This is a genomic window from Paenibacillus sp. J2TS4 (genome assembly GCF_018403245.1).
Taxonomy (GTDB): Bacteria; Bacillota; Bacilli; order Paenibacillales; family NBRC-103111; genus Paenibacillus_L.
The window spans coordinates 1-57,671 of record NZ_BOSH01000018.1 but is presented as its reverse complement, the minus strand read 5'-3'; the positions used below and the strand labels follow the sequence as shown (position 1 = coordinate 57,671).

The following is a 57,671-nucleotide window of genomic DNA, read 5'->3' as shown; positions in this document are numbered from 1 at the left end:
CCTGCAGGAACATGCAGTGAGAGATAGTCAATGACTTTCTTAGAATAAGGGGTTCTGGCGGCTAGCGAACAATTTACGTTCTTTAGAACAATTTCCTTCATTGATCCGCCAATCCAAGTTCACTTGTAGTTGACAAATGCAGCCCTTTTTGCGCGGCAATGTCACGCATTCGAACCGAAAACGGAGGGAGAATTCCAGAGTCTGTAAAAACGGCCGAATGGCCCGCCGCTTCTTTGGGCGTTCCATCATACCGAATCGTGCCTTTCTGCATCACGACAAGACGATTAGCAGTAAAAATCTCCTCGACATCATTGGTCACCTGGACAATTGTGAATCGGTTACGATGTAGTTCGGAAATGATCTCATAGATTTGTTGGGCACTTTTGGGATCGAGCATGGAAGTAGACTCGTCAAAAATGATCACTTTGGGCTCCATTGCCAGAACTCCGGCAATCGCCAACTTTTGTTTTTCCCCGCCGGATAGAAAGTGGGGGGGATGATCTTTCCTTTCATAGAGCTCAAGCATTTGCAAGACAGAGCGGCACCGGGAATCTGCTTGTTCCGGGGAAATGCCGATATTATACAAACCAAACGCTGTATCTTCCTGGACGGTCATACCAACAATTTGATTCTCCGCGTTTTGAAATACCATCCCAACAATTTGGCGAATATTCCTCAAATGCTGAGGGTCGCATGTTATCTTTCCGCAAACGGTGACTTCTCCCAATGTAGGTTGGAGGAGGCCGTTAATCAATCGAACCAACGTTGATTTTCCGGAACCGTTTCCACCCACGATCGTAATCCATTCTCCTTCATAAATGGTTAAATTGATTTCCCGAAGTGTCCAATCCCGGTGCGAATCGTACCGCAACCATACGTTTTTTAACGAAATAACGTTTTCCATCATTCCCTCCGGCTATTCATGGAACAATTTCAAAAACAGTACCTTGGTTAGAATCAACCACTTTCATAGAGCCATAAACCCCTAAATATAGTCTGGTTTGATTCAGATTCGTTCCCAAACTAACATAATAAGCTGATTGAGACCCAAAATTATAATCGGTTTCAATCACACTAAAATCGTTTAGTTTACAATCTGTTCTTACCCTGGTAAAAGCTAAAGCCCCTTTAACCGGAAGTTGAGATTCTTTAGCCCGAGCTAGATCGGTAAACACAACGTTTCCCGATAAACCGGGGATTTCATTTCCCATATAGGGCTGGACTCCTGTAAGTGCAGTTGCTCTAAACTTATCCGTTCGGGGATCTTCATGAAAATAACTCGTTAGAGGCTGAAGACGCCGCACTGAAGTTTTTACTGCTTCATCGTAATAAGCAATTGTTTTCTGATTCAAAGCGGGATTTGCAGAGCAGCCTGTTGTTGTCGAAGTAGGAAAAGCACCTTCCCACCCTCGCCAGCCAAAGTTAATAAATCCTTCTTGGTCAGGTTCTGAATTCATTAAATAAGCTTGAATAAGCTGAGGAACCGGTATTGGTTTATAATGTAGGAATGAAAAAATCGACTCTACGAGATCCTGTCCGACATTTCCTACGTATTTGATATACCGATTATAAAACCTTTGAAATGAAATGCCTGGTATATTGCGAACTCCTTTGGCTATTACCGTAAGCGTTTCCTGAATAGGTACGGGCAGCTCATTAAAACGTGTAACTATGGGTGGATTATCGATAAATGAATTTTTAACGACATCAATTTCGATGATTTTACCTGCTATTTCCATATCATCTTGGCTTAAATTAAATGGATCATAGCCTGATCCGCCATCACCGGTTGTCAAAACAAGTTTTCCTGTTTCAGGTGAAAAGTTTAAGCTATTGACACCATTATGGTTTAAAAATGGTCTTCTTATATTAAGTAATGTCCGCCGTTTTTGAGGTTGGCCATTCGATTGCAGAATCCATTCTTCTACTGTATCAATATGATCATATCGAGTTTCTCTATTTGTCCACCTTAGGGTTAAGGTTCCGGGATCACACGGGTTAGGCTTAAAAGATTCAAAACCACCTGGAAGAGCACCTGGACCTTGGGTTCCAGCTACGGAATAATGGAGATAAAACAGACGATTATAATAAAATTCGGGATGAAATGCTAGCCCCAGCAATCCCCGTTCATCATATCCGCCACTAGAAACACCTAGTTTTATGATTCGTGGGCGAATATCTAAAAAAGTTCCTATACCTCCGTTTCCTATGTAAAAGATCTCTCCTACCTGGGTTGCAATAAATAATCTTTCTATGGAGTCACCCGGAAGAATAGTTGTTTTCAAAACAGTGGGTAAGTTTAGCTTACTAACAATAGGCCGTAAACTAACTTTAACTTTTATCAATTAACTTTACCCTCCTTTTTGCCGTTTTCTTTAATAAGAATATGATTCGAACTGATTATTATTACCTGGGGTACCCTGCTCCTACGGCATCGCCTTACACAGGGACAACCCCGGCCATACGAGAAATATAGAGAATCTATCTGCGGCGCTTAAGAATCCTCCTTTACAATGAGCCCAAACAGGGATGCAAACAGGTAGGCTTGTTCACGGGTAATGATACAGCCTTGCAAATCTTCTACTCCCACGCCTAGCCCATCGAATTGACAATCGCTTAAGTCGATTCCGTTCAGCTTGGTACCCGACAATTGAGCCTGATCCAGGTTGGAACGATAGAATTCAATTTTATGCAATTTAGAGAAGCTAAGATCGGCATGACATAAAGAACTATCCTGAATGATCACTTGCTTGGTATTGCAAAATCGGAATGAGGCGTAATCGGCTATACATTGATCAAAGAGGACATTCCGCAACGTCGAACCGGATAAATGGATTCCGATCAATTTGCATTCTTTAAATACGGTTCGATGAATAATGGCTTCGCTGAAATCGACATTGGACAGATCGCATTTTTCAAAGATGACATCGGTCAGTTCCACGCCTGTCAAGGCGCATTCTGTAAAGGTGACTTGTTTGAAGATGATTTTATCGAAGGTCACTTTGTGATCCGTCAACTGCTCCATTACGCAGTTTTGCATGATTCCCATCTCCACAAAATCATTAGATCGGATATCATCTGGCGTCAGTTCAGATAGTTCATTCGGAATAATCGGCTGTTCGATTTTCATCGCTTTTTTCCCGCTGCTCATTGGAGTTGTCTCCTCCTTCAAAAAAAGAACGTTTGTTCCTAGTATAGGTGAACAAGATGGAACGTGCAATCGTTCCTCCGCTGTTTTATACGAAAGAGAGCTTATTAAGCTGTGATAAAGTTCTGGACGATTACTTAAACCGAGGCCTCCAAAACCACTCTAAAAAGTGGGATTGAAAGCTTTTATTATCATGAAATTCTGACTGGAGCAGGGACTGAAAATGGTATGTAGACAAATAATACCGGGCAATGGGATATTTTCGAGTCGGCAATCGTGTTGTATGTAGGAGGCGAAAAGATGGAGAACAATTCTTTATTGCGTACGGATAAAGAATTGGCCGAACTATTTGGGGAACAACATAAGTGACCAAATCCTTATGATCAAAACTTTTGAAGATGTTATCAATGATAAGGAAATCGTATCTATCGTATTTTTTGATAAAGAAATTCCGATTCAAACGGAGCGGTAATACTGGAAAGGTGATGACTATGGCACGTGTTTTGCTGATTACGGAGTTCCGAAGGACATATCAATCCCACCCTCGGTGTAGTTCAAGAACTTATCCGTTGCGGCGAAGAGGTGGTTTATTTATTGCGGAACAATATCATGAAAGTCGATTGCAATAACAGAGCAATCGAAAAGAAATCACAAACCGCTAAATAAACTAAAATGAGTGTAATACTATTTGAAGATAAGGGAGGAAAAAGGATGGACAACAAAATTCAAAAAATAGTACCGAATTTATGGTTCGATTCGCAAGCGGAAGAGGCGGCTGAGTATTACACCTCCATATTTCAAAATTCTCAAATTGGCAGAATCACTCGCTATGGAAAAGAAAATCCCGGCGGAATACCTGAGGGAACCGTAATGACCGTTGAATTTCAACTGGAAGGACAACAGTTTGTCGCGTTAAATGGCGGTCCGCACTTTAAGTTCACAGAGGCCATATCATTTATCGTCCATTGTGAGAATCAAGATGAGCTGGACTATTACTGGGATAGGCTCTCCGAGGGCGGGGACGAGAAGGCTCAGGTGTGCGGTTGGTTGAAAGACAAGTTCGGCGTGTCGTGGCAAATTATCCCAAGCGATTTAAATGAGATGATATGCGACCCCGATCCGGATAAATCTGAAAGAGTGATGAAGGCATTGCTCCAAACGAGGGCAAAAATCGACATCAAAACGTTACAGCAAGCCTATGAGGGATAACGTATTTTTCTGTCCATTGGGTCTGGGAGAGGCCGTTGTATTATAACTTGAGCCACTTTCGTAAAGGTTATAAATCGATTAAGAACCTCTAAAACCGTTGGTTTTAGAGGTCTTTTATTAGATAGAGTCGGAAGTTATGTCCACCATTTTCCAAATATGATATGATAAGTCGTAGAGAAGAGGTTATTATCAACGAAATGAGGGATATTCGCATGGAACTTCATGATTTATTTAATGAAAAACCGACAAAATTATGGCGTGAGAGAATGATTGAGGAGGAAGAAGACTTCTATACGGAAGAGAGTTTATTAAGCTGTGATAAAGTTCTGGACGATTACTTGAACCGATTATTATCGCTGCAGGAGAGTAAAACCCCTGAGAAAATCATGAAGGCTGTGGAAGAAACTATCCTTGCCCTCAATGATGTGAATGATGAGCATGACTATTTTATTGAAACGAGTGAACGTGAAGAATTGGCCGAATTTATTGACAAGGCGGCAAGGCTGGCCGGGTTAGAGATTGAGGAAGGTCACGATATCACGTTGGAATGGAGAGAATGGTAAAACGGACTCTTAGGCGGTCATAGCCATTATTTTTGGTAGTGCAACCCAACTACTCCGTTCTTATATATTTTCCTGCCCATTTCTTAGCCTCCCCGGTATAATTATGCGTACTACAAATTTGCCCTGCATCGTGATTTTCTTGATTTTAGTACATAGGATTAACAAAACATTTGAAAGTGACGTTGCGTTATTTTGTATAATGGAGCCGAAGAAGAAGCTCCTCGATTAAATTCGCTAATGAGGAGGAGAAATTTATACAAGGGGATATAGAAATGAAACAAGGCGATATCATCATCTATGCATGTGTCATTATAGGAGCAGGGATTGGACTTATGCTTGGTCAAGCCCTCCCCGGAGTATTAGTTGGACTTGGATTAGGGTATCTAATTAAATATGCTGTATATAGGGATAAAGAAAATTAGGATTAAGGGGTTCTGCCAAAGCAGCCAATCCACAATTCCATCCACAACTGCAGCGGGGTCTTCTTCGCCATAAGGATCTTATTCGGTTTTCAGATTGCCCGGATTTAATAAGTACACCAACATCCCATGCTTTTCTTCATAACCGGGAGAAATGTGTCAGTCACTAAGATGCGCTATTGCAAATTGAAAAGTATTTCCATGTCGAAAAGGTAATACCATACATTACTTAATATTACTTGGCATCACCTTTGTTATCTATTAAAAACATCAATCCGTCCCGATTGAACGATCCCAATTGCTCACGAAGCCTGCTTGCCTCTATCGGTTTCGTCACATCCGCCGAAAGTACAATGGAACGGCCACCAGCCTGCTCAATCATTTGTGCTGTTTCCTGCAGTGTTTCCTTTCGTCTTCCGGTGAGTACAACCTCTGCGCCGTCTGCCGCCATTTGAATGGCCGTTGCCTGACCCAATCCGGTTCCTGCGCCCTTAACTAAAGCAACTCTATTCGTCAATAATCCCCTGAATAACACCCTTTTATGTAATTTAGAGGGACTATACCGATGGTTTTAGTCCGCACCATTCCAAACTCCGCTCATACAGCTGCTCCTGCTGCTGTTGATCATAAGAAAACGGTCCTGTTTGCTTTTGCTCCTTTTGTTTATAGTAATGGCCCGATACACCTTCAAGCGATGGGTCCGCAGCCAGTCTCAGAGACGGCTCTGCTCCTTTGTCCGGACTGGACATAAATAACTTTAGGAGCGGCCGAAGCAAGGAGGGGGCCATCCGCGCCGATTGAGGAGTGTAGATGACTCCAGGATGCACCGCATTGACCGTCACCGAAGTGCCTGATAGCTTCCGGGCCAGCGTATATGTGAACATAACGACAGCCAATTTGGAAGCTCCGTAAACTTTCAGCGAATTATATTTAACGGGATCTGCCAATTGTTCGATATTCAGGCTTTCGGCTTGCACTTCCGAGGCCACATTGACGATGCGGGCCGGCGCGCTTTTCTTAAGCGTGTCAAGCAGAAGATGAGTCAGAAGAAATGGGGCATAGTAGTTCAAGGCAAAGGTCAGTTCCATTCCTTCCGCATTTTTCCGATAGTCCTTAAATACACCGCCGGCGTTGTTGATCAGCACATGCAGCTTTTCGTACCGGTTTAAATATTGCTTTGCCAAAGATCGAATGCCGTCGCTCGTTGACATATCTGCAAGGATTAATTCAACGTTCCCGTTACCGCTACGCTCAATAATATCCGCTTTGGCTTCTTCCCCGCGCTTCGTATCTCTTGCCGCCATAACAACATGCGCCCCGGATTTTGCCAATCCCAAAGCCGTCTCCTTGCCGATTCCCGAATTGGCTCCTGTAATGAGGCAGTACCTTCCATTCAGAGTCATTAGCTTAGTGTACCTCCCGAGAATGAAATGGAATTATGTCCCACTTACTTGTATATACAAATGAATGGGTAAAAAAATATACTGTAACGCACTGTGAAATTGATGCTGTCTTTAAGGGTGATCTCAACGCCGCCTTCTCATTAAAGATTACTGCTTACAATATATTAGGCAGAAGGAAAAATCAAGTCATTTATGCTTTCCCCATCCTCTATTCTACCCTTTCTATCTTGCGGCTCGCTAAATTTAATAGCTCAATTAACTGCTTTCCGTGCTCCTCTCCCAGCAGTTCCAAATGACGCATATAAATTTGGTTTAGCCCTCGGTATATATCCAGAACCATCTGTTCGCCATTCGCTGTAGTGTAGATTTGGGTATGTTTACCGTCTGTTTTTCGTTCCACCAGTCCCTGATTGCGAAGCTTGTCGATAAATCTGCTGCTTGTGGATGGGGAGATGCAGAGTGTTTTGCATAATTCCTTTTGGGTGATGCCAGGTTTATCGCTTATGGCGATTAAGATATAGGAATAGGAAGGCGGAAGGTCTATATTTTGGAAGGCCTCTTCCGCAATTTTATCCATATGGCGCGCCATTCTGGAAGCAGAGAAGTACAGGCAATGACCTAGAATATAGTCAGCACTTGGTTTGTCCATGGTTACTCACCTACTTTAGTAAAAAAGCGTATCATTCCTAAGGTTGTCCGTCAAGTGAAACGACCAAAGGCCAGGAAGTGCCTACAATCCTATAGGCCGCCTCTCTTCGATGTCAAGAGGTGAATCTGACCACACCCTCAGGTATACTGAATATCAATGAAGTGGACCGTTGGTCATTTAGCCATTGCAAAGGATGCCCATGATTAATATTTGCTGTATAAGAGTAAAATGAAATGAAGATGCCCAAAGTCAAAAGAAAAAGGAAGATTCGATGACAGTGAACAAAACAGGATGGAACTTCGATAATAGTTACGCTCATTTGCCGGAATTGTTTTTTTCCAGGCTTGGCCCGACACCTGTAAGCTCACCGGAGCTGGTTATTGTTAATGATCGGTTGGCGGCCGCTTTGGGATTGAACGCTCAGGCACTGCAAAGCCACGATGGAATCGAGACGTTAGCCGGCAACCGGGTTCCCGAGGGCGCCGAGCCCCTTGCTCAAGCTTACGCCGGACATCAATTCGGACATTTCACCATGCTGGGGGACGGCCGGGCGCTGCTGCTCGGCGAGCAAATTGCGCCTTCCGGTGAACGGTTTGATATTCAACTGAAGGGCTCGGGTGTAACCCCCTATTCCCGTCGGGGAGATGGCCGGGCGGCACTTGGACCGATGCTGCGCGAATACATCATCAGCGAAGCCATGCATGCGCTGGGTATTGCTACTACCCGCAGTCTGGCGGTGGTGACGACCGGCGAGTCGATCATCCGTGAAACCGAGCTTCCCGGTGCTGTTTTGACCCGCGTAGCTGCCAGTCATCTGCGAGTCGGTACTTTTCAATACGTGTCTAAATGGGGTACGGCCGAGGATCTTCAAGCCCTTGCTGATTATACTTTGCAGCGGCATTTTCCAGAATGCGACGCTGAGGAGAATCGCTATCTGTTCCTCCTGCAGGAAGTGATCAAGCGGCAGGCCGGGCTGATTGTTCAATGGCAGCTTGTCGGTTTTATTCACGGAGTGATGAACACCGATAACATGGCCCTTAGCGGAGAAACGATAGATTATGGACCGTGCGCCTTCATGGATACTTATGACCCGGCAACGGTATTCAGTTCTATTGACACTCAGGGCCGTTACGCCTTCGGCAATCAACCGTATATTGCAGCTTGGAATTTGGCGAGGTTTGCGGAAACGTTATTGCCTCTGCTGCATGAGGATGAGGAACAGGCGGTGAAATTAGCCGAGGAGGAGATATCGGGTTTTGGCGAGCAGTTTCGCCGGAACTGGTTCGCAGGAATGAGGGCAAAGCTGGGGATCTTTAACGAAGAGCCGGAGGATCCATCCCTGATTGAAGATCTTCTCGACATGATGCAGAAGTATCGTGCGGACTATACGAATACCTTCCGAGCCTTAACCTTCAATAAGCCGGAGGATACGGTCCTGTCTGGCACCACGGAATTTGCCGGGTGGCATGAGAGGTGGCAGGCGAGACTGGGCAGGCAGCAGGAGCCTGAAGCCTCCTCGCATCAGTTGATGCGAAGCAGCAACCCCGCGATCATTCCCCGCAACCACCGGGTGGAAGAGGCACTGGAAGCGGCGGTGAAGCAGGGAGACTACAGTGTGATGGAGCGGTTTCTGGATGTTCTTTCGAGCCCCTACGCGCACTCCCCTGAACAGGATGAGTACGCCGCACTGCCTGCGCCATCTCCTCAGCCTTACCGAACTTTCTGCGGTACTTGACAGCCGCTTCCGATAGCATCCAGTTGAACGGGCGCCCTAAATCCAGGGTGCCCGATAATTTTATTCAGGAGGGGATTACTAAGGTAGCGAAGTAGTTACTGCAGAAGTGCAGGTCTTTTTAGGTAAAATATGCGCGATGTCTGATTCTAAAGCGATTGTGCAGGTCTTTTGATCGATTTCGGAGAAATCGCTCTTTTATGTCAAGTAGACATGTATATTTGAGCGTCTTCGCTCTATTTTGGAAAAAAGCGGGAATCAAATATACTTTTGTCCGTCTTGGGGTCATGTGTTCTTTTCCACTAAATGTTCTTCTTTATTCCGATTATCCGGAATGACAAACGACACCGTTGTTCCCTCATTGGGCTTGCTAATAATAGACAAGCCTTGACCGTATAATTGGATCAATCGTCTATTTGTATTGGCAATTCCGATTCCGCTCTTTCCCTTCATGGTTGGACTTAGCAGTTGAGTCACCTTATCCTGCCCCATCCCTTTGCCGTTATCTTTGACTTCAATAAGCATGCAGCTTCCCTGGCGGGTTATCCGAAGTTGAAGCATGCCGCCTTGATTTCGGCTCAGGAGACCGTGTCTGACAGCATTCTCAATCAGAGGCTGTATGGAGAGGGGAGGGAGCAGCAAATCGATGTCAGGCTCAACCTCCCATACAATAGACAATCTTTCTCCGAATCGTTCTTTTTCAATATATAAATAGGCTTTGACCAGCTCCAATTCATGAGAAAGCTCGACCAGTTCCCCCGTATTGAGATAATCGAAGCTAATTCGTAAGAAGGATGCAAAAGCGTCGCCCAGCTTACGCATCTGTTCCGTGTCAATATCGCTAAGCGCCATAAGCGAATTAAGCGCGTTGAACAGAAAATGAGGGTGGATCTGCGCTTGCAAATAGGCGGCTTCCATGCGCAAACGTTCGTTGATGGATTGCTTCAGCGTGATCAATGCCCGGATTCGGTATTTGAGTTCCATAGCGTCCACAGGCTTAGTTACATAATCATTGGCTCCCGATGAGAATCCGGTGTAGATGTCGGCAGGCTGACTGCGCGCGGTTAGCAGCAGTACTGGAAGCTCGGATACGGAGTAATGCTCTCTTACTCTCTGCGTCAACTCATACCCGGACATATGCGGCATCATGACATCGGCAATCAGCAAATCCCATTGCTGTGTGCTTAGCAAATCCAGCACTTCACGGGCTGATTGAGCCGTTGTTATATTGTAGGGCTCTGTCGAAAGGATCCCGACAAGTACATTCAGATTGACAGGGTCATCATCCACTACAAGAATATTCACCTTCCCGTCATTCAAAAGCGGCGGGATCCGAACAGAGGTCGCCCATTCGCGGATGGCGGCGTCGGGAACAATGAATCCAGCAGGCCCAGCCCCCGCAACATCCGTTATCTGGTAGAGAGGAAGACGGCTTTGCGATAAGGAAAGGTTCGGCACGCGAGCTAGCGGCAGATCAAAGCTGAATACAGAGCCCTTGCCCGGCTCGGAGCGGACGGTCAATTTACCTCCGTGCAATTCGACTAATTGCTTACAAATGCTGAGGCCCAGCCCGATTCCCCTGCCATCGCTTATACCATAAGATCCTTGTTCATAAGGAAGAAATACCCGTTCCTGTGTCTCCTCATTCATTCCGACTCCAGAATCAGAGACATGAATGACCGCATATCGGTCCCGTTTCTCGGCGGAAACGGAGATGGTTCCTTCTTCCGTGTATTTGATGGCGTTATGCAATAAGTTATACAGAATTTGCACAAGCCTCTTCTCATCAGCCATGACCGGCGGCATCGATTCGGCGATATCCATATGCATTCGAATAGGCTTGCCTTCTGTCATAAATTGGAGCATGGCGATTACACCGGGCACGACCGATTGAATCTGCAGAGGTTCCTGCTGCAGCCCAATACGGTGTTCCTGAAGCTGCGCCACATCCAGAAGATCCCCTAGCATATGAGACATGCGGCGGCTAATCGTTATCAGCAGCTCCATATCTTTAACGCTGCTTTCATTCATCCTCTGCTTCTCCTTGGTTACAACGGTCTGAGCGATATTCATAATACCATGCAGAGGCGTTCTCAGTTCGTGTGACGTATTGGCGAGAAATTGGTCCTTCAGCTTGTCGGCCTTCTTTAATTGCTTGTTTAGCTTGGCGTTTTCCTGGGAGTTGCGGATGTATTTCTTAAACCAATAAGCGGAAAATCCGGTAATCGCCACAATAATATCGATTGGATAGTAAACGTGGGTAACATCTTTAACAGATTCCACCAAGCTCCATGACAGGTTGGATATTATGCCTGCCGCGGTTAACAGCAAGAAAACGACGTCTTTGTCGGCTTGCTCCTTGATAGTCATTGTGCCTACTATATGGATAAACCAGGCAAATGGAATTAAATAGATGACAAGAAATATCTTTAAGTCAACTATTCCATTTACCCATGAAGCGGGCGCGGCCGCCAGGAGTCCTGACAGGGAAACGAGTACCGCAGTGTATGCTTGCAGCCATACGTTTCGCAGCGAGTTCGGAAGGAATCTTTTGAAAAGAAGAAGAATAAACAAGTTTTGCCATAGGAGCGAGATCAGTCTGATCTTTATCGCCCATGTATAATTGATCGGCAGCCATAACAAGAGTATATTATCATGTCCTATCAGAATGGCTATTCCAACCGACAGCGTTAGCAGGCTTGTAATCAGCAATGCTCGTTCTTGACGATTAAATACGTATAGAATAGAAGCATATAAACCGTGAAGCAGCAAAACAAAAAAGGTGACCAGTTGAAAGCCAATAGAGTACCAACGCGCATAGTCAATCGCTGCCAGTGAGCCGAAGCGAATGGAACGGAGGAGACCGCCATTGTAAGGATCGTCAAAGTTGGCTGCCCGAATAAGCAAATCAATCTCCGTCGTCCCTTCCACAGAGTAGGTAGCTGTAAAAGAGACATTCTTGGGTATGTACTCCTTGGCGTTGTCGGCAGGCTTGCCCATATTGCCTTTCACCTGCCCGTTTATTTCCACGCCGGAGGAAGCTTGAATTCCATGAAGCCAGAAGGCGACAGGCTGTTCCAGCGGATCTATTAGAATGCGCAGCCGGTACGTTCCGTATCCATAGGAGGAACCGGAACCGTTATTAAGCTCGCTTTTCCAGTCTCCCGGAACCTGAATAGGACGGGGCTGGTTCTCCGCTGACTGTATATCCTGATGAGAAAGCAATTGTCCGGGGTAGAATTGCCATTCGCCGTTCAAATAGAAGGTGGCGTATTTCTGCAAATCTATTCCCCGCATGTCGAGTACACCCCCGACGGGGCGGGGGCCCTCCGATGTGTCAAAAAGCTCAGACCACGCCCATCGCAAGCAGACGAGAGCGCTAAGAAATAATATAATTATTGCTATATATGTATATCTTGGAGTGATTTTATTTGTTATTGGCATCATACGAAGACATTCGACATAAACAGCGTTTATTCCTTCATTTTCGCAGGTCCATATGTTTTCTTATCGATGTATGTTCAAGATGGACACTTAACGGTTCCTCATCGGAGTATGGGGTGTTTTTGGAACGCTACATGAAATTCATCATATCGGACAATTATCCATCTGGTCTAAAGAAATAGGATTAGCAGTAGTCAGTTCCAATTTTATTGGGAGAAGATTAATGTAAAGGGGGACTAAGATCAAGATTCCTCTAAATGTTACTGAAGCAAGAAAATCAAGCCAATCCATACCTATGGTAGGAATTGATGGCATACCTATTCGCCATGAGGTCGAGTTTGAACTAATGTTAAACAATTAAGCCAGAGTTCAACGTCCAAGACAAAGAGAAGAGACTGCCGTGGTAAATGATCGGCAGCCTCGTTAATTATTGGGCAGCTTTCCCGCGAATTACTTCGCGGATCTAAGCTGTTTTTCCCGAATAATGAAGTTGATAAAATCAATGATTAATCTTGCAGCAATTTGGGAGGTTACCCCTGACGGATCATAAAGCGGATTGACTTCCACCAAATCAAATCCGATGACATCCCCTTTTTTCGCAACGGCTTCTAAAATTTCGCTTACTTCATCATAATAAAATCCGCCAGGTGAAGGCGAGCCGGCGCCAGGAGCAATAGACGCGTCCAGACCATCTATATCTAAGGTCACATAATATTTTTCGCCGTCCGGCATGTCTTTCAATGCTTCTTCGATTCCGATTTTTCTAAGCTGTTTGGGTGACACAATAGTGCTGCCATAAGCTCGTGCATCATCGAAATCCTCTTTTTGGCTGCTGCCGACACCACGTATGCCAAGCTGGGCCATTTTATTAATATGATCCAGTTCAGACATTCTTCTCATGGGATTGCTTAAGGTAAAGCGGTTGCCGGATACTTCTTTTAACCAGTCCAGGTGGGCATCAATTTGGACAACGTTCACTTTCTCATGGCTCTCCAACGCGAAGGCCACAGGGTTCGTCACGGAATGGTCTCCGCCCAGAATAATAGGAATGGCGCCCTTGGAGATGATCTTTCTAACCGCTTCCTCTGTATTCTCATGGCTTTGCTCAACGTCGCCGTTAATAATAGAAACGTCGCCACAGTCCACGATTTTCCAGCCGTCGTTGTTATATACAATATCTTTTTCATGATCGTATCCGGAACCGAATGCATAAAGCGATGACTGTTCTCTGATGGATCTCGGACCCATACGGGCTCCGGAACGCCAGGCGGTGGTCATATCATTGGGAACCCCGATAATGGCAAAATCCGCGTCTAATTCATCCAAATCCGTACAGATCGGATATTTTCTAAAGGATGTAATACCTGTAAAAGGCATATCGAGCTTTACTCTTTTGTAATCCGGTTTTTTGGCGTATTTACTCATATGCTCTCCCTCATTCAGAAGTTATTGGTTGCCTATTAATTTTATCACATTATGAAAAGCACCGTAGCCTCTTTACTAATTGTTCGTTTTTCCAATTTGACCCGGATTGAAAAACTGGCGATATAACATGCATGCCATCAATATTAATCCAATATATCCGACGATGGGGTAGACCAGGTCAATGATTTTCGCGAAGGGCAATAATCCGCCAAAGAATCCAACGATCGTTAACACTACGGTGATTATTCTATATCTGGTCGTGTTTCCTTTGGCAAATTGGGTCGAGACGATCCACAGCATACCGACCGCCGTCGTATAGATGGCTATAAGCAAAATAATGGAAAAGACTAATGCAATCGCCGGGTTGATTTGATTGGCCAGGAATAAGGTAGGAATATCTTTGGCATGGACCTGATCAATGTTCGATAAAATCCCAATGTAAATGGCAAAGACGCCCAGAAGCATGATGAACCCGCCTACAATTCCGCCAAGAATGACAGCCTTCCTGTTGGTCTCTCCCTTGCCCAGATTGGCGAGGAAGGGCACGGCGACAAGTAACACGAACGAGGAATAGACAAATCCGGACTGCCACCAATGGCTGGTTGCTGTAGATAAATTAAGTTCTTGTACAAGAGCGCCAGCCTGCGAGAACCCGGCGGCATCGAAATTCCCACCGCCTACGACAATGGCAAAGACAACAATAATGGGTCCTGCAATCCCCAGAATTTTAATCATGGTTTCCAAACGCAATAAGGCGGTAATTAATACAAGAATGGCCATAAGTGCCCGGCCGGCCACGACTCCCAAGCCGAAGTGCTCCGAAACGGTTGCGCCTGCACCGGAGATCATAACTACAAAGATAACCAGAATAAAAAGCTGAGAGAACCAATAAAAAAAGGTTCCTACATATTTTCCGCAAAAATAAACAAAAACGTCTTTCGAATCCGTGGCTTTCAAACGCAATCCAATGTCCATGGTATAGGCGCCAAACCACATGTGGATGATGGCGGCGATCGCAATTCCGCCAATACCGTAGTAGCCGAATGAAACAAAGAATTGTAAAATCTCTTGGCCTGTAGCCGTTCCGGCGCCCAGAATGAATGAAACAAATGCGCCTGCTAAAATGATGATTTTAATAATGTTATTCATGATAACCTCTTTTCGTGGTGAAAGTAACATCCTGTTTTTGCATTCCTTGGTGATCGGATCGAAACGGTCCTCTCAGTCCCTTTTTCTGTAAAATCTATCAAAATGTATGCCCTTTCAAAAACTTGCATCATGCTAGTATGTTTGTTATGTCAAGAGCGTAGCACCTCATCTCCATGCAAGTCATTTTTAATATTGTATAGATTATCACAGATTAGGATAGATGTAAAAATAGAATTTTTGCCAGTCAGGAGTGCCTATAAAGGCTTGCGAACTAATGATCAAAAAGTTGTGTACTGCTTCGCTGCAGAATAATTAAAAGAGCTGCCCCTCAGTCCATCATGACATTTTGGGACAGCTCTTTTCAGGTGTGTTTTGTTAATGTTCCTGCATCTTTAAATGCACCAGATGCGTTAAAACGAACTCCTCTGACCGTTCATCCCATTAAAAACAGTATCTCTTTTCATAATAATAGGTTACCTGGGTTCCCGGCTAACCATCTTTTGGCTTACAAGGACCATAATTATCGCCAATACGAGAAAATACACAGGCATCGTTAATAATGAATCATTGTGAAGGTAACTCATGCCGCTCGTAATAAGGCTGACCAGTAGGTAGTAACCCAATCCGAAAATGGCCCCTGCTGTACCCAGAACATCACCATAATGGATAAGCGCCAAACTTAGGCAGTTAGGAAGAGCCATCCCGATCCCCAGCAGGAGGATAAAGATACAGGCAACCATTACTGCCAAAAACAGGACGGAAGGGCTTATTACATAAAGAGCAAGACCTGTGAGGCATACCGCTCCCAAGGTTGTTACCATCGAGCCCATAAGGATGATTTTTTCTGCCTGGAATCGGGCAAGCAGTTTTTTTGACAGCATCGCACCGAATATGGAAGCCATGGCCACGAAAATACCCAAAAATCCAAACAGACCGGGTTTCATATGAAAAAATTCAATAAATATAAATGGGGCTTCGGCATAGTAACTGAACAAAATCCCGTTTGTCGCACCTATGAGAAAACCAAATGCCCATACTCTGCGGTCCGCAACGAGGCGCTTGGCCACTGAAAGGGTGCTAATGTTTGAGGTTGCGGTTACTCTCGTCTCCGGCAGAGAAACGAACGTGTACATAAAGATAGCCGCGCTCATCACAACAAGGGCTATGAAAACAGCTCTGAATCCAAGAGTTTGATCGATCCACCCTCCAATTAAAGGCCCGATGGCCGGAGTGAAGGCAAGGGCCGCAGAGATTTGGGCAAAGACGGCATGCCGTCTCGCACCGTCGATACTTTCCCGCAGAATGGTTTGGGTTACCACCGACCCGGTACTGGCGCCAAAAGCCTGAATAAATCGGCACGCCAGTAACCATTCCGCTGAATCCGACAAGGTACAGCCCAAGCTTCCAACTCCATACACCATAATTCCCCAAAGCAAGGCGGGACGCCGTCCTATGGAATCAGACAACCTCCCCCAGCACAATACGCCCAAGGCGAAGCCCAGGAAGTAGATACTGAGCGTCAGTTGGATCGTGTTGCTGCTGGCATGCAGATGATGGGCTATATCCGGTAAAGAAGGAGTGTATATCGTTTCGCTAATTTGCGGGAAACCGACAAGGACAATTAACAGCAATAAGGATGGTGTTGAGATTTTTCTTTCCACAGCTATTCCCCCTATCATTCGAAAATCTCAATTAGCTTGGAAAGAAACTACGGAATGGGGGGCTTGCATTTGGTTAATCTGGTAAATGAGAGCATTTGGTTTCACCTTTTTTTCTTAATAGGGGGAAATATATGAAGCATTATAGCAGGATTTCGGGAGTTTTGTCATGTATGTTAAAAATGCTGATGGACATTCCTTTTAAAGGGGGCATATCGGTGATGCTGGCATGGTGCCGATTCAGCGGCATGGGGGCATGACTGTATTCCGTTCCTGGATATAAGCGATCTCACTTCTCCGCCTGAAAATATGCGATCTAGCTGTAGTTTGTGTAGGTAAATTGAAGCGAATGGCGAAAATCGAGGTAACTAATTGGAAAAGATACAGCTAGAATCGCAGTTTTTTGCTGATACGCTCTTATTGCGACAAAATAGATGGAGTTTTTCCATTAAGTATCAATTTTTTTGCCCTGAGGAAGCAAATTAGCTGCATACAATCCATCTAGCCTGTTAAGTCTGCGAGTAGGCTAATTGGAATGGAGAGTATCTTGGGACCAACGAATGTTGCCAAGTATGCTAATTTTCAGGATAGTTCATCCATCCCCCTTTCCACTACCAGGCAGATGGTTCATTTGCTATGATAAAGTTAATAAAATTCACGGTAAGCTAACTGAGAAAGGACAGAGTATCTTGAGAATTATCACTTTATGCGGTTCTACTAAATTCAAGAAACAATTTGAACAAGCGAATGCCTACCTGACTCTTCAAGGAAACATAGTTATTGGATTAGCTTTCTTTGAACAGAGCGAAGGTTTTGAAATAACGCAAGAACAAGCTGAATTGCTAGGAAAAATACATATGAGGAAAATTGATATTTCAGACGAAATATTCGTTATTGATGTGGATGGTTATATAGGCAGCAGCACCAGAAAAGAAATTGAGTATGCCCAGGAGAAGGGGAAAACCATTCGTTACTACTCTGATGGGGAGATTCCTTCACAGTATTCAGTAAGTGGCCCGTAGCTCGATGGTCAGACCGTAAATTATTAAAATAGATGGTATAATGTAATAATAATTGTCTCATTATGGCTGTACTCTCTATGGATACTTGCCATACCGTTAGGAAAAGGTGATCGTTATATGGAAAATGAGAAAATGAATATTCTTATAACAAACTGGTTATCATTAACTCAGATTCAAATGTCCATTGCTAATAAACTAGAGGCTGTTCTGCAAGATAAGCATCAATTATCACTTAAAGAATTTTATTTACTTTTATTTCTATTTGAGGCCCCGGATAAGAAATTGAAACTGCAACAGTTGGAGGATATGGTTGGTTTAAGTCAAAGTGCCATATCCAGACTCGTAAGCCGATTTGAAGCCAAAGGTTGCGGAGCCTTAAAAAGAGATATCTGCCAAGATGATCGCAGAGCTGTCTACACTTCACTAACCGATATAGGTGAAGAAAAGCTCGATAAGGCTTTAGTTACATTTAAAACTGTCCTTGCAAAAGAATTTTCAGGGGAAGAATTCCAGAGCCTGTTACAAAAATTAATTTATCAGAATAGCAAATAACCGACAAATCGGACTGCTTTTTATCTCGATACCCGGAATCCCTTCTCTTGCGAATAGACTGCCTGGTACTTGACGAGCAGTATTGGAGCATGTTATTTTATATGCATGCGCATACATTTTATTTCGAATTGAAATCCATTCGGTTAATGGTCATCGGAAAATGTGGAAAGGAGCTATAGCGATGAATCATCTGTTCAGCCCTTACAAGATTAAAGAATTGGAGCTAAGAAACCGCGTAGTTATGCCTCCGATGTGTCAATATTCAGTAACAAACAAAGATGGAATAGCTACAGATTGGCATTACATACACTATGTGAGCCGTGCTATTGGAGGAACGGGCCTCATCATTATTGAAATGACGGATGTGGAGCCCGATGGTCGTATTTCGGATTTTGACCTTGGATTATGGTCCGATGATCATATACCTGCCTTAGCCAAAATTGTGGAGGCTTGCCATCAATACGGAGCGAAAGTAGGCATTCAAATTGCTCACGCGGGACGCAAAGCACAGGATGCCGCTGTTCCGGTTGCACCTTCAGCAATTCCCTTTGACGAGAAATCAAAAATGCCTAGATCCCTTTCTACAGATGAAGTGAAACAAATGGTAGAAAAGTTCCGTATTTCCGTACAACGTGCCGTTAAAGCCGGCTTTGATACTATTGAACTTCACGGCGCTCACGGATACTTGCTTCACCAATTCCATTCGCCGTTAACGAATCAAAGAACCGATGAGTATGGCAGGGACTTGACTAAATTCGGGAAAGAAGTAATTCAAGCTGCCAAAAGCGAAATGCCTGCTGATATGCCGTTAATTATGCGAATATCTGCCCAAGAATACGTAGAAGGCGGATATGGGATTAAAGAGAGCTTGGCATTTTCACAACACTATCAGAATGCAGGGGTAGACATGTTCCATATCTCTGCGGGTGGAGAAGGTCCGATTGCTGCTTGGGGGAGACCGGGGACACATGCTGCATACCAAGTCCCCTTGGCAAGAGAAATTAAGCAGGTGCTGAATATTCCGGTCATAGCGGTCGGAAGATTGGATGAACCAGTACTGGCAAACGCTGTTATAGGAAACGAAGAGGCGGACCTTGTCGCTGTAGGAAGAGGTATGTTGAGAAATCCTTACTGGACTTTAGAAGCTGCTGTGCAGCTTAATAAAGAGAGCTATTTACCCAAGCAATATCTTTCCGGATTCCCAAGAACATGAAGGAATGTGAAATGGAATTCTGAATTAAGACCAATTTACAAAAATAATTATTTACTTTCCAAAATTTTGATATATAATAATCAAAAATCTAATATCTCCATATGACCTTAAGGGACGTGAACACGAATCCGTGTTTGCGTCCTTTTCTCATTGTTGAGGGTCTGTTAGGTTATCCAATGTAGGAGGGAATAACATGATTGAAGTGCTGGGATTTTGTCCAAAAGATCGGCTCGTCATCATAAATGCCGATGATTTCGGCATAACTCATTCGACCAATCAAGCGATAGTCGACTTGTTTCACCAGAACTCGATTACTTCCGCATCCCTTATGGTTCCGTGCTTGTGGGCAAGAGAAGCGGTGATCCTTTGTCAACAGAATCATCTGGAGAATGTGGGAATTCATCTAACATTGACTAGCGCCGAAAACCAATTGTATAGACCGGTTTGCCAAGAAAGAACCTTGAATAGTCTAATTACCAAGCAGGGATTCTTTCCCCGTGATGTGTCGGAAGTAGAACTAAATGCTGATCCTGAAGAAGTTAGGGCCGAACTGGAGGCACAAATTCAAGCAGCGATCTCGTTTGGGATCGACCCAACCCATTTGGATAGCCATGCGGGAAGCGTTATGGGGCTTAATCACGGTCGTGATTTTTTGGAAGTTGTCTTTGATTTATGTGAGAAATTTGAGCTTCCTTTTAATTTGCCGCTTGGGATTTTGGAGCAGCCTTTTATCAGCGATGGACACAAGGAACGGTTTAAACAAAGGATCAAGTCCGCAAGGAGTCGCGGTATCCCTCTGATCGATGATCTTTCAGGACTTCCTTATCCTTTGGGAGCGGGTGAAGAGTATGAGGTTATGAAGAAGGAACTAATCAGTAAGATTATCGATTTGAAGCCGGGGATAACCCAAATCACCACTCATCCATCTCTCGCTACGGAAGAATTAAAAGCACTGACTCCGCATTACCGAAAAAGAGAAATGGAATATCGTTTATTTAGCGATCCTGAAATTAAAGCTTTATTCGAGAAAGAGAACATAAAGCTGATATCCTGGAAGATTATCAGGGCCTTTCAAAGGAATTCTATGTAATATAATGATAAGTATCATTAAACTGACGAACGTGAGGGTGATAGAGTTGAAAGCGGTTCAAGATTTCTATCAAACATTCCAAGAGGATATGGGCTGGGACCGGGTTGATAAACATGACTATCAGTCCAGTAAAGAATTTCTTCTATATATCCATATGCTTCTTACAACCGAGGTTGCCGAAGTAGCCGAAGAGTTTCGTACCATGATGTATAGAACAAGGGACCTTGCTGACACAGGGTTAGAACTAAATGAAGCCTATTCCCAGGCGAAACAAGAAATCAGAGAAAATTTGGGCAAAGAATTAGCAGACTGTCTTGCTTATCTGTGTAAACTGGCTAACTTTTTCGAATATGATTTGGAAGAGGAACTACGTGCTAAGCTTGATGAAATAAGAAAAAAATACAATAAGTAATGTTTTGCGGTTGTTCGCCATGGTCTAATACTTCATTTTTTATTCAAGGCAAAAGAATTCAGATGAAAGTTCTAATAAAGACTTAAGGCTGTTTCCTCCAGAAGATCGATTTTATGATACGGATGCATAAAGATGGAGGAGTGTCATTGTTAAGGCCCCTAAGTAGTAAATACCATGGATAAAATGTATAATATTATTTATAAATCCATCCGGAAGGTGATGTTATGAAGCCGGTGAAAATTGACAACGAAGATATCATTAAAGTTATTCAATCTGGCTTTCCCTATATCCAGGTTGGTGATCGGAAGTTTTTATTAATGGAAGTTAATGAAGTAAACCAGGAAGGCATATACGAGGTTACAGATCCTGCCGAAGAAGAGCAACTGCTAAAAGCCCTAAATCAAAGTAATCCGATAATCCCTGATGATCAAATTATTAAAATGTTAAGGTACTAAGCTATGCAAGTGAAGTGGAGAAAGTCAGCCATTGAATCGTTAATTAATTTGGATCGATGGCGTGCCAGTATTGAATTATCCAATATTGCTATGCATTTAAAGAAAACGGTTCAGGTGTATTTTGAACGACAAGACTTTTCCGTTTATATTCCAGGGCGGCAAGTTGTTATTCGAAACTTACCTGTTGACCTTAGAATAGTATTAGTGTCAGTTGTTAAGTCAGACCCGTATAAAGTATTTTATAGATTAGTTGGCAAAGATGTTGAAATCTTTTTAATACGACACCCAAATCAGCGACCATTGGAATAGTATAAAATGTGTGCCTCTAAAACTTCGCTTTTAGGGGTTTTTTTCATGAGTAAAACCAACAGGGCGCCCGTTCAAGCCGAGATATGATTAGATGGTTTTTTACAACTCTATTACATCTCCATGCTATGCTAGAGAAGAGGTGGTTCCGGGTGGCAACAATTCTAATTGTCGAGGATGAAATTCCAATCAACGAGCTAATCAAAAGAAACCTGCAATCGGTGGGACATATATGTATTTCTGTATTTGATGGAAAGGCAGCCGTCCATGAGCTGGCACAGCACGAAGTCGATCTTGTCTTGCTGGACATCATGCTTCCGGAGCTGGACGGATACGAGGTTTTTCAACAGATTCGCAAGACCCCTACGATTTTCCTGACGGCACGAAGCAGCTTGTCGGATAAAGTGAAGGGCCTAACTCTTGGCGCGGATGATTATCTGGTCAAACCGTTTGAGATGCTGGAGCTGCTGGCAAGAGTGGATGCGGTGTTAAGACGTACCAAGAAGGAAAGCAAACATTTTGAGCTGGATGGGGTAAAAATCGATTTTGAAAGCAGACAAGTCTTTCTGAATGAAAATCTGGTTGAATGTACGCCCAAAGAATTCGATTTGCTCGAGGTGCTGGTGACTAATCGCAATATTGCTCTATCTCGGGACAAACTGCTGGAGCTGGCTTGGGGCTATGACTATGTAGGCGATACAAGGACGGTGGATGTTCATATTCAGAAGCTGAGAAAGAAGCTGGATATGGATTGCAGAATTAAAACGGTCTATAAGCTGGGATATCGTCTGGAGGTGTAGAGATGAAATCGCGGACTTTTTTGCTCACGCTCATTCTATTCCTCTTGTTTTTTTACAGCGGGATTTTATTAGCATCGGTCGTGACACTCAAGAGCAATTTGGATAGCTCTAAAGATCGCAGTCTCCGGGAGCATTATTTTATCGCATCGTCTTATGCTAAGGACTTGAATGCTTTGGAGAATAGGGGGACTTCGACAGAAGATGGAATCCGATCGCTCTATCGCTCTTACTTTGACTTTTATAGCAAGCAAAAAGTGATTCTGACCGTTACCAAGGATGGCCAGCAGCTTTATACGGATATCATGGGAGATTCCGGGCCATTTCCCAAAGCACCTCGTATTTCCAAGGCGAATGAACGTCTGGTTTCGATGGAAAAGCTCGAAGGGAAGGAATATATCAGCGTAGCGGGTGCCCTGCCTGCGCCATACGATACCTACACGCTCACCTATAATTATGATGTGTCCAACATCATCTCTTCGTGGAACCAAATGACGGTGATGTTGTTTTTATACGGAATGTTATTCTGCGGATTGCTGGCCGTCTGTCTATTACTTGTATTGAATCGCGTGTTCAAGCCGCTTAAGCAAATTTCGGCGGCTTCCAAGAGTATTGCGCAGGGACAATATGAGAATCGGATTGAGATCAAGGGCCATGACGAGCTTGCGGAGATGGCCGGGAGCTTCAACCATATGGCGGAGGAAATTCAGAGTCAGATGCAGCAGCTGGCTACAGCCGCGGAACAGAAGCAGCAGTTTGTCGATAATTTGGCTCATGAGCTCAGAACTCCTCTCACGGCCATTTATGGATATGCGGAATATATTCAGAAGGTCGCTCGCACAGAAGAGGACAAGCTATTCGCGACCCGGTACATTATGTCCGAGAGCCGCAGACTTCAGAAGATCGCTTATCGATTGCTGGACATGGCCACCCTCCGTGGGAACCAGATCGAGCTGAGCGAGGTTCCTATGGAAGAGCTCGTTCGCGAGGTTGAGCAATCGGTGTTCATGAAGGCAGCGGAAAATAACATTCGGATGACTTATGAGTATCACTTTGATACGTTATTGTGCGATGCCGATCTGATGCATATTCTGCTCATTAATTTGATCGATAACGCGATGAAAGCATGCGGTCTGGATGGAGTCATTCAATTGATCGCCGATCTGGAGAATGGACGTAAAGTTATCTCTGTTCACGATAACGGTAAGGGAATGACGGAGGATCATCTCCTTCATATTACAGAGGCATTCTATCGAGTGGACTCTTCCCGCAGTCGCTCTGGAGGCGGAGCGGGATTGGGCTTAACGCTTTGCCAGCAGATTGCAGCTAATCACGGGGCAGAGCTGAGCTTTACCTCCGAGCCGGGTGTAGGCACGACAGCCAAACTAATTTTTACAAGTTCATAATAAGTTCGTGATGGTTTGATAACTTCGCGCTTATATACTTACAACTATGAACACATCCTACCAATTATAAATTCTAGGGAGATGGAATGAGATGAGAACGGCTAAAGGAAAAGAAATGAAAAAAATTGTGCTTGGATCTGTGGCGGCCATCGCGGTGACTGCAATGGTATTCGGCGGTATTAGTCAAACGGTGAAAGCGGCTGAATTCGGTAAAACGCAAGCGATTCCTACCAACTACAACATTCCTTATGCGGAGTCAGTTAACAACAACGTACCTGACGATTACGTGAAGAAGGATTATACGGTAAAATTTGTTGGTCAGGACCAGCCAACCGTGAATGACATGAAGATGGAGGAGGCTGCGGAGCTGGCCAGTCAGAATTTGTGGCGGATCTTTCAGGCCGATCTAAGTGGCCAAACGCTGGAAATGACCTATAATCCGATCAGCACAATACAGTTGCGCCCTATTTGGGAAGTCAATGTTAGCATTAGTGATACGCTGTCGTATACCTTCGCTCTGGATGCCGTTACTGGAGAAAATCATTCGATAGCGAAGTGGGCTTATCACAAGGCAGACATTCCTGAAGGAATGGATATCAATCTGCTGAAAAACAATCAGGAGTATCAAGATCTGGCGAAGGCCGCAGCAGAAAAATATCAGTTGGTATCGGGTAAAGTGACCTCGGTGGAGTATAGATCACAGGGGTATCAGACAACTAACGACGGGACAGCCAAGAATGCGGATATTACCTTCCAGGTGAAATCGGATAAAGGGGAGGTGGCTCGGCTCACTTTCTCCAGATATGATAAAGACTTGCTGACTATAGAATATAGCAGCTGGATTGAAGAAACCGAGCGTCTGGAAAAGCGGATTGAGCAGGAACTGAAGGAGAAGACTGAGGAATTTATTATTACGGACGAGTTAATGAAGAAAATCGAGGAAAATGGTTCCCCTATGCTGCTGGAAATAAAGTAAACGCCAAGAGCATGATAGAATTGTATGGTTACCTCGGTTGGATGATTCGTGCCATCCTGCCGCGAATAATAAACATTTTGCGAGGCTGGTTTAGGTGAGGCTTGATGAGGTTAGACCATGCATCAACCTCTACATATCCTAATAAAGCTTTAGGGGCGCCCTTTTCGGCGCTCTTGAAGCTTTTTGGCATTTGATCTGATGATGGAGCAGATTAACTTGAAAAACCGCGCAACAAATGCACGGTTTTTTATTGGCATTAAATGATATTCTCAGTCGCTTTTCTGTAAATCATTCCACCACGATTCGGATTCCTGCTTCACACTATCTATATGCAATTGTAGTATCCCTAAGAAAGTGGCGAGATCGCGTTCCCGCATGGCTTCGTATAGATCTTGGTGGTCCTTGTGCCTCCGTAGGGTACTCTCAAAAGAAGTAGAATAAACGACACGTGATAGAGCAACATGTGTATTTAAAGCAAAATAAATATCTTGCACCTTTTTGTTACCTGTCCATTGCACTAAAGTTCTATGAAATTTCATATCCAAATTATTATATATTTCGAAAGGAAAGGGGTTTATCTCCAGCAAAGAATTCATTTCTTGAACCAGTTGTCCCCATTGATGAATTTGATCGTCTGAGATGGTTTTGATTACTCTTTGTGCGGCCCACATTTCGATCATGAGACGGGCATCATGCAATTCAATAAAGTCGGTAAAGTTTAATTGAGTTACATAAGTTCCTTTACGAGGAATAATCTCGATGAGACCCTCATGAACTAATTGGTTAATGGCGTCTTTAACGGGAGAGCGACTGACGCCGAATTCATCCGCCAGTTTATGAATGTCCAGTTTTTCACCAGGACTGTATTTGCCGCCGATGATTTTTCCCCTAATCACATTATAAACTTGTTTGGCTAATAGAGATGTTTCAATTATACCGGACAAAATAAAATCCCTCGTTTCTCTATATCAACGCTATAACGTAATATTTAACATTTTACAAAATTATAAACGATTGCAATAAGAACGGTCAATTCCTATATGATTCGCATATCGAAGAAGATTGAAATCCAATAAAAATAATGAAATTTAGAAAGGGTGAAGGCGCTTTAAAAAATTGTTGACGAATAATAATTATAATTGTAATCTATATTTGCGGAATGTAACATGTAACATGTTACAGATACTAATTAAGTTAAGGTGATAGAGTCGCATAATTTAACGGTTTTATTGTTACCGCATTCATTTTGATTTGGATTTAGACACAAAGGAGAAGAAATCTATGAAAAGCATTCGATGTGAACAGCCTAACCAATTTATTATGAGGGAAGTAGAACAGCCATCGGTGAAGGAAGGAGAAGCACTAATACGTATTCGACGTATCGGCATTTGTGGAACGGATTATCATGCTTATCGGGGCCGTCAGCCCTTCTTTAGTTACCCTCGCATATTAGGTCATGAACTGGCAGGGGAAATTGAAAGTATTCATGCGGAACAGAGTGAATTTGCGGTTGGCGATGCCGTAACGATTATTCCATATCTGGAATGCGGTAAATGTATTGCATGCAGAAATGGGAAGCCTAACTGCTGCCATAAGCTAAAAGTGCTGGGCGTTCATACAGAAGGCGGAATGCAAGAATATATAACCGTTCCCGTCACTCACCTCATACAAACGAATCACATTACATTGGATCAGGCCGCGACGGTAGAATGCTTTAGTATTGGAGCTCATGCTGTAAGACGAGCGGAGATAAAACAAGGGGAATTTGCGCTTGTGATCGGGGCTGGACCTATTGGTCTCGGTGTCATGAAATTTGCTAAATTAGCAGGCGTCCGGGTTATTGCCCTGGATATTAGTAATCAACGCTTGGAATTTAGCAAGCAATGGACATCTGCTGATTATACAGTAAGCGCATTGGATAACCCGCTGGAAGAAATTAAGCGAATTACGGACGGTGAGTTTCCGACAGTAGTGTTTGATGTAACCGGCAATACTCATTCAATGAATAACGCTTACCAGTATGCGGCGCATGGCGGGCGTATAGTCTATGTGGGACTGGTTCAAGCGGATCTCTCTTTCCCGGACCCGGAATTTCATAGAAGAGAATTGACCTTATTGTCGAGTCGTAACGCTACAAGAGAAGATTTTGAATATGTAATCAAGATGATTCAAGAGAAACATATGGATACGGATACTTATATTACTTCAAGAACTCCGTTCGACCAAATCATTGAGAAATTTGAAACGTTCATGGAACCAGAGTCCAACACGATAAAAGCAATGATAACGTTGTAATGGAGCAAATAACGATGATATCTTTTTGAAAATAAATTATTAACTGATTATGGGGGTCATTGGATTATGAAAAAATGGATAAGCGTATTAGCACTCGTTTTTGCTGCAACGACCATTTTGGCGGCTTGTGGAAGCAAGACAGACAATACTGCGGCAGGTGGGGGAGGCAGCGAAGATAAATCCTATACCATTAAAGTAGCCAACTATTATGCGCCGGATCATCCTCAGAACGTTGCATTGAATGAGAAGTTCAAACCATTGGTGGAAGAATTATCTGGTGGAAGCTTGAAGGTAGAAATTTATGATAACAATAAATTAGGCGGCGAGAAGGAGTTTTACACCGGTGTTCGGAACGGAACCATTGAAATGGGACTTCCCGGAATGATTATGCAAGCGGATATTCCGATCATGGGCGCTGTAGAGTGGCCTTTCTTACTGAACGATTTTGCCCATGCCAAGTCGGTGCTGGATGGTCCGGTCGGACAAGATATGGCGGCTGAGCTGGAAAAAGTGCATGGTGTACATGCATTGACTTGGAGCGCTAACGGTTTTCGCATGATTTCATCAAGCAAACAGGTTGCAAGTATGAATGACTTTAAGGGCCTTCGGCTTCGCATGCCTAACACTCCTATATTTGTAAAATTAGGCAAGCTATTAGGGGCTAATGTCTCTCCAATGCCTCTTTCGGAAGTGTTTACCGCCCTGGAACAAAAAGTAGTAGACGGACAGGATAATCCGATAGGTGTGGTGAAATCATCCGGTTTTTATGAAGTTCAATCTCATATTCTGGAGTCTCGTCACGGATTTACTCCGAACATTCTTATTATGAATCAAAAGCTGTGGGAAAAACTGTCTGCAGATCAAAAGAAGGCTTTAGAGGATGCCGCGAAGGCTTATGCCGATTATGAATGGCAGCTGTCTGAAGAGAGCTATGAATCTGACAAGCAGTTCCTCATGGATAAAGGGATGACGTTTATTACTCCGGATGACAGTTTCAAAGAACAAATGGAAGCAGCCATACAGCCGATCTATGAAGAATATTACAGCAAATATCCATGGGCGAAAGAGCTTGTCGATAGAATTAAGAAACAAGCAAATGAATAACAGCTTGAGAGGGAAAGGGGTCGCGGGCCCCCCTCTCTCTTTCTATAGGAGTGTGTTTCTTTGTGGAGAAATTGATTCATAGGATTAGTACCTTTTTGAAGATCATTATAGCTATTTGTCTTTCCCTGATGGTCATCTTTGTATTTGGAAACGTTATCCTGCGATATGCATTTAATTCGGGCATTACATGGTCGGAAGAAGTATCGCGGTTTCTGTTCATTTGGCTAATCTTCTTAGGAGCGATTCTTGCGCTGAAAGATAATGAGCATCTGGGAGTCGATATCTTTGTCAAGAAGCTGCCCCTCAAAGGGAAAAAGATCGTTTATACGATTTCCAATGGATTGATACTGATTACGCTTGGGTTAATCTTTGATGGAAGCTGGAAGCTAACCCTGCTCAATATCGATCAGTCGGCACCGGCTACCGGTATGCCCTATGCTTATATTTATGGAATCGGACCGGTTATGTGCGTATGTATGGCTCTCATCATCCTGCTCAAGCTGTATCGTGTAATTTTTGGGAAAACTAATTTGGATGATTTAATCATGACAAGCGATTCCGAAGAGCTGGTTGAGCAGAAGGATATGGAAAGTACTATGGAAGAGGGAGCTAAGAAACCATGACATTTGCAATATTTGTTTTTTCGCTGCTGGGTGTTATGGCGTTAGGGGTCCCGATTGCTTTTGCCTTATTAATGACCGGCGTCATATTAATGCTTGCTATGGGAATTTTCGATACTCAAATTATAGCCTCTAATTTGATTGATGGCGCTGATAATTTTCCGTTAATGGCGATCCCGTTCTTTATTCTGGCGGGTGAGTTAATGAATGCGGGTGGAATATCCAAACGAATTATTAACTTCGCGTTGGCCTATGTAGGGCATCTCCGTGGCGGTCTTGGATATGTAGCGATCATTGCCAGTGTATTATTTGCAGGGTTGTCCGGGTCCGCTGTGGCGGATACCGCTGCTTTAGGGGCTATCCTTATTCCAATGATGGTGGCATCCGGGTATAATCGCAACCGCTCTGCAGGGCTGATTGCATCTGGTGGAATTATTGCGCCTATCATTCCTCCAAGTATCCCTATGATCGTATTCGGCGTCACGGGAGGGGTATCGATTTCGAAGTTATTTATGGCAGGAATCGTACCAGGTTTGCTGCTTGCTGTAGCTATAGCAATAACCTGGACTCTGGTTGTCAGAAAAGAAAAGTTTAAGGTACAACCGCGTAAGTCCGGTAAAGAAAGATGGCAATCTACCCGCTCGGCCGTTTGGGCGCTAATGTTGCCCGTTATTATTATAGGCGGTTTACGTGGAGGGATTTTTACCCCTACGGAAGCGGCGTCTGTTGCAGCTGTATACGCTTTATTCGTCGGACTTGTCGTATATCGGGAACTGAAATTAAAGCAGCTGTACCATGTATTGATAGCTGCGGCCAAAACAACGAGTATCGTCATGCTTCTGGCTGCGGCCGCCATGGTATCCAGTTGGTTAATTACAGTGGCCAATATTCCAAGTCAGTTGACGAGCATCCTAGATCCATTTCTGGATAACCAATTGCTCTTGCTTCTAATTATCAATTTAATCGTACTGCTCGTAGGAACGGCGATGGATGTGACGCCTACCATTCTAATTCTTACACCTGTGCTTATGCCGGTTATTGTACAAGCAGGGATAGATCCTGTTTACTTCGGAATCCTGTTTGTACTCAACAACTGCATCGGTCTTTTGACACCACCGGTGGGGACTGTGCTTAATGTAGCGGCTGGTGTGGGAAGAATAGGGATGGACGATATTATGAAGGGAGTTTGGCCATTTCTGATCGCGGAGATAATTGTTCTTCTGCTTCTGACCTTATTTCCGTCTCTTGTTATGGTTCCGCTTGAATGGTTTCACTAACCGATCAACATTCCTTTATTCATTAAACCCTGCATCTGGCCGTCGAATGCTGCCAGTTGCGGGGTTTTAGCTTTTTGCGCGCAACTTGACTTGCAGAATGGGCAAAAAAACCTGGTTGGTGCTGAAACAATATTTTAGGAAGGGTGGTTCCCTGTGGTATTAAAAATTCAAAGAAATAGGTCATTTAAGGTCACATTGGAAATAAATTCGATGTGACTTTTTTGTGTAACCTATAATTTCTAAATGTTTATTATATATATTTAAAGTGTTACTTCTACTACAATTGGATATACAGCAATATTATTGCAGTGATGTTTATTACAGTTAGGGGGGCGGAAGATGCATGAATTTTTTCGATATGACACGGATGAAAGCAGACGGTCTTTGCTAGCCAGAGCGAGGAAGGTTGCTTTAACGGCACTGCAGCAATATGACCTGGAATGGGAGCGCATTCAATTTATCCAGCTGTCCGATACGATTACGTATAAAATTGAGACAAGTACAGGGGAAAGTTTTTTGCTGCGTATTCATTCAGATCGATTGAGCATAGAAGAAATTCATTCGGAGCTTTCTCTGCTCGAGGCTTTGAATCAATCGGCTGATCTGAACGTACCGGAAGGGCTGGCATGCTGCAATGGCTCTTATGTATTGGAGATAAGTACGGAAGAGGGATATCAGCGCCCCTATGTCACGATGATGCGGTGGGTAGAGGGGGAGCATGCAAGCGGCAAATTTACCGACGACCGTGTTTATAGCATGGGCGTAATGATGGGTAGACTGCATGAAGCGGCTGCGAACTTCGTTCCGCCTTCTGATTTTGTCCGGCCCCAATGGGGAGTAGACAGTTTCAGACGGGATATGGTCAAGCTGGAACGGTTTTACCCGCGTTTTTTATCAGACGAGGCATGGAGGTCTTATCAAGCTGCAGCTGAGAAGATCGTAACGGAACTGGCTGCAATGCACCGGAACGACCATAACTACGGACTTATTCATGCGGATTTACATTCAGGCAACATTGTTTTCAACGAGGAACGCCCTTACCCGATTGATTTCGGAAGGTGTGGATATGGCTATTATCTCTATGATATGGCAGGCGCGTTATTGGAGCTCTATCCAAAGCAGCGACGGACGTTTATCCAAGGCTACGAGAGCGTAAGAAAGCTGGAACCGGACTACGTTCAGCATCTGCAATGCTTCTTCGTCATGTTCATGATCGAAAATTACTGTCACCACGCTTCCGATCCGAGAGAATCCTCCAGTTTAATGGATGAACAACCGTACGCTCTAGCATACATAAGAGAATACTTAAATGATGCCCCGTTTCTATTCCATGTGATCGAACCTGTGAAATAATCGATTATTTGGAGCATATTTCCAGTAGTCAATGAAGGATTGACGGAGGGAATATTCAGTAATAACATAGAGTTCTGTAAAAAACCATTCTATATAAATTGAACTAATGATTGAATAGCTCATGAAGTGGAGAAAGAAAGATGCTTCCAGGGCGAGTTTTGGCTTTGTATTCCTACCATCCGAAGGCCCATCCATATAGAAGGAATCTGTTGGTTCGGGGTCCCCGAAAAGTAATAGGACTTTACTACGAAGCATCACTTCACTTTTTGGGGAAGGAGTATGATGTTTGAAGCTTCGGAGGCACTTTCCTTCGGAACGGAATGAGAGTTATTCTTTAGTTCAACATATATAGAAGAAATGTATCTATGAGGATACCGGGACTTTGTTTAAGATTAAATAGCTAAGGATGGAATAGATTGAAGAGGGGAGGGTTCGCACTATGTCTGATTATCATGATAATTCACCATCAATTCCCGGTAATAGCGGCCTGAGTCTGCAGGGCGATTGCGAGAACTGCTTCGGCTTGTGCTGCGTTGCGCTGCCTTTCGCAGCTTCGGCAGATTTCGCAATCGACAAGGATGCCGGGCGGCCCTGTCCGAACCTGCAATCCGATTTCCGTTGCGGCGTTCACGACAGCCTTAGACAGCGAGGCTTTAGGGGCTGCACGGTTTATGACTGCTTCGGCGCCGGGCAGAAGGTTTCCCAGGTTACCTTCGGTGGGCGTGATTGGCGGGAAGCTCCTGAATCCGCGAAGCCCATGTTCGAAGTTTTTCCGATCATGCGGCAGCTTCACGAGCTGCTATGGTATCTGTCCGAAGCGCTGACGCTGCCCCCGGCCCGTTCGATTCACGGTGCACTTAACATGGCGCTCGAAGAGACGGAACGTCTCACTCACCTCGATCTCGACGCTATCCTAGAACTGGACGTTGCTGCACACCGAGCCAACGTTAATGCTCTGCTCCTGCGGACCAGCGAGCTGGTGCGGGCCGAAGCTCTTCGCTCGCTGAAGGGCCCCTCGGGTCGTCGTAAGACTTACGGCCGAGGGGCCGACCTTATCGGGGCCAAGCTCAAAGGAGCCGACCTTCGTGGCGCCAACTTAAGAGGTGCCTACCTTATTGCGGCGGACCTCCGAGGGGCTGACTTGAGAGGTGCTGATCTGATCGGGGCCGATTTTCGAGACGCAGATCTAAGAGGGGCTGACCTCACCGGCAGTATATTTCTCACCCAAGCCCAGCTCAATGCGGCGAAGGGAGACGCCAACACCAAGCTTCCGCGTTCGCTCACTCGCCCCACGCATTGGTCGTCCAGCGGAATGTAGCGAGCCGGGCCCGCTTACGAATGGCCCATGCGCAGCGGCGAGGCCTTTTGCATGGCGATGTCAGCGAGCAGCAGGCGCTTTTCGCCCGCATTTAGCCCATAGAGTGCCGAGCGGCTTTTTGCATGGGATGATAGTGAGCAGCAGGCGCATTTTTATAGGGGGCGTAAGCTTGTACAAAGCTATGATTGACGGTCGTCCGATCGGGGAAGGAACAGCTGGAATTTTTGACGTGAGCCGCCTTCCGGGCCATCGGGAACAGACTCGCTCGTAGGGACAAACCCGAATTTGCGGTAAAATTTTCTGGCGGGCTGACCACCCGGATTATCCTCACCAAAGGTAATAACGGATATTTCTGATGGAATCTCGACCAGCGTCAGAATATGATTAAGCAATGCTGTGGCGACTCCTTTATTTCTCGAGTGGGTGGAGACGGCTAACCACCCGATTTTGTAGCTTGGCGCATGGGATGAGGAGAACAACATTCCTCCAAGCAAGCGTGAGCCCGGTCCGCCTTCATTCTCCCTCACACAGAATGCACTGGATCGATTAATACTTTTCTCCAATGCTTGAATGAAATTTGGGTCGTCCACCATCGGGCCAAAAAGCTCCTCCACCTCCGAGGCCAGTTCTAACCATCCGGGGAAATCTTCTTGTTCAGCCAACTGGATCTTCAATAACCTTTCCTCCTACGTAAATCGTATGCAAGCTCATATAATTCCGCTAAATCCGCTCTTCCAGATTCTATAAACTGTTGTTTGGCTTTCAGCAGCGTCATGGCTTCGACGGCAACGACCTTTTCTCCATCCTCCGGGATCAGGGGAGCAGACACGAGTTCAACGTCACCATACCCCACCGCTCGATAGTAAATGGGATGCGGCAAATGAGGTCTATAAGGTTTGTCAGTGGATGAAACGAATTTCCATGCCCCGAAAACGATAAAAGGGGAGACCAGCCTGGCTCCGGCTTCTTCCATAAGCTCGCGTATTAGGGCCGATTGATAATGCTCCTCCGGTTCCAAAGTACCCCCGGGCATTTCCCAATGGCCATTGTCTAACTGGATTAGAATGCACTTCTCATCAAGGAAAGGTACGATATTTACATTGCTTATTAACGATTCCGGAGGCGAATATACATCAAACTGCGAGATAATCTGCCCCCAATCATACGTTTGAAAGAGGTTCGGATATAACTTTTTATTAACGATTCGCGCCACCTCGTCATCCCCTCTGCCGGAAGATTTCATCTCTCGATAATACTCGATTTATTATTACATAAACTCCCACTTGCTTTTGTGACAAATGGGTGAAATTGCTTTATTTGGATGATTTGGATGACTTTATTTCAATAGTTTTTTCTATAGATCCTCTAAAGTGATCATTTTTCATCTTTTAATGGGGCCTCATTCACGGCATGGAGGTCTAACTGTATTTTATACAGGCAGTTTAACTAGATTTATAAAACTACACTAGATTAACTGGAAAATATGTATTTAGAATCGAAGATTTTGCCCAATACCGCCCTTTTTGCACAAAATAACTGTAGTTTTTCCACTAAGAATTCGTCTTTCGTCCAAAAAGAGCATACTAACTGTATGAAATCCATTTATATATGGCCTTGGATTAACTCGTAGCTCCAATAATGCCTATATATGGCCTTGGATTAACTCGTAGTTCCGATAATGCCATAAACGGAATTGTTTTGTGCCTTCAAGCGGAAGAGGGAATAAAAAAGACACTGTCATAGTGTCTTTTGGTTTTTTGGGTGATTTTAAGCAAAGGGTACCTACAGCCGCCATCGCCCGATTGTCCCCATCCGCCGTTCCTGGCTTGGGCCGTCCATGGTTGAGGCCGCGGGATCGGTATACAAAAGAAATACGACTCGCCGTTCCCTAGGTGCAGCGGGAAGCCGTGCGTGCCTTCCGCGTACTCGTCGCCCCAGAAAGACACATAGTTGCCGTACTTTGTCGATCTTCGGCACGCACGATGCATTCCGTCAGCTGCAGCATGGTTTTCCATTCGTTCTTGAATCGCTTGCGTTTGCCCTGAGGGAGCAGCGCATGCGTTTTTGATTTTGAACCGATGGATTCATGCCCTTACATCTTAATTGGCGTAATAAGCGTCCAAGGCTTCCTGATAAACATCGATCATTTCTTGCAGCCTCATGCTATGAAGCCGTTCAACGAAAGCATCCCATTCGTCTTCAATGCCGCCTTCAACGATCCACTTCACCATCTTGTCGTCCGTATACTTCAGAATGTCCGCCTTGATCAAGGCGAGCGATTCTTCCTGCTCCGAAGACAACCATAAATAGTCTAACGGACGCTGCTCCTCGTAAACATATGGTGCATAAGCTTCCTGAATCTCATTAAACTTGTAATGGGTAGGGCTTTCAGGCTCCATATATTTCTTCTCCTGAAATTCTCTCGACTCGTAAAGCGGGAGGGTAATGGAGCCGAACTCATACTTGAAATCCTCACCGGTATTCAACGTTTTGAATAAACCGTCCTCGGTTTTCTCCCAATGAACCCCTTCCTTGCCGAAATAGAATTCACTGGGTCCGTCTTTCACCGAGCCTTGCAGGAAAAATTCATCGAGCCAACGAAGGATGGCTTCAGGCTTCTTCGCAGCCGATGTGATGACGAACATCGTCGGGAAAATCTCGGGGTCACCGGCTCGCCATACCGGTTTCCGACCGTTCGGCCCTTCCATCGGGGGGAGCAAGGCATAATGTTTCATGTTCTCCTCGCCGACCGGAAAGTACCCGTCCCAACTCATCGTCACACCGTAAACAAGATCGCCCATCCCCTTTGCTTGATATTGTTGCTTATCATGGGTGAAGACCTCCGGATCGATCAGTCCTTCACGAAATAGCTTGTGAAGATATTGAATCGCTTCCTTCCATTCCGGTTGAACCACGGTGCTAATCACTTTCCGATCTTCAATGACCAAATGATCAAAGTCGTCAATGCGCCCGAATTGACCAAAAAATCCGCTCGGATGTGTATTGTTTGAACCTTTGAATATAAAACTGAACGGAATGCTTTTCGAGTCCCTCTCCTTGAACGCCTTTAACACTTCATAGAACTCATCCAGCGTTCTCGGAATTTCCAGCCCCAACTCGTCCAGCCATGTTTTGTTAATATGCATAACTTCCTTCGTATTCGGCATAACACCGACGATCGGCAGCGAATAGATGTGACCGTCCGGCGCCGTAATCGCGCGCTTCACATCCGGACGTTCCTCCAGCATCGCTTTAAGGTTGACCGTATACTTATCGATTAGATCTTCAAGCGGAATATAGATGCCTTGAGACCCGTTCGTGATCACTTCCTCCTTGGAAATCCCCCAACCTGCAATGACGTCCGGGTACTCCCCGCTGGCAAACATTAAGTTTTTAATTTCCGCGTACTGTTCCCATGCCGGAATATCCCAGGTGATGTCCAGGTTGGCGTGTTGGGCAAGCTCTTTGTAAACCCTGATTTCCCCGGGACTTGCCAGAAGCCCTGGAACCATAATCTTGAACGAGTACTTTTCATTAACGATAGGCATCCCGGTTTTATTTACACCGCTTTCACCTTCGCCTTCGGAAACGGTGCCGTCACTTGGTTTCAAGTTATTTCCGTCAGAGCCCCCAGGATCGTTATTTGACTTAGAGGAACAGGCCGCCATGAACAGCGACATCGCAAGGAGCACAACGAGTAATGTCATAAGTGTCTTTTTCACTATACCTTCTACCTCCATGTTCTTTGTTTTCCACATAGGAATCGGTAAGTTCTTTACAGCGTTAAAACGATGTAAACAAAGATACCTATTGGCATAAGAAGCTACCTTTAGTACCGGGTTATTCATCTCCGAAAAGGCTCCGTTAGGAGCTTTTTTTATTGCCGATGGACCCTCCATGAATCGATCAACCTTTCAACGAGCCGATCATGATCCCTTTCACAAAATATCTTTGCAAAAACGGATACAGGATAAGTACCGGGATACTGGAAATCATGATCGCCGAATATTTCATGGATTCGGCAAGACTCTGTCTTTTTTCCAACAATTGCCGATCCATTATGTGCGTTTCGAGCGTATTGAGGACGAGCATCTCCCGTAAAACGAGCTGCAGTGGGAACAATTCCCGATCCCGGACAAAAATGAGGGCGTTGAAATATGTGTTCCAGTGCCCGACACCGTAAAACAAAATCATAACGGCAATTAACGCTTTAGACAGCGGCAGCACAATCGTCAGGAAAAAACGGGTGTTCGATGCCCCATCGATTTTGGCTGCTTCCAAAATCTCCTTCGAAATCGTCATTTGAAAAAAAGTGCGGGCAATAATCAGGTTCCATACACTTAATGCCCCTGGAAGGACGAGCGCCCAAACGGTATTTAAAATGCCTAAATCCTTTACGATAATATAGAGCGGAATCAGCCCTCCGGAAAAAAACATCGTGAAAACAAAGATGAACGTAAAAATGTTGCGGCCTTTCAAATCGGACCGGGATAACGAATAGGCGGCAGGCAATGTAACCATCAAATTAATCAACGTTCCGAACGCCGCATAAAACAAAGAATTGCGAAACCCCTTCAAAAAACTCGATTCCTTAAACACCGTCATATAACCTTCAAACGTAAAATTTTTCGGCCATAGCTTGACGTTCCCGGCGCTGACTTGAAGCGGTTCGCTCAAAGAAGCAATAAAAATAAAATAAAGCGGATACAGGACAATCAGCAATACGCCTGTCAGTAAAAGATAATTGAAAATATCGAACCATTTGTCAGCGCTCCATTTGCGCGAATTCGTTCTCATCGGTTACCCCTTTCTATTGCACAACTACCATAACGAGGTGGAAGATACTTTGCGCGCCACCTGATTCACAGCAACGATCAGAACAAAGTTGACGACGTTGTTTAACACGCCGACCGCCGTTGAGAAGCTGTATTGTCCGCCCTGCAAGCCGACTTTGTACACATACGTCGGAATGACTTCGGATCGTGCGATGTTTAACGAATTTTGCATCAAATAGATTTTTTCGAATCCGACCGATAACAAGCTGCCCAAGTTAAAAATGAGCAATATGATCACCGTTGGCATGATGCCTGGAATGTCGATATGCCAAATACGCTGCAGCTTGCTCGCTCCGTCGATCATCGCTGTTTCATGCAGCTCGGGGCTGATTGCACTTAGCGCAGCCAAATAAATAATGGCCCCCCAGCCTGCGGCCTGCCAAACATCGGAAAAGACGACAATGGTGCTGAACAGTTCCTGTTTGGCCATGAAATGAATCGGCTCAAACCCAAGCCAAATCAAAAAATGATTCACAAGCCCGCTGCGCGGCGATAAGAAAATCAACAGCATGCCGACGATAACGACGACGGAAATGAAATACGGCGCATACGTTACGGTTTGGATAAACCTTCGATACTTGATGCTTGGCAGTTGGTTTAAAAGCAAAGCGAGGATTAATGGCGCCGGAAAGCCGACAAGAAGCGAGTATAAACTGATCTCAAGCGTATTTCGGACAATTTCTGCAAAATAAGGCGATTCCACAAAACGAATAAAATGTTCAAAACCGACCCAGGGACTTCCTGTGACGCCCAGCAAAGGATTGAAGTTTTTGAAAGCGATCTGTACGCCGTACATGGGTAAATATTGAAAGATAATAATGCAGACGAGCGCGGGCAGCAGGAATAGGTAAAGATCGTAGTTCTGTGACAAGTATCCGGATTTTCTGAACGGATTCACCCAATGGGCCGATTTTATTTTTGGGGTGGATCTTTTACGTATCTCCATCATCCGCAGCATCCCTCCAATCTAATCGTTTGGTAAGCGGACCAAGCTAATATGCTAGCGCTTTCACAGGTCATTATATAAACGTCCTAACCTTCGTATCAATATGTCATGTCTGATGTGCAATATGCGATTGTTAGATTGCCCAGTGTTCGCGGGATGTTGCGGATGCAATAGCCCTTCATAAGAAAAAAGGAACCTATAATCAAATAACGGGTTGCTTCGGACTTATATTTTGTACAGCTTCCTGTATTCGCCGGGAGTTAACCCGGTTTTGGATTTGAACTTGCGAATAAAACTTGAAACATCGTAGTACCCGATTTTTTGCACGATTTCCTGTATCGAAACATCGCTTTCTTTAAGCAGCTTTTCCGTTTCCTTAAGGCGCAGCATATTTACATAATCCGTAATCGTCATTCCCGTCTGCTCCTTGAAGTAGCGGCTTAGGTAAGAGGGCGAGATTCCAATCGAGTCAGCGACTACGGCGACCGAAAAGGTTGGCTGAAAGATCATTTGGTGCAAATACTCAAGGATGCTTCGCATTAATTCGCTCTGATTTTCTTCCTTGCGCCGGATCGAATCACAAATCGTCTGACAAATTTTGGAAACCTCCTGATCGAGCTCCTGGACGGTTTCGAGCTCCATGAGCGTAATTACATCCGGAAGATTCTCAATATCGATCAACTGGGTTTCGTTTAGTTCCACTACCGTCTTAATAATCGTATTGATCACGTCATAGCTCAAGCTTCTGGCCATAAATAATGACCGGTGCTGCTGTATCTTCGACACGAGTCGTTGCATGATTTCGCCGATCGCTTCGATGTCCTCCCGTTTGATCGCCGCCTTTAGGCCGTCCAGCAGTTCTTCCGGGTAATCTGTAACTTGAAATTCTTTATTGTCGATTTCGGAAAACAGGATGAGCCGGTTGTTTCCGAGAACAAATCGGTACTGAATTGCTGTTAGCGATTCCATGTACGATTTCCCGATCTTGGCCATTTCCCGATAGCACCTTCCGATACCGATCGTGACCGTCAACTGCATGGTCGTATGAATCCATTCCTTCAATAACATAAATCGCTGCTTGATGAACTCCGTATTGTCGCTTTCGGTCGCGAGTAGTAACACAACCGCGTTGCTATCCATGCTTTCTTTCGCATAACCTTCAAACTGTCCGAAGATTCCGTTCTCCAAGAGCGATATTATTTGCTCGGAATGGAATGGCACCTGCTTTTCAACCTGATGGAAGAAGAGGATGGCCACCATAAAATACGGATTCGTGAATGTAATATTTAAATTTTTCCCGATTGCGTTAAATTGCTCGAGATCGTAAATGTGGCCTTTGATGACTTTAAACAGCAGATAGTCCTTGAGGGCATGCCGACTATTTTCCATTTGTCGGATCAGATTCGTTTTTTCATCCGCGACGCTGGTGATCACCTGTCGTACGATTTCGATTTCGTTAATATTCCCCGCCCTTTTTCCGGATTTCGTCTCGGCATACTCCTTCAACTGCCGTATGGGGTTGTAAAGCCTTAGGGAAAAGTAAAATGTCAGACAACACCCCAGGACCAGCACGACGATTAGTCCGATTAACGCGCTCAACTGATTTTGCCGCACTTCTTTCATGATTTTAACGGTTGGAACCCATGTGACGTACGACCAACCGAATTTGTCTGAGGTGACCACGGAAATTAATAATTCATGGCCGTTCAGACGGACAATTTCCGAATTGCCTTTCGGATGTGACATGGCGAACCGGGCAATGTCCTCGATATCCGTCATCTCGTTCCGTTGCAGGGATGCAATTTCCCGGCCTTTGCGATCGAGTATGATGCTGCTGCCTTGATATTGGGACAGCACGTCCTGAATAAGCTCCACCAGCGTACTTTCACGCACCTGAAAGAGAAGCGTGCCGTACGAATAGTTGCTGTATACCGGGATGGGAACGAGAAAAGAAATCATGCCGTATTCGTCGACGGTCGTATTGCCGGTTTGTATAAGGACATCCTCCTTAGGACGGATTTCCGGAATGGTCAGCGTATTCAAGGTTTCATACAATTCGTCTGTCGTCCAGTTCAAGTAATTGTATTTGGTTTGCATTAACCTGGAAACGGTGTAGGTGCTGTACGGCGAATAAATGATATCTTCGCCTCGAATATACAACAAAATATCGTTTATAAAACTCGTCGAACTCATGTAATTTTTCAGCTCATATTTTCCTTGCATCTCGCGATACGCGCTGCTGCGAAGCATGTGAGGGGCCAGATTTGGATTCGATGAAATTTGAAACGATATGTTTCCAATTTCATCCAGTCTCGTATCGACGATTTCCCGAACCTGCCGGAGCATGTTCTGGTTCGTTTCGATAATGTCATCCATCAACATATTGGTAACGTTATGGAAAATGATTCCCCCGAGGATAGACAGAGGGATCATCAGGGTCAAGATATAATAGAGGAAATATCTCCAAAAGAGCTTCGATCCCTTCATTGGCAATGCTATTCACCTCCATTACGGGATGAGAAGCGCTTACAAAAAACCTAAAAACACCACCTGACCACAATAGCGGTGTTTTTAGGCGCATTCCTGCAAGCTCTCCAGATTTGCAACGGCTTCTTCAATAAACTTCCGTTCCTGATTCGTCAGATTCTTGATCGTACCGCCTAATTCCAACACTTCATCGCTGGATGGGCGCAGATGGTCAATGTTCGTTCCGCATTCAGCATTTTCCTAACTCCTTCCGCTATGTGCCGCTCCCGTATAGCTCCGCGTACAATTCCCGTGCATCCGCGCAATCCTGATCGCTAACGTTCAACCATCGCAAGCCTAAGTGCGGGTCCGGATTGCCCATGCCCAGGTAGCCGTCCAACTGCAGTTCCTCGCAATACTCGTAATACTGCACGATCGATTCACGATCCCCGCTGATTGCCCCGATGGTCACATCCCCGATATAGCACACCGGGTACCCGGCTTCTTTCCATTGCTTCAGCAACTGCAGGCCTGACCGCTTGCGCTCGGACATCGTGATTTCGTCGGCGGGCAGCATCGTCCAATAATGCCATGGCAGCAGCCACCAATGTTTGCGATTCGCCAGCAGGTCGGGATATATAAACGCTTCGTAGAGATACAAGTGATAGACGATGCCGACCTTCCCCTGGTAGTTCACCTCATTCAACAGGTCGTCGACGGCATCCAGGTTTCGTCCGTAATAGTGCCTGAACATCTCCCGGCCTTCGACAGACCAGGTGACGTCAAGCTTGATGCCCAACCTCCGGCAATAGTCAATCGTCTCATCCTCATAATGAACGTGTTCGATCGCAGGCTTCCCATGCTCTGCCGCCCACCGCTCATACAACGCATTAACGTCTCCGGCATTGACCCCCTCGAATTCCAGGAACAAATAATCAAGACCGGGGAACAGAGTCAATTGTTCCTTAAGAACGGACTTCATATGATCCAGATAACCGTCCTGAGTAAAATCCGCCAATTTGACGGGGAGCGCAGTCGGTGCAACGCCGACGTCCCATTCGCCTATGGACCAATCGTCTTCCCAATGGGGCTGTTCGTACGTCACCAACTGCAGCATCGCGCCGACCGAGATTCCTTGCCGGTGCAAATGTTCAATGATGGCATTCCCCCAGGCGTTATCCGTCTTGACATTCGATGCGTCCGGATGGTTATGCAAATAAGGCAGATTCGACTTGATGCCGTTTGTATACCATTTCGTATAAAAGGTGAAATGATTATAGTCGATGTCCCGTTTCAACCCGTCGAGCTGCTCGATCACGACAGGAAGCTCCTTCTTCCAAAACGTCGAAATCGAATCGTTAGTCGGGACCCAATGGTCCATGAATCCTTTCAGCAAAGCGTAACACCTCCACATATGACTTAAGATATAGATTTACTGCAAAGAACGCTTCCGTCTCTCCGTTTCCATTCGAATCCCTTCCTTGGGCCGCGGCGAGCACATCATTAACATACGGGACACGGACAACGGATAACGGATAACGGATGTCTATAGAATGAATCGTTCGGACCGACGTTTCAATATGTCAGGTTTGATGTGCAATATGCGGTTGATAAGATCATGCCATAAGGATAAACGTTGATCCGTCATTCGCCAAGTACGTCGGTTACCATAGAATCGCTTGAGGGACTTCATACATGTGGCGAGATCTGCAAGTCTCTGCGATTCAAAAAGAGGTGCCCCCCAAGCCGTAAATGACTTTCGGGACACCTCCCGCATCTGATCAGATTTAACGGCGACCGTTCATGGGGACTGCTCGGTCCATTGCAGGATCAGGCTGCGTGCCGTTTCATCCAATATCGATTTGGCTTCATCCGAAAGATGTCTCTGCATCGCTTTGTTGTGCAAGTGATTCAAAAATTGCCCTACAAAATGAACGGCTTGCTCCACAGCTCCTTGATCCATATGATGCTGCGCCTGCTTCACACTGTTTTGCAGTTGTTTGGAAAGCGGTCCGCCCACCTCGCCGGAATCCATCCGTTGCTGAAGCACTGCAGCAAGCAAATCGAGTGTCTGCAGTCCCCATACTTCGATTTCATCGATGAACGTCCACACCTTCGCTTGCCTGCCTTCCATCCTTATATACCTTGCTTTCTCGGGTGAGCGGAGAGACAGGATAAATTTGGCCGTTTGGCCGCCTTCCGAATACCGAGTCGCGCGACCTGATTCGGTAAAATTCGTGCCGTCGACGGAATACGAGAATTTGATCCAATCAGGGAAATGGATGGTAACCTCGTGCTGCTGCAAAAAATTGGCCGACAAATAACGGATCTCATATTCGGCACCCAGGTCGATGATGTAGTGAAAGTTGGGTTCAGCAAAGCCCTGCCATGCCGAATCGGTATACAGATCTTCTCCGAATTGGCCGTCGGTCAGTTCCTTACCGGAATCCGGATAGTAGACGATTCCATTCAATGCGCTTGCCGTATAAGATTTACCTGCTGCAGCGTTTACGGTACCGGAAGGCGGTGCCGGTTCGTAGGGCTGGATCGGCGGCAGCCCCGGGCCGTACACCAATATTTCATCTACAAATAACCAGTTGTCGCTGATCTTATCGAAATGCACCTTCACATATCGCGCATCCGTCGGTTCAAATCGAATGTCGTACCATTTGCCTGCCGGACCCGTCGGAACGAAGGCAGCGCCCTGACGGGTGAAATCTTCAAGATAAACGGCGGTGGATACGGTCACTTGATCCGGATAATAATTGTAATCGCCATCCCAACTATGCACCTTAACCTGATTAACCTGCTGCACAGTACCCAAATCGACTACGACATCCAGTCCCGACTGGTCCAGAATATAACCGTGATATTTGCCGTCATAGAAGGAATAGCCCAATAAGCCATCCGTCGATTCAGCATCTCTGGTATCCGGATAAAATGTACTTGGCACCACAGATTTCGTGTAACTTTTGCCTCTAGCCATGTTTCCCCCGAGTCTTAACGTGATCGATTCTATCTCGTCCTGCCGCTCGTTCTCCGGCATGGTTGCGGCCGATGGCGATTCATCTTCCCCGTAACCGGACTCCGTCTCAATAACGATCTGCCGATTGTCGGAAGGACCTTGTTCGGGAATCTGCATAGGCTCGGGTTCAGGCAGGTATACCGGTTGCGGCGCGGGACCGTCCTCATCGAAGAAGAAAAGCTCCCCTTGTCCTCCGCCAATCGTCAGAACAAGTTTATAAGCGGTGCCTTTAACCGGAGTCAGCGGCAAGTTTTCCACGTTCCCCGTTTCGCAATTGACCTTGTTGAGCTCTTTCGGTTCGGCTTTTCCGAAATCGAAGTAGAGTGTAATCTCCTGCTTCGTCTCTTCGCTCGAACCGTGTTGTTGTTCCAGGGGCAAACCGTTGCCTGTATTCAGTCCGTTGGCAACCATAAAGTACTTGGGGTTGCTGGATGTGAAGAATGACCTGTCGATCCCGGGCAATATATCGAAGTATCCGATGATCACATCACCAGGCAGTCCGTTATTTTGGGTACCGACGTTCTCTACCGTCATATCTGTCAAATAAAAGTCCGGCTTCGCCTCAAAACGGCTCATGTATTTGGGCAGTGCATTCAGAACCGGGGTTTCACCCTCCAGGTGTTTGCCCTGCAGAACGCGCGCGTCACTGCTGTAGAGCCGCGACAGATGAGGACTCAGGTTCTTGACCTGTTTTCCTAATTCCGCATACCAGTCATAATGTCTTGTCGGCTGCCTGTTCTCGTCGAACAGCAGGAATCCCTCGTGGTTGTATTCCCACCTGAACATACTCAGCCATTTGCCGCCCAGCGCCAAGGTGATATACGGAACGGCATAGATCTGCGACTCTGTCGCCTCATAATCCCCGGAATCCCAAGGACTGCTTTGGCCGGTCTTGTAGCCCACCACATACTGTCCGAAGGCGATGGGCTGCTTGCCCGTACCGTCCCAGCCCTCAAGCGCCAACTTCCGGTAAAAGGCCGTACTGCCGACGATATCTGCGGTGATCCCGATATCCGACCCGTTTTCGAAGAAATAGTAATCATCGAACGTGATCAGGTCCGGTTTGGCATTCCGGATATAACTTCTCATTTCATCTTCATTCCACTGTTCGTTTCCCATTTGGTTGTTGTGCAGCACCGCATTCGGATAAAGCTTGCGGGTCCATTCGTACACATCTCGAAGATGCTGCTCCAATTGGGGCGTATAAATATCCTCATCACCAATAGATATGGTCGTTAGATTGTCCAAATATTCCCTCTGTTGCGGAGTCAAATAGTGATCGCTTCTCGTTACGGCGGGTTCCGCCGTATCATACCCGTTTGAAACCATCGACCATTTCAAACCGGGCACGGAGGCCGCAAGTGTCGTATTATACAGCGACGGCTCATAGTAGGTTACCGATGTGAAGTTGGAGTTCAGCCACTCTTCCCTGGTTGGAAACTCCCGTCCGCTTAATTCGGTGGCTACCCATGTCTGATACATAATGCCGTGATCCAAAAATTTCTTGCTCGTACTCGACAGCAGGTTATCCGGAACGGGGGTAAGCGATTCGATCTCCACGATCCGGCTATAATTGCCCAGCGCATTGTTCACGACAACCCTGATTTTATTCGTCGTTACGGGAGCAAATTCGAATCTGCTCCATACGTTGCCATTGTCGTCAACCCTTCCGTCAGGCACCGTCATCCATGACGACCCATCCCAAACCTGCACCTCGAACGCCGTAATTCCGTAATGATGGAATTGCATATCCAGCGTTGGCTCCACGGAGGTGTTGTCCTGGGTCGTGTATACATGGATCGTATCGATTGTGTAGTGCGTATCGAACTCGATCTGCACCCAATCCGGATGAGAACCGAACGTGCCGTCCATCCACCCTCCGCCATAGCCCCAATAATACCCTCTGCGATCTCCGTCGATCACCGATTCGGCCGGATAATCTTCGCTGTATTGCGACGACGCTGTCGCCACCGATCTGTTGCTCAAATGCGCCACATTGGTTCCCGGCTCCGGTATTTGCGGCCCGCTCTCGGTCAGCGCTTCAATCTCGATAATCCGGGTGTGGTCTTGCAGGGAATCCTGAACAACTACCCTGATTTTATCGGTCGTTACGGGGGCAAACCTGAATTGTCTCCACACATTGACATTATCCGTGACCTTTCCGCCCGGGACATTAACCCAGGACAAACCGTCCCAATATTGAACATCGAATACCGTTATTCCGTACTTCGTGAAATTCATTTGCAAAGTGGGCACCGTCATGTCATGCAAATCGTCCTGCAGCGTAAATACATTGATGGTGTCAATCGTATAGCTTCCGTCAAAATCAATCTGCACCCAATCCGGATAATCACCGGGCGTAGCATCATTCCACCCTCCGCCATCCCCCCAGTCCATCCCGATTCGATCGCCATCGATGACGGACTCCACAGGATAGTTGTCGCTAAATTGCGATGAGGCTGTCGCGGTCCCTCCATGGCTAGCCAATGCAACGTTCGTTCCCGGATCCGCCGTTATCCTTGACGGATCGATTGTTTCCGCTACCTCCGCGGCCGCTGAAGGTATTGCAAGTGAGCTAATTGAGGTTGCAAAAAAAACAACAATCCATAACATGGATATGGTTTTGCACATCCTTGAGCATTTGATCATCATTCGCCCCCCAATCCTTATTAAAATATATAAAGTGAGCAGAATGGCTCGTTTTTCGTCTTCCCTTGTCCATCCTCCTTTCCCGGTCCACGATGTTCTGTTCACTTTATTGCCTGTAAGACAACCTTCACAGACCTTCGCAGCATGCACGTCGTTTGTACGATTTGAAAGCGCTTTAATATTAACATTATATAAGTGTTTTAACCGCATGTTCAATATGCCGTTTCTGATGTGCAATGTGCGTTGGATCGTCTGCCCACCGGATTACCTTCAGATTCGGCATGGGATTGACCGAACTCGTATCACCCGGTTCTTCTTCGTTGTTCGCTTCCTGCAATTGCGATACAGCTTTCCGGCACCCCGAATCTTCGAAACGGAAAAGGAAACAAAAAAAAGACACTATCATAGTGTCTTTTGGTTTTTTTGAGTGATTTTAAGCAGAGGGTACCTATCCCAGTTCCCTATAATAGTATTATACTTTCCGGATCATTATAAGTCTACACTTTTGGCAAAATATCCCGTATTCTTAATTGTGCCGGCCGGCAAATTTGATGTTGGGGGTGCCAAACTATGTTTCCTGATCTAACGCAGCATCCGGACTATTTACGAGGGCAGACCTTGGCCTGGTGCAATCAATTGGCCGCCAAGACGGGGAAGTATGAATTTACGTGGAGAAGCATTTGTGAAGGGACAGTGGCCGAGGACGTTCTATCGGATAAGCTATCTTCCGTGCCGCACGGTAAAGTTCTGGATGTCGGATGCGGTCACGGGGAGTATACGAATCGATGGGCGGAACTGGCCGAAGAAGTGGTCGGGTATGACATGACCGAGGGGTTTATCCGGACGGCTGATCAAACCCGCAAACCGAATGTCCGTTACGTAGTGGGAAGGACACATGACGGGCTTCCTTTTCCAGATGATTATTTTGACTGTGCATATACTAAGAAGGGCCCGACCAGTTGGTATAAAGAGGGAAACCGGGTAGTTCGGTCCGGGGGAACGTTTCTATTATTCCATCCCGGGGACGGCAACGGAGAAGGTGGAGAATTGGGGATATGCTTTCCCGGATTATTCTCTCCGCCTGCGTTAGGCACCCCGACTCTAGACAAAATCCAGGAGCGGCTGGAAACTAGCGGATTGATCGATATTCAACTAACGACTTTGAAGGAAACCTTATGGATTCCGACTCCTGAAGATATATTTGCCATGGTATGCTTCGGCCAGAGCGATTCATTTACCCGCTATGTCAGAGAAACCTGCTATGATCAAATCGTTACTCAATTTGAGAAGCAAGCCAGCGAACAAGGGATCCGGACGACGGGCTTTTACTATTTGATTCAAGCTAAAGCTGCATAATTAGTCAGTATGTCTAGGGCCATCTATTTGGATGGTCCTGTTTTGCCATATTAGAAAGTTTAAGTTCATTAAAGTAGCGGGATGGAATTATTTTCCAACTGGCATAAAAATCCACCTCTAATACCGGGTTATTCATTTTCGACATCGGGGCTCCGCAAAGTACTGTATAAACCTTTATCGAAACGAAGACATAGAGAGCGACCGCGTTTAGAGGAAGGTTTAGACGCATTTTTCCACTTAGTTTCCGTCTTTCGCTCCAGAGGAGCAAACTAGCTGTATGAAATCCATTAAAACGCGCCATCCTGCGAGTACGGCACCTGCAGAAAATGGAAATAGGCGGATTTTCAAGGTAGACTAAGTCGGAGAAGCGTCACCGGTACCGTCAAGCAGCACCATCAAGCAGAACCACCGGAAGGGTGAAAATGAAGGCATATTTTAAGGGTAGCTATGCCTTTGTCTAGACATGACCAGACAAACTGTTCTTTTGCTGCGTAGTAAATATAGTTGACCACCGTCATGGGACGCCAAACACCGCGCGCTGGGAGTCGCGAGCGGTGCGGAAGAATCGTTTAGGCGGCGAACGGTATTATCAAAAATATACTTACTAACTTGAAATAAGTATGGGAAAGCCTCAAAATAAAGATACTACTCTTGGACGGAGCTTTGCTTCCATAGACGTCGGAGAGAACTGAACATGAAACCGCAAGGAGGAAGAATAAATGGAGATAGGGATAAGCACATTTGTTGAAACGACACCGGACGTACAGACCGGCGAAGTGATAAGCCATGCGCAGCGTTTGCGCGAAGTAGTCGAGGAGATTGTATTGGCCGATCGGGTAGGGCTGGATGTCTTTGGGGTGGGTGAGCATCACCGCAAAGATTATGCGGCGTCTTCGCCCGCCGTCGTACTGGCCGCTGCCGCTCCGCAGACGCAGCGGATTCGGCTGACCAGCGCGGTTACCGTGCTTTCTTCCGATGATCCGGTGCGTGTATTTCAGGATTTTTCCACGCTTGACGGCATCTCGAACGGGCGGGCGGAGATCATGGCGGGCCGGGGATCATTTATTGAATCGTTTCCGTTGTTTGGTTATGATTTACAAGACTACGATGAACTGTACGACGAGAAGCTGGAGCTGCTGTTAAAAATCCGCGAATCTGAGAAAGTAACCTGGAGCGGCAAGCATCGTCCGGCCATCAACAACCTGGGAGTATATCCGCGACCGGTTCAAAATCCGCTGCCGGTGTGGATAGGCAGCGGGGGTACTCCGGAGTCGGTCGTGCGTGCGGGTATGCTCGGCCTGCCTCTGGTTCTGGCGATCATTGGAGGCCGCCCGGTGCAGTTTGCTCCTCTCGTACAGCTCTATAAGAGAGCGGCGGCCAAGGCCGGCCATGACCCGACCAAGCTGCCCGTAGCATCACATTCCCACGGCTTTATTGCGGAGGATAACGAAACGGCGGCCGATAAATTTTTCCCTTCGACCCAGCAGGTTATGAACGTGATCGGACGGGAGCGGGGATGGGGGCACTACGACCGGTCAAGCTACGATGCCGCGCGAAGCTTCGAAGGAGCACTTTATGTAGGAGATCCGGAGACGGTCGCTCAGAAAATCATTCACCTTCGCAAGAACGTAGGCATAACCCGCTTCATGCTGCACGTACCCCTCGGCACGATGCCGCATGAGGACGTCATGCGAGCGATCGAGTTATTGGGGACCGAGGTGGCTCCTCGGGTTCGGGAGGAAATCTCCAGATGGGAGGCGGCAGGCGAGGTTAAACCATAAATACTTAATCGAGCAGTAGACTTTATGGTACGATAAAAGAGCAGGCTGCTTCTGCCATTGTAACCATGCCAATATATTGGACTAGCCTAGGTGAAGCTGAATATTGAAGAAGCCTGTTCCAGATCTAAGATTTAATGTATTCCGATAGGGAGGTTATCATGGATTTCTCACAATATTATGATCAGGCCAACAAAGCCAATGCGATAAAAGGCGAGGTGCTTTTCAGACTATCCGATATCCTTCCATCTTTAACTAAAGAAAGGTTATCCGCTATTGCTTCTAATTGCCAGCTCTCCGGACGATCCAAAATGAATAAACAAGAACTGGCCTCGAAGCTTCAGGAATGTCTAGTCGACCCGGAATATGTTGAGGCAAGCCTTGTGCTAACTGATCACGAAGAATGGAAGTTATTCGAAAGGTTGCTTGGCAGGGCGTCCATGCAGCTTAATAGCAAGAAGCCTTCAGAGTATCTGTTTTTAATGAGCAATGGTCTTCTCTTTCCTTTTTATGATCAGGGGAAGATGTTCTATGTCGTACCGGAGGAGATCCAAGAGGCGTATAATAAAGTGCATCCCGAAGCTTTCCTTTATAAGAGAGAGCGTTATGAGGCCGTGCTTCAATATTGTTTGGCGGCGGTTAATCTCTATGGTTATGTGGAGATCAAGCGATTGTTCGAACTGTATATAGAACAAAACCAGGATCCGTTAAAAGAAGAGGAATTTAAGGGAATCATCTTCTTTCATTTGGCCAGACCTCAAACCTTTTGGATGGAACAAGGTTACTTGATCAGTGATTATTTTGGGCATTTCGATGATCTGAAAGAGTTTATGAACAGAGCTCGTCACAAGACTTTTTATACTCCGGACCGAAAAACCTTTTTGAAATATGCCGACTCAGATTATTATGAAATGACACCTCAATTAAATAAATTGAAGGATTTTATAATGAAGAATCTCTCCAGGGATAGAGAACTCGTGGAATATCTGGTCGATGATATTCAGCTGGCCTGCTCTATGGAAGAACCGCTGCAATCGATCATCTATGAATTCGAGAGAAGAAACATCATCTTCGACGATGTTGAGCAAGTAAAGAGGCTGATCCCGCTGATTACGGATGTCTACAATCATACGAGACTCTGGTCCAATCGCGGACATACCCCAGCCGAATTAGGCCTGTCCAAGCAGCTAGCGACTCAGGGCTTGGGGATAACGCATTCGCAAGCAAAATCCGTCAAAATCGGCAGAAACGAACCTTGTCCATGCGGCAGCGGAAAAAAATACAAGAAATGCTGTATGAATTAACGCCGTTGTATATAAAACCCACTCGTCATGGAGTGGGTTTAGCTGCATATTTAAGTTAGAGGGTTTGGATTGTTTTGGAGAGCTTCTTTGAAATTGAGCAATAAATGCACATCGGGTCATGTCTATTGGAATCCCAAGTGGAAAACCGAATCGAAGGGAGTGTGGTCCGGTATGAATAGCAAAGAGCGTTTTTCGAATCGGGTTGATTCGTATGTGAAATATCGCCCGAGCTACCCGCAAGAAGCCATTCAATATTTGTACGACACCGCCGGATTGCCTGCGAATGGCGAAGTGGCGGATATCGGCGCGGGAACGGGAATTTTCTCCGAGTTGCTTCTGGAGCGGGGGTGCAAGGTGACAGCTGTTGAACCGAATAAGGAGATGCGGGAAGCTGCAGAGGAGAGGCTTGTGGGAGAACCCTATTTTCGCATAATGCCGGGGTCTGCAGAGGAGACAGGACTGCCGGACCGGTCCGTTGATTTTATCGTTTGTGCCCAATCGTTTCACTGGTTTGATCGCACCGCCGCACGTGTTGAATTCAGACGGATTCTGAGACCGGGAGGGAAAGCAGCTTTAATTTGGAATTCCCGGCTTACTCACGGGACCCCATTCAGGGAAGAGTATGAACGGCTGCTTCAAACGTTCGGTACCGATTACAAATCCGATAAGGATAGGGACATTTCGCCAGAGAGCCTGGCCTCCTTTTTCAAGCCGGGGGCCATGCAGGAAGCCCGGTTCACCAATCAACAAGTGTTTGATTTTGAAGGATTGCGCGGCCGGCTGCACTCATCTTCCTCCAGTCTTGTACCCGGAGATCCGAACTACGAAAACATGGTGAACGAACTGCAAAGTCTATTTGACAGGAATAATGAGAATGGTCAAGTGGTAATTGACTATGAGACCCGGGTGATCTGGGGCGAGGTTTAGAAAGCGACAGAGAAATCAGTTTGCATACGAAACTTGGAAACGTCATTCGAACAAAATGGAGCTTCTCCATTTTGTAACGAAACTCAAAATCGCAATTCACCAGAATAGAAGATCATAGGGCAGTATTTTGCGCTGATAACGCCTCCGGGTTTCGTTATATTTTAAAAGACACCGGTTTTACGGCAATAGCGGTTCTCAAGTTCTTTAACAGGACTGAATATTCAATAAAGTATCTTGAGAATCGACTATTCGGGAGATATAATTGGAATAATCTTTTAATTGAGGTGAAGTGGATGGCTTTCCGCATTGTTCGAAGTAACTAGTGATCGGGCTGGGTAAAAACGCGTGCCAGCTATCAAGGGGGCAGTCTGTCCTTTTGATCGTTAACAAACTAGAGCTTCGAATGGTGTCGGGCAGCTCCAGCGGGCCAGGGCACTAGGCTGTTTTATTGTTAAAGCCATGCGTTGATTGAAGCGTGGTTCTTTGCAGTTAAATGGCGAGGGAATCCCTGGCTTTTTTGCATTCAATTAAAAGATAGGGGATCAGCGTAAATGTTAAAAAAGTGTCTTTTGCACCTGAAGTGGTGGGTAGTTCTATATATTATCATGGGTTTCGCCATTCAATTTTTAAGCAGTTCAGGAATTGTGATCTTCCAACAAATATTAGACACGGCTGTGGCAGCAAACCGTATAGGGGAGATGTCAAGCTTAATCGCTGGCTATGGGATATTGCTGGGAGGGACAGTTATCCTCAATTATTTGGACGAATATCCTAGTACACATATATCGAATAGCTTAACGGAAAGATTAAAAATAATGGCATTATCCAAAATATCCAGGATGGATTATCAAGCGTATCAAGATCTGGGTACCGGACAAATGATTAAGGTTATTGAGAATGGCGCATCCGCAGGAAGCAGTATAATCTTTTCCTTTCTTCTCAGAACGATGCATGAGTTATTGCCAACCATTTTATTCAGCTTATTATTCATTAGCTTCTATGACCCAAGGATTATGTTGGTTATCGCAGGCGGATATGTCATCATCTTTCTCATTACAAATTTGCTCCTCAAATATTTATACAAAATTAAATCAACCATACTGAAAGAACAAGAAAACATGTCCAGATACTCTATACGGGGATTTATGGAATTGGTCGTTTTTAGAACGAACAAGAGATATGAGAAAGAGATCGACAAATTAAGCCAAACGGCACGTAAAATCATTACTACAAGCTCCCGGCTAAAAATGATCCATGAAGCTTTTTTTGCAATTTTTGAATGGTTTATCACGGTGATTAAAATCATCGTAATCTTTTACGGGATACAAGGCATTTTAGCAGGGGATACATCGCTGGGAATTGTAGTCGCATTATTGCTGTTTATTGATAAAATCTATACCCCCATTGCCATTTTCAATGTTTTATTTGTTGATTACAGGCTTAATAGGGTCGCTTATCAAAGGTTGGAGGATTTTATTAACGCCCCGGAAGATAAAAATTTGGAAACTGGAAAAGAAGTGGCCGATATTCAAGGCAAAATTGAATTTAGAAATGTATCCTTTGATTATGGAAAAGTAAAGGCGTTGGCTAATGTGTCCTTCTCCATTGAACCAGGTATGTCTGTTGCTTTGGTAGGATTGAGCGGGAGCGGGAAATCGACGATCATTAAACTAATTGCGGGGTTATTGAAAAAGAACGAAGGTCAAATCTTAGTGGACGGAACGGATATTGATGATCTCAGCCTGAACAGCTATTACGATCATATCTCTTATTTGTCGCAGGAGACTCCGATTTTTGATACTTCCATCAGGGGCAATATTGTATTTGATCATACCATTTCGGACGAAGAGGTATATGCTGTGCTGGAAAAAGTTCATTTAAAGGAAACGGTATTGAAATTACCCGATCAATTAGACACTTTGGTAGGCGAGAGAGGCGTCAAATTATCCGGAGGAGAAAGACAGCGATTGGCTTTTGCCCGAATTCTTATCCAGAGAAGAAATGTTTTAATACTGGATGAGCCCGTGTCCGCACTGGATAATCTCACGGAGAAAAGCCTGATGGAAACGATTTTGAATGAATTCAGGAACAAAACCATCATCATTATTGCGCACAGATTGGATTCCATAAAAGAGGTGGACAAAATCATTGTAGTGGAAAAGGGTTCTGTGATTGGTGAAGGTAAATTTGATAATTTAATGGAACATTGTGAATCTTTTAAAGAGCTGTGGCATAGAAAAAGCTATGGGGAAGCAGCTTCATAACATCTTTTGCAACGCGCGCCTCTCCCGGCGCGCGTTGCGGCTTTCCAGCGCTGGAACGATAGGCTATTTGGCCCTGATTCCGGGGTTAGCGGACAGGATAGCCTCGGTGGTCTCCCACAAATTGGGGAGAAACCGGATGACCTCTTTGGCACGGCGGAGCAGATCGTCTGTAGAGGTGATGCCGAGATCCGCAAGGATGGCGTTGAAGGCGGAAGCATGAGTACGCTGCAGGTCCGGGGCATCTGCGGCTAGAATCTTGTGGCAGCGTGCAAAGGTTGCGACCATCCAGAAGACGGCTTCGTGATGATAGCCCGCCTCAATCAGTTCGCGGCTTCCGTCGATGGCAATCGGCCGCGAGGCGGCGGTAATGTCGGTGCTGAAGAAAAACGGCGTCTTGGCCACGGCCGCTGCGGCGTCGAAAGTATGGGCAAGCTCGTCCAGATGATGTTCGACACGCTGAGGAGTCAGATGAGCGCAGCCGAGCAGTTTCACAAGGTCCGCATAGAAGGGGTCATAGCCGTACTCCATAAGCACTTCCCGTGCCGCGAGGTAACGGAGCCGTACCGTGGGGTTGCGGAGCGCAGCCACGAGCAGGACATGTGTGGTCACGCCGGTCGGGAATAGCCACGCGGTTACCCGGTCATGCAGCGTTGCGGAAGGATCGATCGCCCGCAGTCCATTCTCAATTTTCTGCAGAGCGTTCTCGCACCGGCGGCGTACCCACCCCCGCTCGGCAAAGCGGCGAGACACTTCGGCTTGCAGTCTGCGCAGATGTCCGGTCGGGTCGGCCATAATCGTGTCCACGCGGAAGCTGCCTGCCAGATGATAGGACGTCAGAACGTCCTCGACGGAGGCGAGCTGGCTCCAGGACAGATACGTGGCCTCTATCAGCGTGTCGCGGTAGACGAACTTCCCCAGCTTGAGCGGAAGTTCGTCCTGCGCGAAGACGATGACGACGTCAATATCGGAAGCGGCAGACAACTCTGCGTCATCCGGCAGCCCTACCGTTGAACCGCTGAAATAGGCCCCCCGGAATCCCGCCTCTCGGCTGGCATGCTCTTTGACCCACTCCGCTGCGGCATTACGCGCCGAACCTACTTTCATAGACACCCTCCTCCATTTTTCCGTAATGGATTGTTCATCGGGCCATTCTCTATTAAAAATAACTAGCCGCTGTTAACACGTCAGTTTCTTTCACTCGGTGAACAACTATTTTTACCAGTCTATCATGGGGAATAACAATAAAAAAGATGGAGTATCCGATATTTCAACTTCCGCAGCACCGAAATGAGCTAAACGCCAGGGTGCGATTGAATCGACGGGTATGGAATTAAGGTAGCTGCAGAAATCCCCCAATGCCGCTCCTTGGAAAGCGCCGGGTCAAGCAGTTTTGAGAAAGCCTGCAATTCTGCATCTTTTCAGGCTGCTTGCTCCTTCTTCGCAGCAATTGCTGCAAAAGTACATCTTTTGTCTCGCTCAAGCGGAGAACAGGTGGTTTTATACCGAAATTGCTGTATAATCGCAGGCTTTTTTCTCGAGGGTTCGAAATTGGTTCAGAATAACTGTATATTCGCAGGAATTTGTATTCGCTTAAGGAAGTATAATCAGGTGAGCGTTAGCCAGCCCTCAAGTGAAAGTGATAGATAGGGGATGACGCGGTTTCCTCCCCCATAGCTTATGGTTCCCGAGCATTAATATGGAGCGATCTGCGTATACACTTAATAATACAAATCAGGTATAATACATATACGGGTTGGGGTAATTGATGTATGGATAATATTTGAGGGGGAGAAGGTCCATTGAAGCAGCAATCTTATGAGCATCACAAGCGTTTTCATCCATTGCAGCATTTTGTATTGCTTCCGATTAGTGTAGTTACGCTTGTCGCGTCGATTGTGTATGCGGTTAAGGCGATTACGGCCGGCGAGTTTTCCCTTGAAGTCTTTCTGATCCTGGCGCTTGTCGTGATGAGCCTTATTACCGGCTTACTGGCACGAATCAATGCACTAACCGTGCAGGATCGGGTTATTCGCGCCGAGGAGCAGTTTCGCTATTTTGTCTTGACGGGCAAGTGGATCGATTCACGGTTAACGATACCGCAATGGATTGCTCTTCGTTTTGCCTCGGATCGGGAATTTCCCGCATTGGCCGATAAAGCGGCTCAAGAAGGAATGAGTCCGAAGGAGATCAAGAGAGCCATTAAACATTGGCGTGCTGACGAACATCGCGTCTAATGCCATTACTCCCGCATGGTTTGGCGGGGGTCTTTTTACCATATAGGAATCTTTACAGTTGTGGGGTATTTACAGGGCTTCGTTAGGAGCTTTTTTATTGATTTGCGGGGCTGCAATCTGCTTATACCCAATAAGCCATACAGGTGAAGATTTGTCTTTATGTGAAGACTATGCCAGTATAGAGGCATACGAAGCAGGACTCCTATGTGTTGTAAGAATAAGAAATCAGGAATTATGCGTATCTAAATCCTATCAATCATAATGAATGGAGGAAATCAAAGGATGTCTGATTTGCCAAATTGCCCAAAATGTAATTCGCCATACACGTACGAGGACGGAAGTCTTTTGGTTTGCCCGGAATGTGCTCATGAGTGGACCTTAGGGGGAGCAGCCGATGAAGAAGAGGAAAGAATCATTAAAGACGCCAATGGAAATGTATTGAACGATGGGGATACCGTAACCGTTATTAAAGACTTGAAAGTAAAAGGAAGCTCTTCCGTCTTAAAAATGGGAACGAAAGTTAAAAATATTCGTTTGATAGAAGGAGATCATGATATTGATTGCAAGATCGATGGCTTTGGCGCTATGAAATTAAAATCCGAATTTGTTAAAAAGCTGTAAGCAAGACAAGAAGCCACCGTATGAATTCAGTGTAAAAAGCCCTTTGATCAGGGCTTTTCGTGATTAATTGGAGTTTGAGAATTACTAGCGGATTGTTATAATGATGAAAAGATATAGTCATAATGCAGAATAAGCTATTAAAAGCGGCTAGGCCCCCTAATTCCGGAGTCCGTACCACAAAAGAACTAACTTGTATACAATTCCTCTCTTTTTAGAGGTTTTTCATAAGTTTTCGTGATTCTATCGCCGTAAGGGGCCGACTTGACACGGA

48 protein-coding genes and 1 pseudogene (1 of these 49 running past the window's edge) are annotated in these 57,671 nt (G+C 45.6%); 28 read left to right on the top strand and 21 right to left on the bottom strand.

Features of this window, described 5'->3' with window-relative positions; genetic code table 11:
* From KJS69_RS26135 to KJS69_RS26120, 4 genes are all read right to left on the bottom strand, one after another.
* Positions 1–101: the start of an ATP-binding cassette domain-containing protein gene (locus tag KJS69_RS26135; protein WP_213586756.1), read on the bottom strand. It extends 775 nt beyond the left edge of the window; only the first 101 of its 876 coding nucleotides appear in the window; its start codon is at positions 99–101; the stop codon falls past the left edge of the window.
* Positions 98–907: an ATP-binding cassette domain-containing protein gene (locus tag KJS69_RS26130; protein WP_213586755.1), complete on the bottom strand. Its 810-nt coding sequence runs from the start codon at positions 905–907 to the stop codon at positions 98–100. Before KJS69_RS26130 ends, KJS69_RS26135 begins: the two co-directional genes overlap by 4 nt.
* A 13-nt stretch (positions 908–920) precedes the next feature.
* The gene (locus tag KJS69_RS26125; protein WP_213586754.1) at positions 921–2,345 is read right to left on the bottom strand and encodes a PQQ-dependent sugar dehydrogenase; all 1,425 of its coding nucleotides are present in this window, start codon (positions 2,343–2,345) and stop codon (positions 921–923) included.
* 149 nt (positions 2,346–2,494) lie between these two features.
* The gene (locus KJS69_RS26120) at positions 2,495–3,151 is read right to left on the bottom strand and encodes a pentapeptide repeat-containing protein (RefSeq protein ID WP_213586753.1); all 657 of its coding nucleotides are present in this window, start codon (positions 3,149–3,151) and stop codon (positions 2,495–2,497) included.
* A gap of 708 nt (positions 3,152–3,859) precedes the next feature.
* Between KJS69_RS26120 and KJS69_RS26115 the strand changes: the two genes are divergently transcribed.
* From KJS69_RS26115 to KJS69_RS26105, 3 genes are all read left to right on the top strand, one after another.
* Complete coding sequence (locus tag KJS69_RS26115) at positions 3,860–4,357, top strand: VOC family protein (protein ID WP_213586752.1); 498 nt, start codon at positions 3,860–3,862, stop codon at positions 4,355–4,357.
* 212 nt (positions 4,358–4,569) lie between these two features.
* Positions 4,570–4,920 carry a hypothetical protein gene (locus KJS69_RS26110; RefSeq protein ID WP_213586751.1) on the top strand — a complete coding sequence of 117 codons (351 nt, stop codon included), beginning with the start codon at positions 4,570–4,572 and terminating at the stop codon, positions 4,918–4,920.
* 272 nt (positions 4,921–5,192) lie between these two features.
* Positions 5,193–5,342: a hypothetical protein gene (locus KJS69_RS26105; RefSeq protein WP_213586750.1), complete on the top strand. Its 150-nt coding sequence runs from the start codon at positions 5,193–5,195 to the stop codon at positions 5,340–5,342.
* A gap of 232 nt (positions 5,343–5,574) precedes the next feature.
* Here the strand turns inward: KJS69_RS26105 and KJS69_RS26100 are convergent, their stop codons facing one another.
* From KJS69_RS26100 to KJS69_RS26090, 3 genes are all read right to left on the bottom strand, one after another.
* Positions 5,575–5,856, bottom strand: coding sequence for an SDR family NAD(P)-dependent oxidoreductase (locus KJS69_RS26100; protein WP_213586749.1), 282 nt, complete (start codon positions 5,854–5,856; stop codon positions 5,575–5,577).
* Between the two features lie 40 nt (positions 5,857–5,896).
* On the bottom strand, positions 5,897–6,742 hold the full coding sequence (locus tag KJS69_RS26095) for an SDR family oxidoreductase (RefSeq protein WP_213586748.1): 846 nt from the start codon (positions 6,740–6,742) through the stop codon (positions 5,897–5,899).
* Positions 6,743–6,950: 208 nt separating this feature from the next.
* Positions 6,951–7,391, bottom strand: coding sequence for a MarR family winged helix-turn-helix transcriptional regulator (locus KJS69_RS26090; protein WP_213586747.1), 441 nt, complete (start codon positions 7,389–7,391; stop codon positions 6,951–6,953).
* Positions 7,392–7,662: 271 nt separating this feature from the next.
* On the opposite strand from KJS69_RS26090, the gene KJS69_RS26085 reads away from it, so the two are divergent.
* On the top strand, positions 7,663–9,126 hold the full coding sequence (locus tag KJS69_RS26085) for a protein adenylyltransferase SelO (RefSeq protein ID WP_213586746.1): 1,464 nt from the start codon (positions 7,663–7,665) through the stop codon (positions 9,124–9,126).
* 282 nt (positions 9,127–9,408) lie between these two features.
* Here KJS69_RS26085 and KJS69_RS26080 read toward each other — a convergent pair whose 3' ends face one another.
* Entirely contained in the window at positions 9,409–12,420 is a 3,012-nt protein-coding gene (locus KJS69_RS26080) for a hybrid sensor histidine kinase/response regulator (RefSeq protein ID WP_249730714.1), read from the bottom strand.
* 280 nt (positions 12,421–12,700) lie between these two features.
* Here KJS69_RS26080 and KJS69_RS29860 point away from each other — a divergent pair.
* Positions 12,701–12,796 (top strand): annotated as a pseudogene (locus KJS69_RS29860) (DinB family protein); the annotation flags it as partial.
* Between the two features lie 221 nt (positions 12,797–13,017).
* Here the strand turns inward: KJS69_RS29860 and speB are convergent.
* The 3 genes from speB to KJS69_RS26065 all read right to left on the bottom strand — a co-directional run bounded on the left by speB (position 13,018) and on the right by KJS69_RS26065 (position 16,802).
* Positions 13,018–13,992, bottom strand: a complete 975-nt coding sequence (gene speB / locus KJS69_RS26075) for an agmatinase (protein ID WP_213586744.1) — start codon at positions 13,990–13,992, stop codon at positions 13,018–13,020.
* A 75-nt stretch (positions 13,993–14,067) separates the two neighbouring features.
* Positions 14,068–15,141: a YkvI family membrane protein gene (locus KJS69_RS26070; protein ID WP_213586743.1), complete on the bottom strand. Its 1,074-nt coding sequence runs from the start codon at positions 15,139–15,141 to the stop codon at positions 14,068–14,070.
* 473 nt (positions 15,142–15,614) lie between these two features.
* Positions 15,615–16,802 (bottom strand): multidrug effflux MFS transporter, encoded by a 1,188-nt coding sequence (locus KJS69_RS26065; RefSeq protein WP_213586742.1) that lies wholly within the window; start codon positions 16,800–16,802, stop codon positions 15,615–15,617.
* Positions 16,803–16,933: 131 nt separating this feature from the next.
* On the opposite strand from KJS69_RS26065, the gene KJS69_RS30060 reads away from it, so the two are divergent.
* The 10 genes from KJS69_RS30060 to KJS69_RS26020 all read left to right on the top strand — a co-directional run bounded on the left by KJS69_RS30060 (position 16,934) and on the right by KJS69_RS26020 (position 25,028).
* Positions 16,934–17,059 carry a hypothetical protein gene (locus KJS69_RS30060; protein WP_283777487.1) on the top strand — a complete coding sequence of 42 codons (126 nt, stop codon included), beginning with the start codon at positions 16,934–16,936 and terminating at the stop codon, positions 17,057–17,059.
* 429 nt (positions 17,060–17,488) lie between these two features.
* Positions 17,489–17,821 (top strand): hypothetical protein, encoded by a 333-nt coding sequence (locus tag KJS69_RS26060; RefSeq protein WP_213586741.1) that lies wholly within the window; start codon positions 17,489–17,491, stop codon positions 17,819–17,821.
* A gap of 117 nt (positions 17,822–17,938) precedes the next feature.
* A complete protein-coding gene (locus tag KJS69_RS26055; RefSeq protein ID WP_213586740.1) occupies positions 17,939–18,373 on the top strand; it encodes a MarR family winged helix-turn-helix transcriptional regulator in 435 nt (144 codons plus the stop codon).
* A 181-nt stretch (positions 18,374–18,554) separates the two neighbouring features.
* Positions 18,555–19,586, top strand: coding sequence for an NADH:flavin oxidoreductase/NADH oxidase (locus KJS69_RS26050; RefSeq protein WP_213586739.1), 1,032 nt, complete (start codon positions 18,555–18,557; stop codon positions 19,584–19,586).
* A 193-nt stretch (positions 19,587–19,779) separates the two neighbouring features.
* Positions 19,780–20,676 (top strand): polysaccharide deacetylase family protein, encoded by an 897-nt coding sequence (locus KJS69_RS26045; protein WP_213586738.1) that lies wholly within the window; start codon positions 19,780–19,782, stop codon positions 20,674–20,676.
* Positions 20,677–20,713: 37 nt separating this feature from the next.
* Positions 20,714–21,088 carry a MazG-like family protein gene (locus KJS69_RS26040; RefSeq protein WP_249730713.1) on the top strand — a complete coding sequence of 125 codons (375 nt, stop codon included), beginning with the start codon at positions 20,714–20,716 and terminating at the stop codon, positions 21,086–21,088.
* A 224-nt stretch (positions 21,089–21,312) separates the two neighbouring features.
* Complete coding sequence (locus tag KJS69_RS26035; RefSeq protein WP_213586736.1) at positions 21,313–21,543, top strand: hypothetical protein; 231 nt, start codon at positions 21,313–21,315, stop codon at positions 21,541–21,543.
* A gap of 458 nt (positions 21,544–22,001) precedes the next feature.
* A complete protein-coding gene (locus KJS69_RS26030; protein WP_213586735.1) occupies positions 22,002–22,649 on the top strand; it encodes a response regulator transcription factor in 648 nt (215 codons plus the stop codon).
* Between the two features lie 2 nt (positions 22,650–22,651).
* Positions 22,652–24,052 (top strand): sensor histidine kinase, encoded by a 1,401-nt coding sequence (locus KJS69_RS26025; RefSeq protein ID WP_213586734.1) that lies wholly within the window; start codon positions 22,652–22,654, stop codon positions 24,050–24,052.
* A gap of 91 nt (positions 24,053–24,143) precedes the next feature.
* Positions 24,144–25,028, top strand: coding sequence for a hypothetical protein (locus KJS69_RS26020; protein WP_213586733.1), 885 nt, complete (start codon positions 24,144–24,146; stop codon positions 25,026–25,028).
* 269 nt (positions 25,029–25,297) lie between these two features.
* On the opposite strand, the gene KJS69_RS26015 is transcribed toward KJS69_RS26020, so the two are convergent.
* Positions 25,298–25,972 carry a GntR family transcriptional regulator gene (locus KJS69_RS26015; RefSeq protein ID WP_249730712.1) on the bottom strand — a complete coding sequence of 225 codons (675 nt, stop codon included), beginning with the start codon at positions 25,970–25,972 and terminating at the stop codon, positions 25,298–25,300.
* Positions 25,973–26,309: 337 nt separating this feature from the next.
* Here KJS69_RS26015 and KJS69_RS26010 point away from each other — a divergent pair, with 337 nt between their 5' ends.
* The 6 genes from KJS69_RS26010 (at position 26,310) to KJS69_RS25985 (ending at position 32,995) form a co-directional block, all read left to right on the top strand.
* Positions 26,310–27,323, top strand: coding sequence for a zinc-binding alcohol dehydrogenase family protein (locus tag KJS69_RS26010; protein ID WP_213586732.1), 1,014 nt, complete (start codon positions 26,310–26,312; stop codon positions 27,321–27,323).
* Between the two features lie 66 nt (positions 27,324–27,389).
* The gene (locus KJS69_RS26005; protein WP_213586731.1) at positions 27,390–28,427 is read left to right on the top strand and encodes a TRAP transporter substrate-binding protein; all 1,038 of its coding nucleotides are present in this window, start codon (positions 27,390–27,392) and stop codon (positions 28,425–28,427) included.
* A 62-nt stretch (positions 28,428–28,489) separates the two neighbouring features.
* Positions 28,490–29,050, top strand: a complete 561-nt coding sequence (locus tag KJS69_RS26000) for a TRAP transporter small permease (RefSeq protein WP_213586730.1) — start codon at positions 28,490–28,492, stop codon at positions 29,048–29,050.
* The gene (locus KJS69_RS25995; protein WP_213586729.1) at positions 29,047–30,324 is read left to right on the top strand and encodes a TRAP transporter large permease; all 1,278 of its coding nucleotides are present in this window, start codon (positions 29,047–29,049) and stop codon (positions 30,322–30,324) included. The genes KJS69_RS26000 and KJS69_RS25995 overlap by 4 nt, the downstream gene beginning before the upstream one ends.
* Positions 30,325–30,663: 339 nt before the next feature.
* The gene (locus tag KJS69_RS25990) at positions 30,664–31,677 is read left to right on the top strand and encodes a phosphotransferase enzyme family protein (protein WP_213586728.1); all 1,014 of its coding nucleotides are present in this window, start codon (positions 30,664–30,666) and stop codon (positions 31,675–31,677) included.
* A gap of 439 nt (positions 31,678–32,116) precedes the next feature.
* A complete protein-coding gene (locus KJS69_RS25985; RefSeq protein WP_213586727.1) occupies positions 32,117–32,995 on the top strand; it encodes a pentapeptide repeat-containing protein in 879 nt (292 codons plus the stop codon).
* Positions 32,996–33,174: 179 nt separating this feature from the next.
* Here KJS69_RS25985 and KJS69_RS25980 read toward each other — a convergent pair whose 3' ends face one another.
* The 8 genes from KJS69_RS25980 to KJS69_RS25945 all read right to left on the bottom strand — a co-directional run bounded on the left by KJS69_RS25980 (position 33,175) and on the right by KJS69_RS25945 (position 46,919).
* Positions 33,175–33,669, bottom strand: coding sequence for a GNAT family N-acetyltransferase (locus tag KJS69_RS25980; protein ID WP_213586726.1), 495 nt, complete (start codon positions 33,667–33,669; stop codon positions 33,175–33,177).
* Positions 33,666–34,208: an NUDIX hydrolase gene (locus KJS69_RS25975; RefSeq protein WP_249730711.1), complete on the bottom strand. Its 543-nt coding sequence runs from the start codon at positions 34,206–34,208 to the stop codon at positions 33,666–33,668. The genes KJS69_RS25980 and KJS69_RS25975 overlap by 4 nt, the downstream gene beginning before the upstream one ends.
* Positions 34,209–35,094: 886 nt before the next feature.
* Positions 35,095–36,717: an extracellular solute-binding protein gene (locus KJS69_RS25970; protein ID WP_213586724.1), complete on the bottom strand. Its 1,623-nt coding sequence runs from the start codon at positions 36,715–36,717 to the stop codon at positions 35,095–35,097.
* 184 nt (positions 36,718–36,901) lie between these two features.
* On the bottom strand, positions 36,902–37,792 hold the full coding sequence (locus tag KJS69_RS25965) for a carbohydrate ABC transporter permease (RefSeq protein WP_213586723.1): 891 nt from the start codon (positions 37,790–37,792) through the stop codon (positions 36,902–36,904).
* A 24-nt stretch (positions 37,793–37,816) separates the two neighbouring features.
* Positions 37,817–38,779: an ABC transporter permease gene (locus KJS69_RS25960; protein ID WP_306434434.1), complete on the bottom strand. Its 963-nt coding sequence runs from the start codon at positions 38,777–38,779 to the stop codon at positions 37,817–37,819.
* 222 nt (positions 38,780–39,001) lie between these two features.
* A complete protein-coding gene (locus tag KJS69_RS25955) occupies positions 39,002–41,263 on the bottom strand; it encodes a helix-turn-helix domain-containing protein (RefSeq protein ID WP_249730720.1) in 2,262 nt (753 codons plus the stop codon).
* Positions 41,264–41,516: 253 nt separating this feature from the next.
* Complete coding sequence (locus KJS69_RS25950) at positions 41,517–42,638, bottom strand: hypothetical protein (RefSeq protein WP_213586720.1); 1,122 nt, start codon at positions 42,636–42,638, stop codon at positions 41,517–41,519.
* Between the two features lie 405 nt (positions 42,639–43,043).
* Positions 43,044–46,919, bottom strand: coding sequence for a discoidin domain-containing protein (locus tag KJS69_RS25945; RefSeq protein WP_213586719.1), 3,876 nt, complete (start codon positions 46,917–46,919; stop codon positions 43,044–43,046).
* Positions 46,920–47,486: 567 nt separating this feature from the next.
* On the opposite strand from KJS69_RS25945, the gene KJS69_RS25940 reads away from it, so the two are divergent.
* From KJS69_RS25940 to KJS69_RS25920, 5 genes are all read left to right on the top strand, one after another.
* On the top strand, positions 47,487–48,272 hold the full coding sequence (locus KJS69_RS25940; protein WP_213586718.1) for a class I SAM-dependent methyltransferase: 786 nt from the start codon (positions 47,487–47,489) through the stop codon (positions 48,270–48,272).
* A 719-nt stretch (positions 48,273–48,991) separates the two neighbouring features.
* Entirely contained in the window at positions 48,992–50,053 is a 1,062-nt protein-coding gene (locus tag KJS69_RS25935; RefSeq protein WP_213586717.1) for an LLM class flavin-dependent oxidoreductase, read from the top strand.
* A 158-nt stretch (positions 50,054–50,211) separates the two neighbouring features.
* Positions 50,212–51,354 (top strand): YecA family protein, encoded by a 1,143-nt coding sequence (locus KJS69_RS25930; RefSeq protein WP_213586716.1) that lies wholly within the window; start codon positions 50,212–50,214, stop codon positions 51,352–51,354.
* Positions 51,355–51,525: 171 nt separating this feature from the next.
* Positions 51,526–52,281, top strand: coding sequence for a class I SAM-dependent methyltransferase (locus KJS69_RS25925; RefSeq protein ID WP_213586715.1), 756 nt, complete (start codon positions 51,526–51,528; stop codon positions 52,279–52,281).
* Between the two features lie 551 nt (positions 52,282–52,832).
* A complete protein-coding gene (locus KJS69_RS25920; protein ID WP_213586714.1) occupies positions 52,833–54,545 on the top strand; it encodes an ABC transporter ATP-binding protein in 1,713 nt (570 codons plus the stop codon).
* 63 nt (positions 54,546–54,608) lie between these two features.
* Here KJS69_RS25920 and KJS69_RS25915 read toward each other — a convergent pair whose 3' ends face one another.
* Positions 54,609–55,649 (bottom strand): hypothetical protein, encoded by a 1,041-nt coding sequence (locus tag KJS69_RS25915; RefSeq protein ID WP_213586713.1) that lies wholly within the window; start codon positions 55,647–55,649, stop codon positions 54,609–54,611.
* Positions 55,650–56,344: 695 nt separating this feature from the next.
* Here KJS69_RS25915 and KJS69_RS25910 point away from each other — a divergent pair.
* Complete coding sequence (locus KJS69_RS25910) at positions 56,345–56,779, top strand: DUF6526 family protein (protein ID WP_213586712.1); 435 nt, start codon at positions 56,345–56,347, stop codon at positions 56,777–56,779.
* 282 nt (positions 56,780–57,061) lie between these two features.
* Positions 57,062–57,400 carry a zinc ribbon domain-containing protein YjdM gene (locus KJS69_RS25905; RefSeq protein ID WP_213586711.1) on the top strand — a complete coding sequence of 113 codons (339 nt, stop codon included), beginning with the start codon at positions 57,062–57,064 and terminating at the stop codon, positions 57,398–57,400.
* Positions 57,401–57,671 lie beyond the last annotated feature (271 nt).

Coding starts and splice junctions, on each gene's coding strand:
- KJS69_RS26130 (WP_213586755.1), bottom strand. CDS start 907: ATGATGGAAAACGTTATTTCGTTAAAAAACGTATGGTTGCGGTACGAT.
- KJS69_RS26120 (WP_213586753.1), bottom strand. CDS start 3,151: ATGAGCAGCGGGAAAAAAGCGATGAAAATCGAACAGCCGATTATTCCG.
- KJS69_RS26115 (WP_213586752.1), top strand. CDS start 3,860: ATGGACAACAAAATTCAAAAAATAGTACCGAATTTATGGTTCGATTCG.
- KJS69_RS26110 (WP_213586751.1), top strand. CDS start 4,570: ATGGAACTTCATGATTTATTTAATGAAAAACCGACAAAATTATGGCGT.
- KJS69_RS26105 (WP_213586750.1), top strand. CDS start 5,193: ATGAAACAAGGCGATATCATCATCTATGCATGTGTCATTATAGGAGCA.
- KJS69_RS26095 (WP_213586748.1), bottom strand. CDS start 6,742: ATGACTCTGAATGGAAGGTACTGCCTCATTACAGGAGCCAATTCGGGA.
- KJS69_RS26090 (WP_213586747.1), bottom strand. CDS start 7,391: ATGGACAAACCAAGTGCTGACTATATTCTAGGTCATTGCCTGTACTTC.
- KJS69_RS26085 (WP_213586746.1), top strand. CDS start 7,663: ATGACAGTGAACAAAACAGGATGGAACTTCGATAATAGTTACGCTCAT.
- KJS69_RS26080 (WP_249730714.1), bottom strand. CDS start 12,420: ATGCGGGGAATAGATTTGCAGAAATACGCCACCTTCTATTTGAACGGC.
- speB (WP_213586744.1), bottom strand. CDS start 13,992: ATGAGTAAATACGCCAAAAAACCGGATTACAAAAGAGTAAAGCTCGAT.
- KJS69_RS26070 (WP_213586743.1), bottom strand. CDS start 15,141: ATGAATAACATTATTAAAATCATCATTTTAGCAGGCGCATTTGTTTCA.
- KJS69_RS30060 (WP_283777487.1), top strand. CDS start 16,934: ATGAAGCATTATAGCAGGATTTCGGGAGTTTTGTCATGTATGTTAAAA.
- KJS69_RS26055 (WP_213586740.1), top strand. CDS start 17,939: ATGGAAAATGAGAAAATGAATATTCTTATAACAAACTGGTTATCATTA.
- KJS69_RS26050 (WP_213586739.1), top strand. CDS start 18,555: ATGAATCATCTGTTCAGCCCTTACAAGATTAAAGAATTGGAGCTAAGA.
- KJS69_RS26045 (WP_213586738.1), top strand. CDS start 19,780: ATGATTGAAGTGCTGGGATTTTGTCCAAAAGATCGGCTCGTCATCATA.
- KJS69_RS26035 (WP_213586736.1), top strand. CDS start 21,313: ATGAAGCCGGTGAAAATTGACAACGAAGATATCATTAAAGTTATTCAA.
- KJS69_RS26025 (WP_213586734.1), top strand. CDS start 22,652: ATGAAATCGCGGACTTTTTTGCTCACGCTCATTCTATTCCTCTTGTTT.
- KJS69_RS26020 (WP_213586733.1), top strand. CDS start 24,144: ATGAGAACGGCTAAAGGAAAAGAAATGAAAAAAATTGTGCTTGGATCT.
- KJS69_RS26010 (WP_213586732.1), top strand. CDS start 26,310: ATGAAAAGCATTCGATGTGAACAGCCTAACCAATTTATTATGAGGGAA.
- KJS69_RS26005 (WP_213586731.1), top strand. CDS start 27,390: ATGAAAAAATGGATAAGCGTATTAGCACTCGTTTTTGCTGCAACGACC.
- KJS69_RS25995 (WP_213586729.1), top strand. CDS start 29,047: ATGACATTTGCAATATTTGTTTTTTCGCTGCTGGGTGTTATGGCGTTA.
- KJS69_RS25990 (WP_213586728.1), top strand. CDS start 30,664: ATGCATGAATTTTTTCGATATGACACGGATGAAAGCAGACGGTCTTTG.
- KJS69_RS25985 (WP_213586727.1), top strand. CDS start 32,117: ATGTCTGATTATCATGATAATTCACCATCAATTCCCGGTAATAGCGGC.
- KJS69_RS25965 (WP_213586723.1), bottom strand. CDS start 37,792: ATGAGAACGAATTCGCGCAAATGGAGCGCTGACAAATGGTTCGATATT.
- KJS69_RS25960 (WP_306434434.1), bottom strand. CDS start 38,779: ATGATGGAGATACGTAAAAGATCCACCCCAAAAATAAAATCGGCCCAT.
- KJS69_RS25955 (WP_249730720.1), bottom strand. CDS start 41,263: ATGAAGGGATCGAAGCTCTTTTGGAGATATTTCCTCTATTATATCTTG.
- KJS69_RS25945 (WP_213586719.1), bottom strand. CDS start 46,919: ATGATGATCAAATGCTCAAGGATGTGCAAAACCATATCCATGTTATGG.
- KJS69_RS25940 (WP_213586718.1), top strand. CDS start 47,487: ATGTTTCCTGATCTAACGCAGCATCCGGACTATTTACGAGGGCAGACC.
- KJS69_RS25935 (WP_213586717.1), top strand. CDS start 48,992: ATGGAGATAGGGATAAGCACATTTGTTGAAACGACACCGGACGTACAG.
- KJS69_RS25930 (WP_213586716.1), top strand. CDS start 50,212: ATGGATTTCTCACAATATTATGATCAGGCCAACAAAGCCAATGCGATA.
- KJS69_RS25925 (WP_213586715.1), top strand. CDS start 51,526: ATGAATAGCAAAGAGCGTTTTTCGAATCGGGTTGATTCGTATGTGAAA.
- KJS69_RS25920 (WP_213586714.1), top strand. CDS start 52,833: ATGTTAAAAAAGTGTCTTTTGCACCTGAAGTGGTGGGTAGTTCTATAT.
- KJS69_RS25915 (WP_213586713.1), bottom strand. CDS start 55,649: ATGAAAGTAGGTTCGGCGCGTAATGCCGCAGCGGAGTGGGTCAAAGAG.
- KJS69_RS25905 (WP_213586711.1), top strand. CDS start 57,062: ATGTCTGATTTGCCAAATTGCCCAAAATGTAATTCGCCATACACGTAC.